Source organism: Nocardia sp. NPDC050175, from assembly GCF_044459885.1.
GTDB lineage: Bacteria > Actinomycetota > Actinomycetes > Mycobacteriales > Mycobacteriaceae > Nocardia.
On sequence record NZ_JBITJI010000020.1, the window covers coordinates 111,354 to 162,220 of the forward strand.

The following is a 50,867-nucleotide window of genomic DNA, read 5'->3' on the forward strand; positions in this document are numbered from 1 at the left end:
CCCGACCAGCCGCGCACCGCCGGTGATGGACCCCGCACGATGCACGGCCAGAAAAGTGCGCAACTGATTCAGATCGAGACTGCCATCAGAATCCCTATCGCTCACCAGTCGAGTCTATTGCCCCACCGATGCGCCCGCTGCCGTTCGAACCAGCCGCCCACACGCACGGTTGTCGATTTCCCGCACCGGGAATCGCAGGCGATTTCAAGTGCGGGAAATCAAGGAGCGTGCGGCGTTCACTTGGGGCGGACCGCGGCGAGGAGTTCCGGCCCCTGGGTGATCAGCCGGTTCTCCGCGAGGCGGGCGGCGAGGATCGCTGCGGCGATGCCGGTGCCGATGCCGACCGGGACCGCGAGCCATTCGATGGCCGTCAGCTCGGTGAAATGGCCGATCAGCAGGACGATCAGCACGGGAATCACCGCGGCCAGCTGACCGAACAGCACGGTGAACTGGAGCAGCACCTTCGCGCAGCCCGGGTTTCCCGAACCGGAGAACGGATTCCCGGTGCGCGGCGGGATCGGATAGGGCGCGAGCGCCGAGATGAGCACGGCCGCGCCGACGCCGACGCCGAGCGCGGCGGCGTACAGCGAGAGCACCCAGGGATACAGGCTCCACCGGCCGAGCGCACCCGGCAGGATCAGCGCGAGCAGCACCGTGGGCAGGCCGAGCACGATCAGCAGCGCGAGCAGGCGGCCACGCACGTCCGCGCGCACCGCGCCAGGAGTGACGAGGGTCTGCCAGACGGCGGTGCCGTCGTAGCCGTACATGTTGGCTCCGGCGAGCGCGGCGAACGAAGCCGCGGTGACCCCCGCGAACGGCACGGCACCGGTGCCGCTGCCCTGGAAGGCGGGGAACACCGGCATCAGGATGCCAACCACCAGCACCGGCAGCAGCGCGGCCCGGCGGCGACTGTCCCGCGACCACGTGCGCAGTTCCTTGATCAGCACGGCGCCGACCGGTCCGCGCTGGCGCACCCGGCCGAGCAGTCCGCTACCCGTGCTGCCCGCCACGGAGTTCATCGGCGCGGTCAGCCGACGGGCCAGCAGCACCGCCCAGGCCTGCCACAGCCCGAGCGAGACCACGATCAGACCGGCCAGCGGCAACACTGCGAGCAGCCAATTCTCTTGTGCCGCACCCTCTACCGCGACGGGCGCCCACCCGGAAGGAAGCCAGCGCACGGTCGAAGTCGCCCAGGGCGGTAGGTCGCGCAGCGCACTCACATGCGACATCAGCCAGCTCATCGGGTAGTACGCGACACCGAGCAGACCGGCGAACAACACGCCGATGTCTTTGCCCCGCCGCGACCGCATGGCGGCACCGACCCAGGCCAGCACCACCCTGGATAGCAGCACCACGAACACCAGGTGCAGCACGATCCCGACCACCGCGACCAGCGTTGCCGCCCAACCCAATTGGGCCGCGAGCACGACAAGACCGGCGAAGGCGATCAGGTTGATCACCGGCGCGGGCCCGGCGAACGCCGCGGCGAGCAACCCGCCGGCCAGCTGCCTGCTGCTGAGCGGCAGCAGCCGCAGATGCTCCGGTTGAATGGTCTCGTCGCTGCTGCCGATCAGCACCGGGCCGCACAGCCAGCCGAGGGTCCAGATCCCGAAAAATGTTGCGGCAACGGTGATCCCGGTCGTGACGTCACCGTCGTGCACGGCGAACCCGATCAGCGCCGCGGTGATGGCCGCGAAGACGGCGCCGATCAGGACACCCATCACGAAGCTGAAGCCCTGCCAGCCGTCGTTCAGCGCCCGCCTGGTGAGCAGCAGCCGCAGCCGGATCAGGATGCCAGCCACGACAACCCGTCCTCTCCGCCGACCCGGCCACCGACCAGCCGGACGAACGCCTCCTCCAGGGTGGTGCCGCCGCGCACCTCGTCCACCGTGCCCGCCGCGACCACGCGTCCGGCGGTGATCACCGCGACCCGGTCACACATGCTCTCCACCAGCGCCATCACGTGACTCGACAGCACCACCGCGCCACCGGCCGCGACGAAGCGCTGCAGGATGGTGCGAATCGTGCTGCCCGACACCGGATCCACCGCCTCGAACGGCTCGTCGAGCACCAGCAGTTTCGGCGCGTGCAGCAGCGCGGTCGCCAGGCCGATCTTCTTGCGCATGCCCGCCGAGTAATCGACCACCAAAGTCTTTTCGGCGCCGGTCAATTCGAAGACGCCGAGCAGTTCGTCGGCGCGCTCGGCGACGGTCTGTTCCGGCATACCGCGCAAAAGGCCGGTGTAGGTGAGCAATTCGCGGCCGGTGAGCCGTTCCGGCAGCGCGAGGCCGTCCGGCAGCACGCCGACCAGGGTCTTCGCCCGGATCGGATCGGCCCAGACGTCGGCGCCGAAGATCTCGGCGCGGCCGCCGTCCGGACGGAGCAGTCCGCAGGCCATCGACAGCGTCGTCGTCTTGCCCGCCCCGTTCGGGCCGACCAGGCCGAAGAAGGAGCCTGGCGGTACCGCCAGGCTCACGTTGTCGACGACCCACGGTCCGCCGAAGCGTTTACACAGGCCGGTCAGGTGCAGCGCGGGCTGATGGTCAGGTTGCATTGTTCCCCCGGAGTCCTTTCGGATCGATGTTCTCCAAGGGTACGGACCATCAGCCCGCGCGGTTCGAGCGAATCAGACGGTTACCGCGAGTTCTTTCTGCGCCGGGGCATCCCAGTCGATCCGGTAGCGCTGCTCGTGTCCCATGCTCTTCTCCACGTTCATCATCTTCATGAATGCCGGGGCCAGCAGCTTCATCATCGTGCGCCCCACCGGGCCGAGCGTCTTGCTGTGGTTGGTCTTCGCGGCGCGGGCCGCGACGGCTTCCACCCGGCTGCGCCGCAGCCGCTCATAGGCCTCGAACGCGGCCGTCGGCGTCGGCAGGTCGCGCAGGCAGCGGGCCACCTGGACGGCGCTCTCGATGGCCAATGACGCACCCTGACCGGAGCTGTTGGACGGCGCGTGCACCGAGTCGCCCACCAGCACCATGCGGCCGCGGAACCAGTGCGGCACCGGCGGCATGATGTGCAGCGCGCCGGACACCTCCAGGTCCGCTTCGGTGGTGCGCCTGGCGAATTCACCGCCGGGCGTGTCGTCGGCGTAGGTCTCGCGCAGGATGCCGAGCCAGTGCGCCTTCGGGATGGCCCGGGCGGCGGTGAGCGACAGGTACTCGTCGTGCGGCAGGTTGGCGCCCCACATCACCCGGCCAGGACCGTGCGCCCCGTACAGGTAGTAGGCCTGCTTGCCGAAGGCGAAGGTCATGGATTCGGGCTCGACGTCGCCGTCGTAGTCGATGATCGCGCCGAAGCCGAGCATGCCGGTGTAGTCGGGTCCCGGCGCGTTCGGATCGATCAGGTCGCGCACCGTCGAACGAATGCCGTCGGCCCCGATCAGCACATCGGCGGTGGCCGTGCTGCCGTCGGTGAACCGGGCGGTGATGCCCGACTCGTCCTCGACCACGTCGACCAGGCGCTTGTTGTACTCGAAGCCGACGCCGGCGGCGACCGCGTGGTTGTGCAGCACCTGGTGCAGTTCGCCGCGATCGACCAATTGCAGTGGCGGCATCCCTTCCAGTCCAGGCAGGAACATGCTCTTGCCGCCGATCGACATGCCCATCTTGGACACCGGCAGCGCGATATCGCGAACCGCGTCGCCTGCCCCGATGACGTCGAGGGCGGCAATGCCGTTGGGCGCGAGCGCGAGCCCGCTGCCGATGTTGTAGGACGCGCCGGGATAGGCCTCGTAGACCCGGGCGTCGATGCCTGCCTTCAGCAGGGCGGTGGCGGCGACCGGTCCGGCGATGCCGCCGCCGATGACCAGTGCGGTCTGTGTTTTGGACATGGGTGTCTCCAGGTTCGTGTGTTGCGGATTTTTCGAATCCCCGAACCAACCCGTGCAGTACGCACCCAGTTATCCTGTGGTTGCCAGCCTTGTAGCCGGGTGCGCGCATGCGGGCGCGGTTCGAGACTGTTCAATCGGGCTCGGCGGCGGTGTTGCCGCACCCCGCCGAGCCTGGTCTCGTGTCAGGACGGTTCCGGTTCGGCCAGCCCCCTTTCCACGTAGGCAATGACTTCCGCGGGTGGTATCGCGTCGGCGTGCACCTGCCGCCACCAGTCGACCTCGGGGAACGTGCCGTCCGCGATCTCGTCGCGGAACGAACGCGCCCAGGCCATTTCGGCTTCCAGCATGGCGAGGCCGAATTCGGATTCGACGATGAACAGTCGCGGCAGCTTCATGGCCAAGACCTTGTCGAGTTCCCGGCGCACACCGCCGATGATCTGGCTCAGCGCGTCGATGCGCTTGCTGAGCAACTCGATCACCTCGTCCGGCGGCAGCACCCCGAGTATCGACAGACCCGCGACGAACCGGTGTTGTTCCGGTTCCGGCACGGCGATCAATTCCTTGGTCCAGTCGGTGAGCTCGGCGCGTCCGGCCTCGGTGATCTGGTAGATCACCCGTTCCGGCCGCGCGCCGTCGCGCTCGCTGCCGACGATCTCCAGGAAGCCGGCCTTCTCCAGGCTCTGCACGACCGTGTAGAGCGAGCCCCACTTGATCGCCATGTCCTGTTCCTTGCCGCGGTCACGCAGCGTCTGCGCGATCTCGTAGCGGTGCTTCGGCCGGTCGACCATCGCCGAGAGCACCGCCAGAGCGAGCAGGTTGTTCACCTTGCGCTTCGTGGCCATCGCACCTCCTTACTCGTCTACGAATATACGTGCACGAGTATTCGTGAGGCAAGGGGGTTTCGTGGCGGGAGTGCGGGCGGATTTCAGGTGCGGGCGGGTTCGTGCTCGCCGGCCTCTTGTTCGAGCAGCTTGGCGGCGAGGTTGTCCAGGGCCTGGTCGAACAGCGCACGGTCGGCGGGGTCGTCGTTGTTCCAGTCGTCGAGCCTGCTGTCGAGCCAGCGGCGCCAGGCGGCCTTCACCCGATCCAGTTCGGCCTGGCCCTGATCGGTCAGCCGCAGTTCGCGGCCGTCGTCGACGAGGTAGCCCTTGTCGGCGACCCGGCGATAGATCGGCGCGAGCACGTCGTCGGGCAGCTTGTGCGCCCGCGCGACCGCGTCGAGCGTGGCCCCGCCCTCGACCCGATCACGCAGGTAGACCTGGCCGAGCGCCCAGGCCTCGCCGCGGCTGAGCGTGCTGCCCGCGTCCGCGAGGATGCGCGGACCGATCGGCCCCTCGGCGTGTTCCTTGCGCATCGTTCCGGCGATGGCCCGCTCCAGCTGCACCACCCGGTCCGCGGAGTCGGGCACCGAAAAGCCTTCGCCCACATCGCCCGCGCTGGTTCGGGCGCTGTCACGCAGCGGCACTTCTTTGAGGAACCAGGCGACCACGAAACCGACCAGCGCGACCGGGACCACCCAGACGAAGACGTGGTCGATGGTGTTGGCGTAGGCATCGATGATCGGCGCTGCCACCTCCTCCGGAACCTTTTGCAGCGCTTGCGGATTCGCTGCGACCTCCGGCGGCACCACCTTCACCTGGACCAGCGCGTCACGCAGATTCGGCCCGATCTCGTTGCTGTACAGCGTGCCGAAAATCGCTGTGCCGAAAGTACTTCCGAGGGTGCGGAAGAAGGTGACGCCGGACGTCGCGGTGCCGAGTTGCGCGTACGGCACGGTGTTCTGCACGACGATGGTGAGCACCTGCATGGTCAGGCCGATGCCCAGACCGAGCACCAGCATGTACAGCGACTCTTCCCAGATGCCGGTGTCGCGGCCCATGGTCGACATCAGATACAGCCCGAGCGCCATCACCAGCGTGCCGACGATCGGGAAGTACCGGTAGTGGCCGGTTTTGCCGACCACCTGGCCGGACAGGATCGAGGTGACCAGCAGCCCGGCCACCAGCGGTAGCGAGCGCACGCCGGACATGGTCGCCGAAACCCCGTCCACGTACTGCAGATACGCGGGCAGATAGGTGATCGAGCCGAGCATCGCGAAGCCGCAGATGAAGCTCAGGATCGAGCACACCGTGAACACTCTGCTGCGGAACAATCCCATCGGCAGCATGGGTTCCTCGGCCCGCAACTCCACCACCACGAACGCCGCGAACAACAGCACCGACGCCGCGAACAGCCCGAGGATCATCGTCGAGCCCCACGCGTATTCCTGGCCACCCCATTCCAATCCGAGGATGAGGGTGGAAACCGCAACGGCCACAAGGCCGATGCCCGCGTAGTCGATGATCGGCTTGATCACCGCGCGCACCCGCGGAATGGTGCGGGCCGACATCACGATCATGATGATCGCGATGGGCACGTTGACGTAGAAGCACCAGCGCCAGCTCGCATGGTCGGTGAACAGGCCGCCGAGCGTCGGGCCGATCACCGTGGTGACGCCGAAGACGGCACCGAGTGCGCCCTGATACTTACCGCGCTGGCGCAGCGGGATAGTGTCGGCGATAAGCGCCATCGCGGTGACCATCAGTCCGCCGCCGCCGAAGCCCTGAATGCCGCGGGCGATGATCAGCAGCGTCATCCCGTTGGCCAGGCCGGCGATCATCGAGCCGACGATGAAGATCAAGGCGCTGAGCTGGAAGATCAGCTTGCGGCCGAACAGATCGCCGAGCTTGCCCGCCAGTGCGGTCGCCACCGCCTCGGCAAGCAGATACGCCGTGACCACCCAGGCCATATGCCCGGCCTCGCCGAGATCGGCGACGATCGTCGGCAGCGCGGTGGACACGATCGTCTGATCGAGCGCCGCCAGCAACATGCCCAGCACAATCGTGGCGAACACAATGTTGATCTTCGCCCGGCTCATCGGCTCGGGTGCTTTCTCGGCGACAGCGACTGCACCGGTCATTGGGTGTTTGGCGCGGATACTCCTGTATTCGCGGGGGAGCGGAAGCGCCATCCTCCTTTCAAGGATTGGGTCGCGCGGATTTGTCGGTGGTGCCGGTTAGGTTGTCGGGTATGGAGGAAGTGGTCGGCTACAGCTACCGGCTGCGACCTGGTGTGCAGGCGGAGCGGGCCCTTGTCGCGGAATGGGATCGGTGCCGTTTTCTCTGGAATGAGGCTGTGCATCAACAAAAGTCGGGTGCCCGTCCGACCTTCGGCAGGCTGGGAAAGTTGCTGACCGAAGCGCGCGGGCGGACCGAGTGGTTGCGGGCTGGGTCGCAGGTCGCCCAGCAGCAAACGCTGCGTACTTATGCGCGGGCCCTCGAGGCTTCGTTCAAGGTGAAGGGGCGCGGTCGCCCGGCTTTCAAACCGCGGAAGAAGGCGCCGCCGTCGCTGGAATACACCGTGCGTGGGTTCAGGATCCGCGACAGCAGGCTGACCCTGCCCAAAGGGGTGAGCATCCCGGTCGTGTGGTCGCGGAAATTGCCGTCGGACCCGACCTCTGTCCGTATCACTCGAGACAGTTTGGGGCATTGGTACGCCTCGTTCGTCGTGCGGCGTCAGGTCGAACCCGTGCCCGTAGCTGAGGGCGGTATCGGTATCGACTGGGGTGTGCGTGTCACGGCTACGACCACTGATGCCGCATTCGATCTGCCGTTTCGGGGGTACCGGAAGCGGTGCGCGGCCGAACTGGCGAAAGCGCAACGCCGGATGGCGCGGCGGCACCGCAGCAAACATGGTCCGCAGTCTCGCGGTTACCAGCGGGCCGCGCGTGAGGCTGCGAAATTGCACAAGAAGGCCGCCCGACAAACCCGGCATGACTCGCGGATGTGGGCCAACCGCGTTGTCACCAACCATGGCTTGGTCGCGGTGGAGGATTTCCGGCCGAAGTTTCTGGCGAAGTCCACGATGGCCCGGAAGGCTGCGGATGCGGCGATCGGGGCGGCGAAGCGGGCATTGATCGAGTGTGGTGTGCGGGCTGGCCGGAGGGTGGTGTTGGTTCAGCCCGCCTATACGACGATGACGTGCAGTCACTGTTTCGCGAGAGCCAAGCGACTCGAACTGCGCGAGAGAACCTTCCAGTGTCTCGACTGCGGATACACCGCTAGTCGGGATCGGAACGCTGCCAGAGTGATTCTGGTTGTGGCAGAACGCGGCCACAACAGTGTCGAGGACATGAGACAAGCGGATCACCTCCCTCGTGCGGGTACTTCGGTTGCAGTCTGAGCTGTGAATCTCCCGCCGCTAGGTAGGGGAAGCGCTAAGGAAACAGTATGGTCTTCATCCGCCAGCCTGTCCGTCCAGCGACACGGCAGCAGCTCAGTGTCGCGAAGCGACTCGATGGGGGTGGTGGTCGGGCGACGGGTCGGCCGGCCGAGCAACCCTTCGAGCACCCTGGCGCGCGCCGGTTGCCGTAGCTTGGCCATGCCTTTCGCAGGGCTATCACCTCAGCTTGACGTTCGGTCAGCGCCGCGAGGGCTCGCGCGCATCGTCCGCGAGCGCGAACCGGGCGAGTCCGCCTTGACTGCTTTGCGGGCCGCTTACCTGACCGCGGCGGCCGGACAGGATCCGGTGGTCGGCTTCTCCGGTCCGGAGTTCGCCAAGCTCATCAGCGACAGTCCCGCCCTGGTCGCGCGGCTGCGCGAATTCCATGAGGAGCGCGAGCAGGCGCTCGCGGACACCCTCGCCACCGAAACCGGCGCGGCGGCAACGGATATCACGCCGCGGGTGGCGGCCGCTCAGTTAGGCGGAGTGCACCGGGTGCTGTTCGAGGAGACCATGCGCCGCACCTTGCACGGTCAGTCGAACGACGAAATCGCCACGGCCATCATCGAATACATCGGCACGGCGTTCGACGCGCTCGCCCCGTCGCTGGCCGGCTACGCCGTGCGCTGATCGGGCATCTCCAGCAGTGACAGCGCGATCGGCACCAGCAACTCCACCAGCTCACCGACCGAAGGGCGCGGATCGGCCAGCACCCACTCGTGCGCGAGGCCGTTGATCGCGCCGATGAGAGCGCTTGCGCCCCAGGCACTTCCGCCGCGAATGCGGGCGCCGGGCGCCACCGTCGGCAGCACGCTGGTCTCCAGCGTCGCGGCCCAGACGTGCCGCCGTTCGCGGCGATGCCGCTCCATCCGGTCGCTGACGCCGACCACCTCGATGAAGGCGACCTTGGCGCGATACGGGTCCGAGCCGATCGAGCCGAGGAAGGCCGAAACCGTCGCGGTCATCGCCGCGGTCATGTCGAAGCGCGGGTCGAGCTCGGCCAGTGCCGTGGCCAGCACGGCGGCCGCGTCGTCCTGGATCCGGTCGTAGGCGGCGACCAGCACGTCTTCCCTGGTCTGGAATTCCTCGTAGAACTGCCGCTTGGACAGCGAGGCAGCGGCGCAGACGTCGGCCAGCGAGCAGTTCGCGTAGCCGCGTTCGGCGAAGATCCGGGTCGCCACGTCCAGGAAGCGCAGGCGGCGTTCGGCCTTGCGTTCCGTGACGGCGCGTCCGCCGTACTGCCTGCCAACGATGGTCACGCCTTCCACCGTATCGGAGCGGCCGCCGCGACCATCGTGATCAGGCACGTCTGCGCCAGCTGCGGACGATCCCGCGTGCGCCGTGCGAGGCCCGAACCGAGCCGCGTCCTCCCGGCGGCGTTCCAGCAACCAATCGGCAGCAGACGCTCAGTGAACTCTGGGTTGGCAGAATGTGATCTGTAGCGAGGGCCTGGCAGTCGGCGCAGCGCGCTGTTGTTATCTCATACGACTGTGCTCTCTTGCGGCTGTGCGCTCGACCGAGTGACGGCGATCACCTCCGTCTGAGACACTCGACAGCAGATCGCGGGGAAACCCTTCCCCAGGAACTTACTCCAGAGTAAGGTTGATTCATGGCGTGGAAACCTTCTGAAATCCCGGATCAGACCGGACGCACCTTCGTGATCACCGGCGCGAACGGCGGGTTAGGCGCCGTGACGACCGAGGTCCTCGCGGCCAACGGCGCGACCGTCATCATGGCCTGCCGCAACGCGGCCAAGGCCAAGGCGGTCGCCGACGGCATCACCGGCGACGTCCGCGTCGCCGAGCTGGATCTATCCGACCTGGCCTCGGTCCGCAAGTTCGCGGACGAGCAGGCCGAGTTCGATGTGCTGATCAACAACGCCGGGCTGATGAACGTCCCGTTCTCGCGGACCAAGGACGGCTTCGAGACCCAGTGGGGCGTCGACCATCTCGCGCACTACGCGCTCACCGGCCTGCTGCTCGACCGCATCCGCGACCGGGTGGTGACGCTGGCCAGCATCGCGCACAAGCAGACCCCGAAGCTGTGGATCGACGATCTCAACTACGAGAACCGGCGCTACCAGCGCAATCTCGCCTACGCGCAGGCCAAGCTGTCGAACCTGATGTTCGCCAGGGAACTGCAGCGCAGGCTTGCCGAATCCGGTTCGAGCAAGCGGTCTTACGGCGTGCACCCCGGTGTCTCGGCCACCGATCTGTTCGCCAGGACCGAGACGCCGATCGACCGGATCATCAAGCCGTTCGTCGCGATCATCGGCCATCCGCCGAAGAAGGCCGCGCACTCGTCGCTGTTCGCCGCGACCATGCCCGACGCCGATCCGGAGGTCTACTGGGGTCCGCGCCGGTTCTTCCAGACCCAGGGTCCGGTGGAGTCGTCGCCGTCGAGCCGGCTGTCGAAGAACAAGGAACTCTGGAAGCGGCTCTGGGAGGAATCCGAGCGGCTGACCGGGGTCACCTACAAGTTCTGAACCGACCGACCCGCCCGCGCGCTGCGGGCGGGTCGTCGCGTGTCCGGCCGAGACCATGATCACGGCGGGATTCCGACCGTCGACCTGGTCCTACGGACCGTGTAGTAGACGGGTACCGTAGTAGCCGTGTCCGCTTCACCCCGCCGCTCGGCACACAATCGCCCGGCCCTCATCGCGCTGGTGATCGTCGCTGCGCTCGGCTGCCTTGCGCTGGCCTGGTGGCAGTGGGAGCGGTTCGAGTCGACCAGCGGCACCGGCCAGAATCTGGGCTACGCGCTGCAGTGGCCGCTGTTCGCGGCGTTCGCGGTGTTCGCCTATTTCCGGTTCGTCCGGCTGGAACGCGAGGCCGAGGAAGACGAAAACCCCGGCGAGAAGCCTAGGCGCGCTCCGAAAGCTGTTGCGCCGCGCGAGATTCCGGCGGGTCTGCTGCCGGAGCGGCCGAAGGCGGTGCGCGAGGAGGATCCCGCGCTCGCCGAATACAACAAGTATCTGGCCGCATTGCACGCCGAAGACATCGATCATCAGGTCCGCGAGGCGGGCCTGCAGGCCCGCGACACCGAGAGGAGCGCCGGTTGACCGCCAGCGAGAAGTCCACCGAGAGCACTGCGGCACCGGCCACCGAGGGCACCCCGGCTCGCGGGGTAAGCACCGCCAAGATCAAGTCAGCGCTGCTGCGCTACCGCACGCTGGCCTGGATTACCGGCCTCTGGCTGCTGCTGCTCACCGGCGAGATGATCGCCAAGTACGGCTTCGACGTGCACACCCCGAGCTGGATCGCGGTCGTGCACGGCTGGGTGTACTTCATCTACCTGCTGGTCACCGCCGACCTCGCGGTGAAGGTGCGCTGGCCGGTGCTGCGCACCGTCGGCACGCTGCTCGCGGGCACCATCCCGCTGCTGTCGTTCTTCGTCGAGCACGTGAACGCGAAGAAGGTCAAGCAGGACTTCGGCGTCTAGTCCGCCGACAGGCGACCCTCGCGCGAGCCGACATACCCGGATATAAAGCCGCACACCCAGCAGATCGGGTGTGCGGCTTTACGTTAGGAGCTCTGTTGGTCAGGCTTCAGCGAGCTCGGACAACGTGGGGAGCAGCTGAGTGAGCGCTCGACCACGGTGCGAGACCGCATCCTTCTCGGCGGGGGTCAGCTGGGCGGCGGAGGTGTCGCCGCCCTCGGGGATGAACAGCGGGTCGTAGCCGAAGCCGCCGTCGCCCAAGGGTTTCCGGCCGACCGTGCCCGGCCATTCGCCGCGCACCACGATTTCCGCGCCGTCGGGCACGACCAACGCGCAGGTCGAGACGAACCGGGCCCCGCGCCGCTCGTCCGGCACGTCGCCGAGCTGGGCGAGCAACAGCGCGTTGTTGGCCGCGTCGTCGCCGTGCCGACCGGACCAGCGGGCCGAGAGCACGCCGGGCATCCCGTTGAGCGCGTCCACCTCGATGCCGGAATCGTCTGCGACACAGGCCAATCCGGTGGCGACGGCACCGTCCCGAGCCTTGGCGAGCGCGTTCTCCTCGAACGTCGCGCCGGTCTCCGGCGCCTCGTCGTAGGCGGGCACGTCGTCCAGCCCGACGATCTCGATCCCCGCGATGCCCGCCTCGGCGAGGATGCGCCGCAGTTCGTTCAGCTTCTTGGCATTGCGGCTGGCCACCAGCACCCGGCGCGCCATCGGCTACTTCTTCTTCGACTCGGACGGCTCCGGCAGCACGCCGGGATACGGCAGCGCCAAGGCTTCCTTCTGAATGGCGAAGATCTGCTCGCAGCCGACCAGGGCGGAGTCGAGCATCTTGTCCAGCGTGGAGCGCGGGAAGGTGGCGCCCTCGCCGGTGCCCTGGATCTCGACCAGGGTGCCGGTATCGGTGGCGACCACGTTCATGTCGACCTCGGCGCGCGAATCCTCTTCGTAGGGCAGGTCGAGGCGCACCCGGCCGTCGACGACGCCGACGCTCACCGCGGCGATCGCGCAGGAGATCGGCTGCGGGTCGGCCAGCACGCCCTTGGCGGCCAGGTAGGTGATCGCGTCGACGAGCGCGACATACGCGCCGGTGATGGCGGCGGTCCTGGTGCCGCCGTCGGCCTGCAGCACGTCGCAGTCGATCGCGATGGTGTTCTCGCCGATGGCGGCCAGGTCGATGCAGGCGCGCAGCGAGCGGCCGATCAGGCGGCTGATCTCCTGGGTGCGGCCGCCGACCTTGCCCTTCACCGACTCGCGTCCGCTGCGGGTGTGCGTCGCGGCGGGCAGCATCGCGTATTCGGCGGTGACCCAACCCAGTCCGGAGTCGCGGCGCCACGGCGGCACGCCCTCGGTCACGCTCGCGGTGCACATCACCCGCGTCTGACCGAACTCGACCAGCACCGAACCGGCTGGATGCGTGGTGAATCCACGGGTGATTTTTACCTCGCGGAGTTCGTCGTCCGCCCTGCCATCGGCTCGTCTAGACACGGGCACAGCCTAGGGGATGGCAGTGGGCGAACAGGCAACCGGTCAGAGGTCGAAGGTCTCGCCCGGTGCGACGGCGTGCACGGGTCCGGCGAACTGGGCCTTGGCCTCGGCGATGACGTCCTCGCGGGAGGTCCACGGCGGGATGTGGGTGAGCAGGAGTTCCTTGACGCCCGCCTGTGCGGCGATCTGGCCTGCCTCGGTGCCCGAAAGATGAATGCCGGGTGGGCGATTCGCGGGATCGTGGGTCCAGGACGCCTCGGCCATCAGGATGTCGGCGCCCTTGGCGAGTTCATGGACCGAGTCGCACATCGCGGTGTCACCGGTGTAGACGAAGGTGCGTCCGGCGGCGGTGACGATCCGCAGACCGTAGGACTCCGGCGGGTGGAACATCCGGCGCGCCGACACGGTGTGTCCGGGCCCGAATTCGATCTCCTCGCCGACGGTCCACGGCCGGTGGTCGATCACGTCGGACCAGTCGTCGCATTCGCCGCCGACCTCGGCCGAGGCGTTGCCGATGCGCAGCGCGCTGTCCGACGGGCCGCGCACGATGGCCCGGCCGACCGGCGGGGTCGGGTGGTAGCGCCGCCAGACCAGCAGGCCGGGCAGATCGAGGCAGTGGTCGGCATGCAGGTGGGTGAGGAAGATGTCGACCTCACCGGGGTCGGCGTAGCGCTGCAGCGCGCCGAGTACGCCGGGCCCGAAATCGATCACCACGGGCGTCATATCCGGCCCGGTCAGCAGATAGCCCGACGCTGGGGAGTCCGGGCCGGACACGCTGCCCGAGCACCCGAGGACGGTGAGGCGCATTCCCCCATGCTGCCACGACGAATTCTCAGTCAAGAAAGGATCCCCCACATTCCGTTCCGAGCCGCAGAATCACCGTGGCGACGCAATGATTCCAGCCTGATCCCCGCGACGATTTCGGCGTGCATCACCAGAGAGTACCCAGCCTGCGAGCAGTCCACCCATCGCCCCGAAAAGATGGCCCTGCCAAGAGATTCCAGGTTGGCCGGGTAATACACCCCACAACACAGACCCGTAGATGGCCAAAACGACCAGTCCGAGCACGATCTGCCCGATGTTGCGCGCGAACCAGCCGCGCGAGATCAGGAACGTCAACCAGCCGAACACCAGGACCGACGCGCCGAGGTGCGTACTGCCCGACGCTCCGGTCAGCCAGGTGCCTACGCCGGCGACGATCCAGATGACCGCGGTGGCGGCCAGACCGCGGCCGATACCGGCCGCCAGCACGAGAAAGCCGAGGACCAGGACCGGCAGGGTGTTGCCGATCAGGTGGGGCCAGCCGTAGTGCAGGACCGGGGCGAACAGGATGCCGGGGAGCCCGTCGGCCGTGCGGGGGTGAATACCGGCGTTGTCGAGTTGGTTGTGGTCGAGGGTGTCGACGCCTTCGATGCCGTACAGCAGCGCCACGAAACCGGCGATCAGAACGCCGGCACGCAGCCACGTCTGTTTGACGGCGGTGAAGTTGTTCGACTTCGCCGGGGCGTTCGCCGTAGTTCGCGGTGCCGGCGCGCCCGGCTTCCCCAATTGGGCACGGATCGCCGCGATCCGATCGGGGTCGAATGACGAACCGATTCCCGAACCGCCGGTCATCGCAGCCTCCTCGTCGAGCAGGAGTAACGACGGTCGCTAATTCATGCGCGAGCCGTCATCCCACTATTCCGAGGGTACCGGGGTAGACAAGGGCGAGCGTCAGGCCCAGAGTTGGCCGTCGAGTCGTTCCTCGGCCTCTTCCAGGGTGCCGTCGTACGCGCCGGTCGACAGGTACTTCCAGCCGCCGTCGGCGACCACGAACGCGATGTCGGCGCGCTTGCCCGCCTTCGCGACCTTGCGGGCGACACCGAGCGCTGCGTGCAGGATCGCGCCGGTCGAGATGCCCGCGAAAATGCCCTCTTCGGAGACCAGCTCGCGAGTGCGTTTGACCGCGTCGAACGGGCCGACCGAGAAACGGGTGGTCAGCACCGACTCGTCGTACAGCTCGGGAATGAAGCCCTCATCGATGTTGCGCAGCCCGTAGACCAGCTCGCCGTAGCGCGGTTCGGCCGCCACGATCTCGATGCTCGGCACCTTCTCGCGCAGAAAACGGCCGGTGCCCATGAGGGTTCCCGTGGTGCCGAGGCCCGCGACGAAATGGGTGATCTCCGGCAGATCGGCCAGGATCTCCGGGCCGGTGGTTTCGTAATGTGCCAGCGCGTTGGCGGGGTTGCCGTACTGGTACAGCATCACCCAGTCCGGATTCTCCGCGGCGATCTGCTTGGCCAGCGCCACCGCCTGATTGGAGCCGCCCGCGGCCGGAGAATCGATGATCCGCGCGCCGAACATGGTCAGCAGCTGACGCCGCTCCACCGAGGTGTTCTCCGGCATCACGCAGACCATCCGGTAGCCCTTGAGCTTGGCGGCCATGGCCAGCGAGATGCCGGTGTTGCCGCTGGTGGGCTCCAGGATCGTGCAGCCGGGCGTCAGCAGGCCGTCCGTCTCAGCTTGCTCGATCATCCGCAACGCAGGCCGGTCCTTGATGGAACCGGTCGGGTTGCGATCCTCCAGCTTGGCCCACAGCCGCACATGGTTCTCGCCGTCCCACTGCGGGGACAGCGTGCGCAGGCCGACCAGCGGGGTGTTGCCGAGGGTCGCGATCAGCGATTCATAACGCGCCACGAGTGGGTCAGCCGCCGGCGACGGCAGGCAGGATGGTCACGCTCGCGTCGGCGGGCACCTCGGCCTCGAGGCCGCCGGAGAAACGCACGTCCTCGTCATCGACGTAGATGTTGACGTAGCGGTTCAGCTTGCCGTCCTTGAGTAGCCGCTCGGCCAGCCCGGGGTGGTTCGCGTCGAGGTCATCGATCAGTGCGCTGAGCGTGGCGCCCTGCGCCTGCACGCGCTTCTCCCCTCCGGTGAGGCCACGCATGATGGTCGGGATGGACACGGTTACCGGCATGAGAACTCCTCGGTTTCACGAACAAGCATCGGTTCAGGCGGTTTCGTACGCGTCGACGATCCGCACCGGCTCCTCGGTGACCTCGCCGTCGACGATCCGGTAGCTGCGCAGCTCGTGCTGCTCGGGGTCGCGGGTGGAGATCAGCACGTAGTGCGCGAACGGCTCGGACGCGTAGGACACATCGGTGCGGCTCGGGTACGCCTCGGTAGCGGTGTGCGAGTGGTAGATCACCACCGGAGTCTCGTCGGCGTCGTCCATCGCGCGCCAGACTTTGAGCTGTTCACCGGAATCGAAACGATAAAAGGTAGGCGAGCGTTCGGCATTGACCATGGCCACGAAGCGCTCCGGACGATCGGAATCCTCAGGACCGGCAATAACGCCACACGCCTCGTCGGGGTGATCGGCGCGCGCGTGCGCCACCATTGCCTCCACGAGGTCGGCCCTGATCACCAGCACGAGTCAAACCTTTCCGCAATGCCGACCTATTGCTGTCGACAACGAGTCAGAATATTCGGCTATTCCCCGAGCGCTTCGGCTGGTCCCGGATTCCCCGCGTTCAGCGGGGAAATAGCGCGCTATACGCAGGGACTTCCCCGACGGACACGGCGGAGAGGATCGCGTCGACGATCGCGCGTTCCACGCAGAGCGCCGCGGCGGTGCCGAGCAGATCGACCATCAGGATGTCCGGCGGGAACGCGGGCGGCAGCGCGAAGCTCGCGGCAGGCGGCTGCCAGGTGCCGGTCGACAGGGCGAAGAACGCGTCACCGTCGAACGGTCCGTGCGCGGGCCGGATCGCGCGGGCGAGTCCGTCGTGGGCGGTCATCGCCAGCCGCTGACAGCCGATCGGGTCCAGCGGCGCGTCCGTGGCCACCACGCCGATGGTCGTGTTGAGCCGCATGCTTTTCGCGGGCAAGGCGTTCGCGCGCGCCAGCTGTTCGGCGGTCGGGGGCCGCAAGCCGAAGTACTCCGGCCCGTCGGTGCCGACGCCCCACGGCAGCCCGGTGCGCGGATCGAAGACCGAGCCCGCCGCGTTCGCCACGACCAGCGCGGACACCGTGGCCCCGGCCGCCAGCCCGTCGCCGAGCACCACGCTCGCGGTGCCGACACCGCCCTTGATCGAACCGGCTCGCGCGCCGACGCCGCCGCCGACCACGCCGCGCGCGAAATCGAGCGACGCGGCGGCCGCGGCCTGATAGCCGAACTCGGCGGTGGGCCGAATGTCCCACGCGCCCAACGGAAGGTCGTAGATCACCGCGCCCGGCACGATCGGGACCACCCGGCTCGGGTTGGTCGGGTCCATCGGGATGCCCTCGCTGTGCTCCTCGAGCCAGCGCATGACGCCGTCGGCGGCCGCGAGGCCGTAGGCGCTGCCGCCGGTGAGCACGATCGCGTTGGCCTGACGCATGGTGCGGGCCAGATCGAGCACGTCGGTTTCCCTGGTGCCCGGCCCACCGCCGCGCACATCCACCGCGGCGGTCGCGCCGCCCGGCGCGTAAATGACGGTGGTCCCGGTCGCCGCGCCGGAGCCGAGCGTCGCGTCCGGGTCGAGCGCGCTGTGATGCCCGACCAAGAGGCCGGATACATCGGTGAGCGAATTACGTTGCCCGGCTTGCACCTGCACAGTTGCTCCTGACGCTCGGTCGCGGCGATATTCGATCTACGCGCGTACAGGTTCTGTTCTACCTGTCTTGTCCGGCCGGCGCGGTCTCGCGACCTCGCCGACACTCCAGCGAACGCGGCACTCAGGGAGCCAGCGCCTGCAGCAACGAGTCCTGCATCCAGGTGAGCCAGTGGTACACGTCGAGGTGCGGTGCGCGCGGGTCGTCCGAGGCGAGATGGTCGGGGGTGTCGGCGTCGATACCGAGCACGGTGCCGAGGGCCAGTCGCACGTCGGTGAGTGCGGTCAGCCAGGCGTCGGCCTGTTCGGGAGTGAGCACGATCTTGCCGCCGGAGGTGGGCACGGTGCTCAGGATGACGCTGCCCGCGGCCAGCTTGGCGTCGATGATCTCCGGCTCGTGCAGCCCGCGCAGCGCGCTGTTCAGGTCGGCGCGGTCGGCGTCGGGGGAACCGGGTTCGCTGCGGTGGAAGTCCGGCAGCAGCCTGCGCAGTCGCGGATCGTCGGGGGCGACGGTGTTGCCGGTGCGCAGCCCGGTCAGCGCGGCCAGTTCGTCTTCGGGCGCGGTGTCGGCTCGTTCGGTGAGTAACCCGGAGACGGCACCGACCAGCGAGCGCAACACATTGGCCTCACGTGCGTCCATCTCGGATCGCAGTTTGAGGCCGCTCAGCGAGTTCTTCCTGCTCCACTTCCGCACGGCGTCAGGGTAGTCGTCTTGGTCAGTCGTCCCGCTGCATGGTCGCCCAGAGTCCCGCGGCGTGTAGTCGCTGGACGTCATGTTCCATTTTGTCCCGCGAACCCGACGACACCACGGCTTTGCCCTCGTTGTGCACGCAGAGCATCAGCTCGGTCGCCTTGGCTTTGCTGTAGCCGAACAGCTTCTGGAAGATGTAGGCGACGTAGTGCATGAGGTTGACCGGGTCGTCCCAGACCACAGTGACCCACGGGCGATCTTCTGCCTCCAAGATCTCGGTGTATTCGACCGCCTCGGGGGTCGCCTGTGCCGCTGACAGTGTCGCGTCCACGGCGTCCACCACGACGCCACCTCGGACTGTGTTGCACAAGGCCATAACGTCAAGGGTACGACTCGACTCCGAATGAGCAACACCCCGCCGAGCCCCGATTCGAGCATTTCCCGACTCGCTGAACGGGCGGCCCCTATGATGCTCCGGCCCGGGCATTCCGCGCTCCGCAAGCGCTATAAACGACCGGTCTGTCTACAGTTGGCAGCGTGGACAACCGCGACGGCGTCACCAGCACCGCACTGCTGACGGACCAGTACGAACTGACCATGCTGGCCGCCGCGCTGGCCGACGAATCCGCGCACCGCCGCTGCACCTTCGAGGTATTCGCGCGCCGCCTGCCGCACGGGCGGCGCTACGGCGTGGTCGCTGGCACCGGTCGACTGCTCGACGCGCTGGAGCGCTTCCAGTTCGGCGCGGCGGAGCTGGCCGTGATCGAGCCGTTCCTGCCCGCCGAGACGGTGGCCTGGCTGCGCGACTACCGCTTCACCGGCGACATCGACGGCTACGCCGAGGGCGAGCTGTATTTCCCCGGCTCCCCCATTCTTTCGGTGCGCGGCAGCTTCGCCGAATGCGTCGTGCTGGAGACGCTGGCCCTGTCGATCCTCAACCACGACAGCGCGATCGCCTCGGCCGCCGCGCGGATGGTGAGCGCGTCGGGCGGGCGGCGGATGATCGAGATGGGGTCGCGGCGCACCCACGAACTCGCCGCGCCGGATAGTTCGCGTGCCGCGTATCTGGCAGGCTTCGACGCCACCTCCAATCTGGAGGCGGTGCGCCGCTACGGAGTGCCGGGCGCGGGTACGAGCGCGCACGCATTCACGCTGCTGCACAGTGGGGCTGACGGCGAGCACGAGGCGGAGGCGTTCCGCAGTCAGGTCGCGGCGCTCGGCATCGGCACCACGCTGCTGGTGGACACCTACGACATCACCCAGGGTGTCGCGACCGCGATCGAGGTGGCGGGTCCCGAATTGGGTGGCGTGCGAATCGATTCCGGCGATCTCGGCGTGCTGGCCAGGCAGGTGCGTGATCAGTTGGACGGGCTCGGTGCGACCAAGACGCGCATCGTAGTGTCCGGCGATCTCGACGAGTACGCCATCGCCGCGTTGCGGGCCGAGCCGGTCGATGTGTACGGCGTCGGCACCTCGCTGGTGACCGGGTCCGGCGCGCCGACCGCGGGGATGGTCTACAAGCTGGTCGAGGTCGACGGGGTGCCGGTCGCCAAGCGCAGCAGTCACAAGGAATCGCGCGGCGGGACCAAGAAGGCGATCCGGCTGTCCAAGGGCACCGGGACGATCGTCGAGGAGATCGTCTATCCGGCGACCGGGCCCGCGCCCGAGGTGAACGGGTTCGAGGCGCGCGAACTGCTCGTCCCGCTGGTGCGCGGCGGCAAGCTCGTCGATGATCTGCCGACGCTGTCGGACAGCCGGGACCACGTGGCGCACGGGCTGATCAGCCTGCCGTGGGAGGGTTTGAAACTGTCTGCCGGTGAGCCCGCCGTGCCGACCACGTTCGTGAGTTGAGCCCGCTGGGCCTGCCGTCGGGCCGAGCGGCACAATGCATTACGGGTACTCAGTTCAACCGCGGGAGGTCAGCATGACCCGGGCCCTGATCATCGTCGATGTCCAGAACGATTTCTGCGAGGGCGGGTCGCTCGCCGTCGCCGGTGGTGCCGCGGTCGCGACCCGAATCAGCGAGCACCTCGCGGCCGCGGACTACGCCGCGATCGTCGCGACCCGCGACTATCACATCGATCCCGGCGATCACTTCTCCACGCATCCCGATTACATCGACTCCTGGCCGCCGCACTGCCGCGTCGGAACTCCGGGCGCGGATTTCCATCCGAACCTGGACACCGCGTCCGTTCAGGAGGTCTTCTCCAAGGGCGCGTATTCGGCCGCCTACTCCGGCTTCGAAGGCACCGCCGAGGACGGCACTACCCTGGCCGACTGGCTGCACAACCACGGCATCGAGGCGGTCGACGTCGTCGGCATCGCCACCGATCATTGCGTCCGCGCCACCGCGTTGGACGCCAGGATCGAGGGCTTCGACACCCGCGTCCTGCTCGACCTGACCGCCGGGGTCGCCCGCGACACCACCGACTCCGCGCTGGACCGCATGCGCGCCGCGGGCGTCGACCTCGAAGGAAGCGTTTCCGGGTAGACCGATCAGCACAACGCCCGCGTCCGGTGTCGGTATCGGGCAGTAGGCTGCTCGCGTGCCCGAACTCCCCGCCGTCCCCGACCTTTTGGCCACTGCCGTGCAGGCGCTCGGCGGGAAAGAACGCGTCGGGCAGGTGACGATGGCGACCGCGGTCGATCACGCGATCGACACCAAGGAGCACCTAGCCGTGCAGGCCGGAACGGGCACCGGCAAGTCGCTCGCCTACCTGGTGCCCAGCCTGCGGCACGCGGTGCGGACCGGGCGCACCGTGGTGGTGTCGACCGCGACCATCGCGCTGCAGCGCCAGCTGGTCGATCGCGATCTGCCGCGGCTGTCCGAGGCGCTGAGCAAGCCGCTCGGGCGCGCGGCGAAGTTCGCGATCCTCAAGGGCCGCAACAACTATCTGTGCCTGAACAAGATCAACAGCGTGATTCCGGAGGAGCCGGAGGCGGAGCTGTTCGACGCGTTCGCCATCTCCCGGCTCGGCCGCGAGGTGCAGCGGCTCAACGAGTGGGTCTCCGACACCGAGACCGGCGACCGGGACGAGATCGTGCCCGGCGTGACCGATCGCGCCTGGAAACAGGTGAGCGTGTCCTCGCGCGAATGCCTCGGCAAGTCGCGCTGCCCGTTCGGTCAGGACTGCTTCGCCGAGAAGGCCCGGGCCGAATCCGCGCAGGCCGACGTGGTGGTGACCAATCACGCGCTGCTGGCGATCGACGCGATCAGCGGCATCCAGGTGCTGCCCGAGCACGACGTGGTCGTCATCGACGAGGCACACGAACTGGTCGACCGGGTCACCGGTGTGGCTACCGCCGATCTGGCCTCGTCCGCGATCAGCGCGGCCGCGCGCCGCTGCGCCAAGCTCATCGACGAAAAAGAGGTGGATCGCCTCGAGGGCGCCGCCGAGGCCTGGCACGACGTGCTGGAAGAACTGCCCGCCGCGCGCTGGGAACGGCTGCCCGACGGCGTCGCCCCGGTGCTCGCGCTGGTCCGCGACGCCGCGTGGAACGCGCGCACCGCGCTCGCGCCGCAGGGCGGCACCACCCAGCAGGGTGACGTCGAGACCGCCGCCGCGCGCACCCAGGCACTGGCCGCGATCGACGAGATCCACGACAGCGCGGTGCGCGCGCTCACCGCGTTCGACGAACCGGATCCGGCGAAACGCCACGACGTCATCTGGCTGTCCGCCGAGGAGATGCGCGGCGTCGCCCGGCGCTCGCTGCGGATGGCGCCGCTGTCGGTCGGCGGGCTGTTGCGCAGCAGGCTGTTCGGCACCGCGACGGTGGTGCTCACCTCGGCGACGCTGCAGATCGGCGGCTCGTTCGACGGACTCGCGATCACCTGGGGACTGCCCGCGCAATCGTCGAACCAGGCCGATCCCGGCATGGCCAACGGCGCCCAGGCGCCCAGCGACGCCGACAAGGTGCGCTGGAGTTCGCTCGACGTCGGCTCGCCGTTCGACCACGCCAAGTCCGGCATCCTCTACGTCGCCAAGCACCTGCCCGCGCCGGGCCGCGACGGGCTCGCCCCCGCCTACCTGGACGAGATCGAGAAGCTCATCACGGCCGCGGGCGGTCGCACGCTCGGGCTGTTCTCCTCGATGCGCGCGGCCAAGGCGGCGACCGAGGCGTTGCGCGAACGGCTGGACACACCGGTGCTGTGCCAGGGCGACGATTCGACCGGCGCGCTGGTCCGCAAGTTCGCCGACGATCCGGAGACCTCGCTGTTCGGCACGCTGTCGCTGTGGCAGGGCGTCGACGTGCCCGGCCCGTCGCTCAGCCTGGTGATCCTGGATCGAATTCCGTTCCCTCGACCCGACGATCCGCTGCTCACCGCCCGGCAGCGCGCGGTCGAGTCGCGCGGCGGCAACGGGTTCATGGCGATCGCGGCCAACCACGCTGCATTGCTGCTCGCCCAGGGCACCGGCCGATTGCTGCGCAGCGTCGACGACCGCGGCGTCGTCGCGATTCTCGATTCCCGGCTGGCCACCGCCCGCTACGGCGGCTACCTGCGCGCGTCGCTGCCGCCGTACTGGGAGACGTCCGACCCGGAGGTCGTGGTGAAAGCGCTGAAACGACTCACCGAAAACGCAGTGTGAAACAGGCCACATTAGCCTGCGCATACTTCCGAACAGAAGTAAATTAAGGGTGGTACTTCGGTGAACCCCAATTCCCTCACCGAATGTATCGGCGGTCCCCGCGCCAAGCCCTGCACGCGGCGCGGGGACACCACAAATTCTCCCCACATGTCCGGTCCGCGCATGAGACCGTTTCCAGATGAAGCACCCTTCCGACAGTGACGTCCTAGGCGAATTTCTGGTCAGCGCAAGATCATTGGCCGAGTATCGCGCAATATTCACCCTTACCGACGCCGATCTGCACGGCCGAATTCTCGATTGCCCAGGCGGCGCAGCGAGTTTCACGGCCGAGGCGAATGCACTCGGCGCCGATATCACCGCCACCGATCCGATCTACGCCCGCCCACCCGATGAGCTGCGCAGTCTCGCACTCAGCGAGACCGATCGCGGAAGCGACTGGGCCACGGCACATTCGGAAAGATACCGGTGGGACTGGTACGGCGGCCCGCGCCAGCACCACGCGATGCGCCACGCCGCCGCCCGCCGATTCGGCGCCGACCTCACCGCGCATCCCGAACGCTACGTCGCCGCCGAACTGCCGTCGCTCCCCTTCCCTGACGACAGCTTCGACCTGGTCCTCAGCTCCCACCTGCTGTTCACCTACGCCGACCGGCTGACCGCCGACTTCCACCTCGAGGCCCTGCTGGAGCTGGCCCGGGTCTGCGCGGGCGAGATCCGCGCCTATCCCCTGGTCGACCACGTCGGTAATCATCAGGACGAACTGGTCGCATATCTCCGAAAGGAACTCGAAGACAAAGGAATTCGCACCGGACTCCGCGAGATCAGCTACGAATTCCATCACGGGGCGAATACCGTGCTCGTGCTGCGTCCCTGATTATCGGCGCTGAAACGCTTTCCATCCACAGCGGCGTCGGCTCCGAACACCTATTGACGTCCCGCACCGACGGTACGGGTCGAGCGCGCTGATCCGAGGTTGATCCCTGATCTGGCCGAGTCTCCCTGGCCTGCTGTGCCAGTGCCGAACGTGGCAAGACCACCAGCTCGAACCCCATCAACCTTGGAGAACACGCATGCGCGCCGCACGGTCCACGTTTGCTTTCGCTGCTTCATGCGCCATAGTGCTGGCTCCGGCCGGCCTGGCCATTCCCGCCCATGCCGCCCCCATCGCTGCCCCGTCGACCATCGCCGCGTTGCTGCAGCAAGCACAGCTGCGCGCGCACAGTGCCGCGGCACGGGCCGTTGCCATCGAGACCGCCCAAACGGCGGGCAGCGACGGCCAGTTCATCCCCGCTAGTGGATGTCACCGGCCCGGATATCCGGTCCCACCCCACACCGACTGCCCGACGCCGCAAGGCGCCGCCGCAGCCGAGCGGTTCGCCGAAGACGCCGACAAAGCGACAACTCCCGCCGCCGCCGCGAAGAGCGCCGCCGCGGCGGCCAGTGCGGTGATCGAGGCTCTCGGCACCTGGAAGCCGGGCACCGACCTCGGCCCCTCGGTTCGTGCCGCCGCAGCGACCGCCGCGAAGGCGGCCACCGGCGGCGACGTTCAGCTGTCCAACGCCGCGACAACCGCGGAAAACACCGCAGCCCGCACCAGCCTGCAAACTCTGGGCGCCCCCGCTATTGGCAAGATCGCCACGGTCAGTCTGTAACCGAGCCGAATCCGGCTGGTATGCCCCGCCATAGCGCCAGCTGTGGTCGGGGCTACCAGCTGTGTGCCACCGCGCGGTAGGTGGTTTCGATGAGTGTGTGCAGCTGACGCTGGATTTCCTCAACCGGGCCCGGAGTGAGGGTGAACTCGTCATTGCCCTGGTTGTGCAGCAGGTAGCGGCCGTCGGCGGGCAGGTAATCCATCCAGTGGAAGCCGCGACCGTCGCTGGTCGGCCTGCTGTCGATCGCGCCGCCGGCGAAAACGCCGACCTCGCCGAGCCCGGAGCGCGGGCGGCGGACGATGCGATTGAGTTGCTCGGTGTGCGAAAGGCGCGTCGGGTGCTGGGCGTATTCGACCCGGTTCACATCCGAGCGGCGGCCGCTGATCGTCGGATATCTGCCGCCGCCGCATTTCGGCAATTGCGCGGCGATCTGCGCGGGTAAAGCCTGCGGCGGGCAGCGGCTGAGCAGGATATCGCGGCCGTATTCCTGTGTCGGACCGGGCAATTGGACCGCCATGGTCGCGGCCCGGCCGGTCATTCCGGCATGCACACGCACCACCTGATTGAAATCGCGACCGAAGAAACCGTGCACCTCGACCCGAACTTGCGGTTCCAGCAACACATTCAGCGCATTGAACAAGTCAGGCGACGCAAAACTCGACAGCTGCTTCGCGGCATTCGCGCGCAACCGCTGATAATCCTCGTACGCTTCGACGCCTTCGATGGTGTAGCGCAACGGATAGGGCAAACGGTCACGACCGAGCGCCTCCAGCGCCAACTCGAACATCAAACCGTCCAGGCGCCAGCGGGATTCGTTCATCCGCCGATGACCCCGCCCGGCGGCAGCGCGGGCGGCTGCGTACCCAGCAACTCCGAACCATGGTCATAGATGAGATAGTCCGGGATCTTGTGCTCGCTATCCTCGTCACCCTTGCCGCGTCCAGCGCCCGCACCCATGCCTGGGGCGCCGGAGGTGCCAGGTTTGCCGGATCCGGCCGCACGGGCGGCGGTTGTTGCCGCTGGGGCGGAGGGGGTTCCCGCCTTGCCGGGGATGCTCTTTCCAGGTGACGGGGTGGAGCTCGGGGTACCCGGGGCGCGCGAAGGTGACCCGGGGAACGTCGTAGACGGAGTGTTCGAAGGAGTCGACGGCGTCGATGGAGTCTTCGATTTCGTCGGATCGTCAATGGTGGGTGTGCTCGCCGGCGTGGTCGAGGCCGGTGTCGTGTTGGTCGACTTCTTATCCGTCGAGTCGCTCGGATCCGTGCTCGCAGGCTGAGTCGACGGGTCGACGGTGCTGTCCTGCTTCTTCGAGTCGTCCGTGGACTTCTGGTCCGTGGGGTTCGGCGAGCCCGTCGGGTTGTTGCTGTTCGGGCCACCCGTCTGACTCGGCCCCGGGGTGTAGCCAGGGTCATTCGGCTTGTTCTTGTCCACTGTGCTGGTGGGCTCGGGAAGGATCGGCGTGATGCCGTCGACCTCGTTCACGCCGGGACGGTAGTTCTGGATCATGGCAAACCGCGCGTCGCTCTCCGCTTCCTGCGCGCGGTAAGTAGGACCCTTGATGATGTTCTGCCCAGGCAGCGAATCGAGGATCTTGTCACCGAACGTGTAGTTGTCCGGCTCGCCGACGGAGCCCTTGGCCTGAGATAAGTGCCCTTCGATCAGATCCAGGCCGTGGCCAACCATTTGAAATGTGGCCGCCAGCTTCGAAAAAGTGGTCGAGAACTCCCGGGTAGCATCGATCGCGCTCTGCCCCGATTTACCGTTCCAATGGTCGGTGATGGATTGCTGGACACCGTTGGCGAACTCGCCGACCGCGGTCCTCGCGTCGTCGGACAACCTGCGCCAGCCATCGGCCTTGGCGTTAATCGCGTACGACCGCACGCCTTGCAGCGCATCGTAAATCGCTTGATGGGACATGGTCTCGAACGGATCCTGCGCCTTGATAGCACGGCTGTCGAACTTGTCGGTGCCGTACTCCGACAGCAAGCTCGACCACTCGTTGTTTACGTACCCACGATCCTGGTCCCACTTCGCCTTTTCATCGGAGGCCCGCTGCTGGTCGTTCCGCTTGTTCTGGTCAGCCTCGTGCCGCGAGCTGATCACACTTCCCGCGCCAGGCCCCAGCGCGACGTTGCCGATCGCTGCAACCCAGTCGTTCATGGACAGCCCCATCACGAATCCCCCATGTTCAGCTGAGCAAGTCTGTCCGCAGCGGACTGATCCGACTCGGTCAGCTTGCCGATGGCGAGCTTGTAGGTGTCGCGCATAAGGGTGGCGACCTCAACGCTCTGTTGGAGTCTCTTAACCGCAGAATCGTTGCCTTTGTCTGCCTTGAGTGCGAACTTGGCCCGCAAATCCTCCGCCGAACTCAGGGTTCCGAAACCGGCAAGATGTTGGAGGTCTCCGGCGGTGTCGACCATCCTCTGTACGGCGCTACGCATCCGCTCAGCATGGTCCGAGAGCTGCTTACCGATTTCCTCGTCGAGGCGGAACTCACCGCCCTCGGCTTGTTTCTTCAGTGTCTGCCAACGGGTCACCATTGCCTGCATTTGGGCTTCCTCGCCCGGAACAGATTCCGACATCGCTCTCCTTCCAGCTACTTCGGCAGATACGGCTCGAGTTGCTTCGCGTGCTCGACAGCAAGTTCGCAAACATCGCGTGTTACCGGATCCCCATAGCGCCACCCGACAGTCACTTCGAACATGCCTTGCGCCGCAGGCAGACTGGCGTAGCACCGCAGGTTGCCTTCGTCGGATTTGTCCTTGTATGTCAGCCCCGAGCGGGGACCAATTTTCACGTCACGCAGCCCAGTAAGCGAATCGTTCTTGCGCGCATCGTCCTGGGTGGAGGTCGTCGATGACACGGTGACGAAGTACGGGCCCTGAGTTGAGTCCCACTTGCAGATACGGGCGGAGACACCGCCCCTTGCCGCATCTGTGACGGTATATTTCGTTGCCGGATCTACGTGAATTGCGCGCAACGCCTCGTCCGACAGGTCCGTGCACGGGTTGAACTGGACCGTCTGCTCACCGCTGGTCGGCGTCCCACTCACCACCCCCTGTGGGTTCCCGTCCTTCGTCGGCGAGCACCCCGCGACCAGCCCGGCCACTGCGATCCCGGCCAGCACCGTCCGCACTACGACCTTCGGCGCCACGATCGCGGTTCGCATATCTCTCCTGACTTCGGCCCAGACACCCCGACACAGGATAAGACGCACGTGATCTCCCCCTGGTTCCACTCCAAAATAGAGCAATCCAACTGGATCGTTCCAGTCCGGGCGACGATTTGCCGCGCGTCGCCCCACCGACAGCAGCTATTTCGGCAGGTAGGGCTCCAACTCCCGGGCATGCCGGACGGCAAGATCGCACGGAGGTGACTGTAGAAGCGAAGCGCGGCTGCTGTACCTCCACCCGACAGTCACTTCGAACGTGCCCTCCGCCCAAGGCAGATTCGTATAGCAACGCAGTTTGTCCTGGTCGGATTTATCCGCGTAAACGAGCCCAGGCCGCTGGCCGACCCGCACCTCACGAAGGCCGGTCAGACGGTCGTTTTTGCGAGCGTCGTCTTGTGTATAGATCAAAGACGAGACGCTGACGAAGTACGGGCCTTCGGTCGAAGTCCACTGGCAAATCCGGGCGCTGACCGGCCCCGACGGCGCATCTGTGGTAACGCTCTTCGAGGCAGGGTCCACCTTGGTCGCCCGCATTGCCTGGTCCGACAGTTCAGTACACGGGTTGAATTGAACCGTCTTCTCGCCACTGTCCGAGCCGACTCTCTGCCGCTGCGGGATCCCGTCCACAGTCGACGAACATCCCGTGATCAGCCCTGCTAACGCAATCCCGCCCGCCACCATCCGCACAGCAAGTCCCGTCGGTGCCATCACGGCGGCCCGCATATCTCTCCTGCCCTTCAGTCCAAACACCCCGACACAGGACAAGACGCACAAGACCTCCCCCTGGTTCCGCTCCAATCTAGATCTAGCCAATTGGATCGTTCCAGATCACCCTCGCACCGCCACCGCATCCACCTCGAACAACATCCCCGGCAACGCAAGCGAGGCAACACCATTCAACGTCTGCACCGGCGGACGTTCACCCCAGATCTCCGCGATCTTCCTGCCGATAACCGAAAGCTTGTCGAGGTTGTGGTCGACGATAAAAGTGCGCAACTGCGCGACATCCGCATAGTCCAAACCCACTGAGCGCAAAGCGATCCCGAGATTCGCGAAGGCATTGTTCACCTGAACCGCGAAATCGTCGCTGGTCGTATGCCCCTCGGCATCCGAGTCGTACTGTCCCGCGATGAGCACCAGCTCACCACTGACCCGCGCGACATGGCTGTATCCAAATCCCGTGGGATCGTGCAGTTCCGCAGGATTGCTGATCTCGATGCCCATCATCGTCTCCTCAGTTCGTTGGTTCTTCCGCTCAACAAGGAGAAGACGACACAGCATCCCCGGCTGTGACATGACGCGGCGCGGCGACCCGGATGGGTTACCGCGCCGGAGTCGAGTAGGTCAGAGGACCCATTTGAAGATGAGGGTGACCACCGCGGCGACCACGCCGAGCACGACCATTGCCGCGCCGACCACGAATCCCTGTCGCTGCCACGGTCGCCCGTGGTCCAGCGAGAAACGGCCGGCACCGGTGAAGGCGAAGCCGGTGCCGACGACGGCGAAGAGCAGCGGGGTCTCCCAGCCGCCTTGGCCGAACAGCCCCGGTCCCCACGTCGTGTTGATCGCGTTGATCATGGTGCCGAGCACGATGGCACCGGCGAGCGGGGTGAGCAGGCCGAGCGCGAGGAGTGCGCCGCCGGCGATTTCGCTCAGACCGGCCAAGGTGCCGAAGAATTTGCCGGGGTTGTAGCCCATGCCGTCGAACATGGCGGCATTGGCGTCCCAGCCGAAGCCCCAGAACCAGCCGAAGAGTTTCTGGGTGCCGTGTGCGACGAGTAATGCGCCGAAGACGACGCGGATGATCAGGAGTCCGATGTCGGCGGAAACGCCGTCGAGTTCAGTGGTGGTGGTGGCGCGATCGAGCACAGATTTCGTAGTCATGTGATCCTCGTCCCTGCAAGTCAGATTCCAAAAAGCTGGTCAATGGCCTCGACGATGAAGCGGACTGCGGTCCGATTCTCACACAAGGCGGCCTAACTCTCCAAGACCCGGTCTTGTTCTGATCTACGTTCGCACCCCCTGCAGGGTTCATTCCGCCAGGAAAAAGAAGTACCCGAGGAATATCACCAGCAGGGCCCACATTGCGGGATGTACGTCCTTGATCCGGCCTTTCGCGACCATGACGATCGGATAGAACAGCATTCCCATGGCCAGACCGTTCGCGATCGAGTACGTCAGCGGCATCATCACGATGGTGATGAAGGCGGGCACCGAATACTCGAGCCGATTCCAGTCGATCTCGCCGAGCGAACGCGACATCAACACGCCGACCACGATCAGCGCGGGCGCGGTCACCTCGCCGGAACCCGCGATGACGGCGAAGATCGGGTAGCAGAACATGGCGACGAGGAACCAGCCCGCGGTGGTGACGGCGGTCAACCCGGTGCGCCCGCCCGCGGACACACCCGCGGTGGATTCGACGTAGGCGGTGGTGGTGGAGGTGCCGATCACCGCACCCGCCATGGTGCCGACGGAATCGGCGGCCAGCGCGCTCGCGGCACGCGGCAGTTTGCCGTCCTTGTCGAGCAGCCCGGCCTGGTTGGCGACGCCGATCAGGGTGCCGGAGGCGTCGAAGAAATCGACAAAGAGCATGGTCAGGATGACAACGGCCATCTGCCCGGTGAACGCGTCGGGCAGATGGATGACCGCCTGACCGAAGGTGTGCTCGAGTCCCTTCGGCGCCGCGACCACACCGTTGGGCAGATCGACGAGCCCGCTGACGATGCCGACGCCCGCAGTCAGCACGATCCCGTACAGCACCGCACCGTGCCAGCCGATGACGAGGAAGACCACAGTCACCACGAGCCCGAACAGTGCGAGCAGGGTAGTGCCCTTGGTGAAATCGCCCAGCGTGACCAAGGTGGCGTCGCTGTTCACCACGATGCCCGCGTTCTTCAACCCGAGGAACGCCACGAACAACCCGATGCCCGCGCCGACTGCGAGCTTCATCTGCATCGGAATCGCGTTGAGGATCCGCTCGCGCACCTTGGTGACCGCGAGCAGGAAGAAGATGATCCCGGACAGCAGGGTCCCGGAGAGCGCGACCTGCCACGGAATGCCCATGCCGAGCACCACCGAATAGGCGAAGAACGCGTTGAGCCCCATGCCGGGCGCGAGCGCGATCGGATATTTGGCCCACAGCCCCATCACCAGCGTGCCGAACACCGCGGCGACGGCGGTCGCGGTGAACACCGCCTGCATGGGAATGCCCTTGGCGCCCAACGCACCTTCGTCGCCGAGCACCGACGGGTTCACGGCGAGGACGTAGGACATGGCGAGGAACGTCACCGTGCCCGCCATCAGTTCGCGTTTCATGGTCGAACCAGTCGCGCTGATGCCGAAGAACGCGTCGATGCGACCTCGGGGCTCGGTCGGTACGGCGGTGGCCATGGGCGGTCTCCAGTCAGGGAGTGGTACGGGCGTGCCCAGGCACGTTAGCCGACGATTCACTGAATCGGAGAATTCGACCGACCGACGGCCGCGCCGAACCGTCCACTACCCGAAAGGGCTGGTGCGGCCGTTTCAGGCGTTGGGTGCGGCGACCAATCCGAGCTCGGCGTCACCGGCGAGCAACTCACTGTGCGGGAGCACCCGCACCGTGTAGCCGACGGCGCCGGACAGCGGGACGGGCGTGTCGACGGTGAACAGCTCGACGCCGGAATCGGATCCGGTGTGTGTCATCGCGATGGTGGTGACGTCGGAGAGGTCGTCGGCGGTCGACACCCGACCGAGCACCGCCTGCACGACGACGTCGGCGACCTGCAGGCCACCCAGGTCGATGCGCGCGGTCAGCGACAGGCTGGCCCCGATGATCGGCGTGTCCGGCAGGCCCGCGCTGTCCACCTGGATCACCTTCACCGACGGCCAGGCTGCTTCGACGCGGCGGCGATAGTCGGCGATGGTGCGGGCGACAACGAACTCGTCGGCGGTCGCCCGCTGGTAGGCGTTGGCGGCGGGTGCGTAGTACTCGACGGCGTAGTCGCGGACCATCCGCGAGGCGAGCACCTTCGGGCCGAGGGTCTGCAAGGTGTGGCGCACCATCTCGACCCAGCGCACCGGCATGCCGGCGTTGTCGCGGTCATAGAAGCGGGGTGCGACGGTGCGCTCGAACAGGTCGTAGAGCGCGTTGGCCTCGAGGTCGTCGCGGCGGTGTTCGTCGGTGACGCCGTCGGCGGTCGGGATGGCCCAGCCGTTCTCGCCGTCGAACATCTCGTCCCACCAGCCGTCCCGGATGGACAGGTTGAGGCCGCCGTTGAGCGCGGACTTCATGCCGGAGGTGCCGCACGCCTCGAGCGGGCGCAGCGGATTGTTCAGCCAGACGTCGCAGCCCCAGTACAGGTAGCGGGCCATCGACATGTCGTAGTCGGGCAGGAAGACGATGCGGTGGCGCACGTCGGGATCGTCGGCGAAGCGGACCACCTGCTGGATGAGCGCCTTGCCGCCGTCGTCGGCCGGGTGGCTCTTGCCCGCGACCACCAGCTGCATCGGCCGGTCGGGGTCGAGCAGCCTGGCGCGCAACCGTTCCGGGTCGCGCAGCATCAGGGTGAGTCGCTTGTAGGTCGGCACGCGGCGGGCGAAACCGACGGTCAGCACGTCCGGGTCGAAAACGCTGTCCACCCAGCCCAATTCGGCTTCCGCCGCGCCACGGTCCAGCCAGGACGCCCGCACTCGACGACGCACCTCGGCAACCAGGATGGCGCGCAACGCATTCCGCGTCGACCACAGTTCGCCGAGATCGACGTCACGCAGTCGCTCCCAGCCGCGCGCCTCTTCGACGAGCTCGGCGCCGATGTGCTTGCGCGCCTTGTCGAACCATTCGCGGGCGGCCCAGGTCGGCGCGTGCACACCGTTGGTGACCGAGCCGATCGGCACCTCGGCCGCATCGAAGCCGGGCCACAGCGGGGCGAACATCTCGCGGCTGACCTCGCCGTGCAGTTTCGATACACCGTTGGCGCGCTGGGCAAGCCGCAGGCCCATGTGTGCCATGTTGAAGACAGACGGATCGGCCTCGCGGCCCAGGGCCAGGATCCGATCGACGGAAAGCCCTGGGAGCATGGCGGATTCGGACTCACCGTGCGCGCCACCGAAGTAGCGGCGCACCATCGGCATCGGGAAGCGGTCGATACCGGCGGGGACCGGGGTGTGCGTGGTGAACACCGTGCCGGCCCGCACCGCCGCCAGCGCCGTGTCGAAATCCTTTCCGGTGGAGACGAATTCGCGGATGCGCTCGACGCCGAGGAAACCGGCGTGGCCTTCGTTCATGTGGAACACATCAGGGTCGGGCAGTCCGGTCGCGTTGGTGTAGGCGCGCACCGCGCGCACGCCGCCGATACCGGCCAGGATCTCCTGCCGGATCCGGTGCTCCTGATCGCCGCCGTAGAGCCGGTCGGTGACGGCGCGCAATTCCGGATCGTTCTCCGCGATATCGGAATCCAGCAACAACAGCGGCACCCGTCCGACCTGCGCGATCCACACTCGTGCCCGCAGCACCCGCTGATCCGGCATCGCCACGTGAATCAGCACCGGCGCCGTCTCCGAGCCGCCGTTGTCCGAGGTGAGCAGCCGCAGCGGCAGGCCCTGCGGATCCAGGTCCGGGTAATGCTCGGTCTGCCAGCCGTCCGCCGACAGCGTCTGCCTGAAATAGCCGGAGCGATACAGCAATCCGACGCCGATCAACGGCAGCCCCAGATCGGAAGCGGCCTTCAGATGATCGCCCGCCAGAATCCCGAGCCCACCCGAATAGTTGGGCAGCACCTCGGTAACCCCGAACTCCATGGAGAAGTAGGCGATCCCGCGCACGCCCTCCTCCCCCGCGCGCCGCTCGAACCAACTCGGCGCCGCCAGATACTCCCGCAGATCCGCCGCCGCGGCATCCACCCGCCGCACATACTCCGGATCCGCCGCCAGCTCATCCACCCGCGCGGCAGGCACCTCCCCGAGCATCCGCACCGGGTCGTGCCCCATCTCCAACCACCGCTGCGGATCCATCTCCGCAAACAAATCCTGGGTAGCCGGATGCCACGACCACCGCAGATTCGTAGCGAGCTCGCCGAGCGCGGCCAGCCGCTCAGGCAGATGGGCACGGACGGTGAATCGACGCAATGCCTTCACCCGCCGAACCCTACCGAACCTCGCGCATTCCGGCCGCCCCGGCGGTGCGGCTCACAACGACCGCGGCGGTAGTGCGCGGACGATAATCGGCAGGACAATCGACCTACCTGCGTTCTACGCTTCTCGAACGGCGACGACCACGTTCCGCCCGACCCCCGACGATGAACGGATCATCAACCGCGTCCGCCGCGTCGGCGAGAGCACCACCGACGTCGTCCGTCGCGCTCTGCGACTACTCGATCGCGAGGAATGGATGGCGCAGGCCCGCATCGATTGGCTGGCGCTGCGCGATGAGGATCTCAACGCAGAGCCCGACGCATGGTGACTCTGACCCGCGGCGCGGTCCACCATGTCCATCTCGGCGACACTGGGTCGGCACCTCGGGATCGGTTGATCGACAACGCAATTCGCCCTAATTTCGCCTAGAGCGTCCCTCAGCGGCGAAACGCCCTCAGACTGGCGGTCCGGTCGTTCGCGGAGCCGAGGTCGGGATGGCCCCCCGCCTTCAAGGTGCCCAGAGCTGACCCGACGCACGACGGATGCTCGTACAGAACCACCTCATATCCCTTCGGCACGATAATGCTGGAGACGTCGTCCATCAGCACATCAGAAACGTCGACACAGTTGGTGGGTTTATCGAACGACTCCGAATCACCCGCGAAGTTGCTATCCGCGAACAACACGACGATGGCGCTGGCCGCGTTCGCGGGACCGGTCGGCAGGATGAGCGGCGCTATGGTCGCCGCAGCGGCGATCAGGATACGTTTCACATCGAGTATTCGGTCCCACCCGCTATGTGGATCGGTGGTAATTCAGTGGGATGAACCCCGATGTTGCGGCGGCATGGCTACCGATCGGCGTAGCAACGGCGTTGGCAGGCTCGCCGTCCACGAACACGAGCGTCAGAGGTCGGCGGTCCAGATGTCTGCCGGGTGCTCGTCCGGTTTCAGCCACAGCTGCGGTTGGCTTCCTCGGTTGCGTGCCTGCTCCTCCCAGTGGAAGTGGTGGTCCGCGTCGGGCCACGCCACTTGGAGGACGGGGAACGGGTGCTTCCGATAGAAGCCGATGGCTCGGCCGAAGTGGGGGCGGTACCAGGTCGGGTCGATGGATCGGAGGGTGACCGGGCGGCCCTCGATGACGTCGTCATCCCGCTGCCCGTCTGCCAGCACGGAGCCGACTCTACGATGCGCGCCGAGACCCCGGCTAACCCTATTTCCGTGGCGAATCAGCCGCGCACAGCGGCCACGCACTCGTCATAGCGGTCGATGATGTCGCCCTTGCCGCCATTGTCGACCCAGGTCATCGATCTCGTCGTCTCCGGCGGCACCGGTATTCACGCCCACCCCTGACGCGCACTCGGCTCCGGCCGGGCAGGGACGTCGTCCCACCCACCGTGGATGGTGCCACCGTATTTGCGCCCCCAAATGCGGTGGCACGAACGACGATCGACGTGCCAGCATCGACGGATGCCGCACTGGGTCGCCGTTCTCCCTCAATTCCTGCTGGCCTCGTTGATCCTGGCCGCGCTACCCGGGCCCGCCACGGCCCTGTTCCTGCAGCGTTCGGTCCGTGACGGACGCAGTGCGGGGCTGGCCGCGGTCGCCGGGGGCGAGATCGGCATGCTCGCCTGGAATATCGCCGGTGGCGCGGGACTGTCCGTCCTGCTCGCCGCCAACCATGTTTTGAATGCCGCGATGCATATCGTCGGCGCGCTGGTGCTGATCTGGCTCGGCGTGCAGGCGTGGCGCGGCTCGCGCGGCGATGACGAGTTCGGCAGCACCATGACGAAGATGCTGCCGTCGGGCCGGACGCCCGGTGCGGCGTTCCGTGCGTCGCTGGTGTCGATCGCCGCGAATCCGAAGGCGGCGGTGTTCGGGTTGACGATCCTGCCACAGTTTCTGCCGTCCAGCGGACCGGTGCTGCCCACGGTCATCGCGCTCATCGTGATCCAGCTGGTCGTCGACACCGCGTGGTGTGTCGGCCTGGTGCTCGTCGCCGACCGCGCGGGCTCCTGGCTGCGGCGAACCGGTATCCGGCAGCGGATCGAACGCGCACTCGGGGCGATCCTGGTCGCGCTCGGCCTCGGTCTCGCGGTCGACGCCCGCTGACGGTCGTTCCAGCGCTGATCCCGTGCATCGGCCCCGCTGACGGTAGGTTGGTCCCGTGACCGGCCGCATCGCAATCGATGACACTGCCCCGTCCATCGCAGGCGGTCGGCCCGCCAAGGCCGTCGTCGGGGAGGTTTTCCCGGTGCGCACCGTGGTGTGGCGGGAGGGGCACGACGCCGTCGCGGCGACGCTGACCGTGCGCGGCCCCAACTCCGCGCGCCCGATCCGGATCCGGATGACCCCCGATCTCGAGCCGGACGTCTTCAACGCCACCTTCACCCCGAACCTGCCCGGCGCCTGGACCTACCGGATCGAGGGCTGGAGCGATCCGATCGCGACCTGGCGCTCGGCGGTGGAGGCGAAGCTCGCGGTCGGGCAGAACGCCGCGGACCTGGACAACGACCTCGAGATCGGGGCCAGGCTGTTCGACCGGGCCGCGCAGGCGGTGCCGAAGAAGCAGTTCGAGCGGTTGCGCGCCGCGGCCGCCGCCTTGCGCAGCGACGAGCAGTTGCCCGCCAGGGTGGCACCGGCGTTCGCCGAGGAGATCACCGAGATCCTGCGCGCGACACCGTTGCGCGACATGGTGACTCGCGGCCCGCAGCACACCGTGCTGGTGGAACGGCAGCGCGCGCTGTACGGGTCCTGGTACGAGTTCTTCCCCCGCTCGACCGGCGGCCGGGACAAGGCGGGCAAGCCGATCCACGGCACCTTCGCCACCGCGGCAAAGGAATTGCCGCGCATCGCGGGCATGGGCTTCGACGTGGTCTACCTGCCGCCGATTCATCCGGTCGGCGCGGTGAATCGCAAGGGCCGCAACAACACCCTCGTCGCCGAGCCGGGCGATGTCGGGTCGCCGTGGGCGATCGGCTCGAAGGACGGCGGACACGACGCCGTGCACCCGCTGCTCGGCACCGCCGAGGACTTCACCGAATTCGTCGACACCGCAGCGCAACTCGGCCTCGAGGTGGCGCTCGATCTGGCGCTGCAGTGCGCGCCCGACCATCCGTGGGTCGCCACCCATCCGGAGTGGTTCACCACCCTGCCCGACGGCACCATCGCCTTCGCGGAGAACCCGCCGAAGAAGTACCAGGACATCTACCCGGTCAACTTCGACAACGATCCGGACGGCCTGTACGCCGAGGTGCTGCGCGTGGTCCGGCATTGGATCGCGTTGGGCGTCAAGATCTTCCGGGTCGACAACCCGCACACCAAGCCCGCCGATTTCTGGGAGTGGTTGATCGCCACGGTGCGCCGCACCGACCCGGACGTGCTGTTCCTGTCCGAGGCGTTCACCCGCCCGGCCCGGCTGTACGGTCTCGCGCGCCGCGGCTTCAGCCAGTCCTACACGTATTTCACCTGGCGAGTGGCGAAGTGGGAGCTCACCCAGTTCGGCGAGGAACTGGCGGCCAAGGCGGACGAGGCCAGACCCAACCTGTTCGTCAACACCCCCGACATCCTGCACGAGAGCCTGCAGCACGGCGGACCAGGCATGTTCGCCATCCGCGCGGTGCTCGCCGCAACCCTCGGACCCAGTTGGGGCGTGTACTCTGGTTTCGAGCTGTTCGAGCATCAGGCGGTGCGGCCGGGCAGCGAGGAGTACCTGGATTCGGAGAAGTACGAGCTGCGCCCGCGCCCGTTCGCCGAGGCGCTGGCGCGCGGCGAGTCGTTGGAGCCGTGGATCACTCGGCTCAACGAGATCCGCCGCGCGCACCCCGCGCTGCAACAGTTGCGCTGCATCCACTTTCACCACGTCGACAACGACTCGCTGATCGCCTACTCGAAGGTCGACCCGAGCAGCGGCGACGCGGTGCTCGTGGTGGTGAACCTGAACCCGTTCGCCGCCGAATGGGGCATGGTCTCGCTCGACCTGCCCGCCATCGGCCGCGAATGGCACGACCACCCGGTGGTGATCGACGAGGTCAGCGGCGAGGAATACCACTGGACCCAAACGAATTACGTGCGGCTGGACCCGTCGACGTCGGTCGCGCACATCCTCACACTGCCTCCGGTCGCGCAACAGGCGCGCACCGAACTCGCCTATCGGAGCACACTGTGAGACGCCGGGATCTGATGCTGTTGGCCGCGGGCACCCACGGTGACCCGCACACCGTGCTCGGCGCACATCCACATCCTGACGGCACCGAGGTCAGTGTGCTTCGCCCACAGGCGGACTCGGTCAGCGCCCGCGTCGGCGGCACCGACCACACACTGAAGTCGTTGGGACACGGCATTTTCGCCGCAGTACTCCCCTACCCCGATCTCATGGACTACCGCATCCTCACCACCTATCCAGGAGGCCAGACCATTCTCTCCGCCGACGGCTACCGATTCCTGCCGACGGTCGGCGAACTGGACCTGCACCTGATCGGCGAGGGCCGCCACGAGCGACTGTGGGACGTGCTCGGCGCACACCCGCGCCACTACACCACCCTCGACGGCGACGTGGACGGCACCTCGTTCGCGGTGTGGGCGCCAAATGCCCGCGGTGTCACGGTGATCGGCGATTTCGACGGATGGAGCGGGACCACCGCCCCGATGCGCGCGCTCGGCTCGTCCGGCGTGTGGGAGGTGTTCGTGCCCGGCGTCGGGCCGGGCACCAAGTACAAGTTCCGCGTGCACGGCGCGGACGGCCGCACCATCGACCATGCCGACCCGATGGCATTCGCGACCGAACTGCCGCCCGCCACCGCGTCGGTGGTGACCGAGAGCCACTACGTCTGGAATGACCAGGCGTGGCTCGACACTCGCGCGAGCACGGACCCGACCCAGGCGCCGATGAGCGTCTACGAGGTCCACCTCGGTTCCTGGCGCCCCGGACTCGGCTATCGCGAATTGGCCGACCAGCTGGCCGATTACGTGCAGGCCGCCGGATACACCCACATCGAACTGCTGCCCATCGCCGAGCACCCCTTCGGCGGTTCCTGGGGCTATCAGGTCACCTCGTACTACGCGCCCACTGCCCGCTTCGGCTCACCGGACGACTTCCGCGCCTTCGTCGATCGGTTGCACAAGGCAGGCATCGGCGTGCTGCTGGACTGGGTGCCCGCACACTTCCCGCGCGACGAATGGGCACTGGCCCGCTTCGACGGCACACCACTCTACGAGCATGCCGACCCGCGCCGCGGCGAGCAACTCGACTGGGGCACCTACGTTTTCGACTTCGGCAGGCACGAGGTGCGCAACTTCCTGGTGGCCAACGCGCGCTACTGGATCGAGGAATTCCACATCGACGGCCTGCGCGTCGACGCCGTCGCCTCCATGCTGTACCTGGATTACTCACGCCCCGAAGGGGGTTGGGAGCCGAACGTGCACGGCGGCCGGGAAAACCTGGAGGCCGTCGACTTCCTGCAGGACCTCAACAACACCGTGCACCGCCACCATCCCGGCGTGGTCACCATCGCCGAGGAATCCACCAGCTGGCCCGGCGTCACCCGCGGCACCGACGTCGGCGGCCTGGGTTTCACCATGAAATGGAACATGGGCTGGATGCACGACACCCTCGGCTTCCTGCAGCGCGACCCGATCCACCGCTCCTGGCACCACAACGAGATCACCTTCTCGGCGATGTACGCGTGGAGCGAGAACTTCGTGCTGCCGATCAGCCACGACGAAGTAGTACACGGCAAGGGCACACTGTGGACCAGGATGCCCGGCGACGATTTCGCCAAAGCCGGTGGCGTGCGGGCATTGCTGGCTTATATGTGGGGCCACCCCGGCAAGCAGTTGCTGTTCATGGGTCAGGATTTCGGCCAGTTCCGCGAGTGGTCACACGACCGCGGACTGGACTGGCAGGAGCTGGACAACCCACTGCACCAAGGGATTACAACTGCGGTACGCGACCTCAACGCTGTCTACCGCGCCCACCCCGCGCTGTGGAGCCAGGACACCACCCCGGGCGGCTACTCATGGATCGAGGCGAACGACCAAGCCAACAACGTGCTGGCGTTCCTGCGCTATGGATCGGACGGGTCCGTGGTCGCGTGCGTCTACAACTTCTCCGGCTCGGTGCACCGCGAGTACCGGGTCGGCCTGCCCTTCGCCGGGCAGTGGACCGAGATCCTGAACACCGACGCCGCCGAATACGGCGGCTCCGGCGTCGGAAACCTGGGCGCTGTCAAGGCGACTGACGAAGGCTGGCACGGTCGCCCGGCCTCCGCCACCATCGCTCTAGCCCCCAACAGTGCAGTCTGGCTGGCCCCGAACAGCTGAGCCGGCCAGCACGACTTACCTGCTCAGTACAGCGCGGCGGCGAGCTTGCGGCGCGCGGCGACCACGAACGGCTCGGCCTGATCGAACAATTCGAAGAGTTCGAGCAGCCGGGTCCGCGCCTTGGTGCGCTCGTCGCCCGCCGAGCGCTTGACCACGCCGATGAGCCGATCGAACGCGGCCTCCGGCTGCTGGTTCAGCATCTCCACATCGGCGGCGTCCAGCGCGGCATCCACATTGTCGGGATCGGCGTCGGCGGTCGCGATCGCGGACTCCGGCAGCACCTGCGCGCGACCGAGGAACCGCAGCTGACGCAGCGCGCCCTTGGCCTCCTCGTTGCCCGGTTCCGCGGCGATGATCGCCTCGTACGCGGCCTCCGCACCGGCATAATCGCCCTGCTCCAGCGCCGTCTCCGCGGCGACGAAGCGCGGATCCTCGGGCGCTTCCTCTGGCTCCTCGCCGCCGGGCAGCTTGCCTGCCACCGCGTCGATGACCGCGCTCAGCCACTGCCGCACCTGGGCCTCCGGCTGCGCGCCCTGGAAGTCGGCGAGCGGTTGGCCGCCCGCGACCGCGATGACGGTCGGGATGCCCTGCACGCCGAACGCCTGCGCGATCCGCATATTGGTCTCGGCCTCGACGATGGCCAGATCCCAGGCGCCGCCGCTCTCGCCGACCAGCCGCTCGAGCGTCTTGACCAGCTCGACGCTGCCCGGGCTGCGCTGCGAGTACAGCGCTACGACCACCGGCACCTGCACCGAGCGGCGTAGCACCTTGGTCTCGAAGTTCGCCTCGTTCACCGCGTAGTCGCCACCGCTCGCCGCAGCGGGTGCGCTGGCAGGCGGTTGCTTCAGACCGGAGAGATCAACTGCCCCGGACATGGCGGCGACAGCGGCTGGCGAAGGGCGGCGTGCGGCAGGTCGAGTCACGGTTTCCAGTTTGTCACGACGTCGCGGCGGCCGGGGCTCCGGAGTCGGCGGAAACCGCGTTGCTCAGCTCAGCGAGCTTGCCCGAGCGGACCGCCCAGATCTCGAACACGACGGTGAAGAACGGCGGGATGCTGGACAGCAGCGCGAGCACCGTGGTCAGCGCGTTCCAGCCGAGTTCGCGCGCGGCCATGATGGCGGCGATCACGAACAGCACGAAGATGATGCCGTGCGTCATGCCGAACACCTTGACCGGCCACAGCACCGGCTCGGGGAGTCGCTTGAACACCATGCCGACGATCAGGAAAACCCAGGAGATCGCCTCGAGCACCGCGATGAAACGAAAGCGCTTCGCGACAGTACTCAGGTCGAAGACATTGCCCATGCGCACCATTGTGCCGGATGCACTACGACGTGTCGTAGTGGGACGAGTCACATCGAGTGGGCACTGCTCGGCACTCGCGCCGACCCGATTCGTCATCCTCGCGAAAGCCGGGACCAGGACACGACTTTCGTCGCCGAGACAGCACAGCCCCCGCGAAAGTATCCGCGGGGGCTGTGCTGAGAAACTCGATTACACGCGCACGATCAGCGCATCGCCCTGGCCGCCACCGCCGCACAGCGCGGCAGCACCGACGCCGCCACCGCGACGCTTCAGCTCGAGCACCAGGTGCAGCAGGATGCGCGCACCGGACATGCCGAGCGGATGCCCGATCGCGATCGCGCCACCGTTGACGTTCACCTTCGCCGGATCAATACCCAGCTTGCGGGTCGACGCGACACCGACCGCCGCGAACGCCTCGTTGATCTCCACCACGTCCAGGTCGGCAGGCGAAATGCCTTCGCGCGCACAGGCCTTCGCGATGGCGTTGGCCGGCTGGTCCTGCAGCGTCGAGTCCGGGCCCGCGACAACACCCGCGGCACCGATCTCGGCAAGCCAGCTCAGACCCAGTTCCTCGGCCTTGGCCTTGCTCATCACCACGACCGCGGCGGCACCGTCGGAGATCTGCGAGGCGGTGCCCGCGGTGATCGTGCCGTCCTTGCGGAACGCGGGACGCAGCTTGGCCAGCGACTCCGCGGTGGTGTCCGCGCGGATGCCCTCGTCGGCGGCGACCACCAGCGGGTCGCCCTTGCGCTGCGGCACCGAGACCGGGACCACCTCGTCGTCGAAGACGCCGTTCTTCCACGCCGCCGCCGCGCGCTGGTGCGAGGCCGCCGCGAACGCGTCCTGCTCCTCGCGGCTGACCTGACCCACCCCGTCGGCTCCGCCTCCTGCCGTCCCCCTAGCCGGCTCGGTGTCGTTGCGCTGTTCGGTCAGCGCGCCCATCGGCTGGTCGGTGAAGATGTCGTGCAGGCCGTCGTAGGCCATGTGGTCGCGCAGCGTCACGTCGCCGTACTTGAAGCCCTCGCGGCTCTTCTCCAGCAGATGCGGGGCCTGGCTCATCGACTCCTGGCCGCCCGCGACGACGATCTCGTACTCGCCCGCGCGAATCAGCTGGTCCGCCAACGCGATCGCGTTGATTCCGGACAAACAGACCTTATTGACCGTGAGCGCGGGCACATCCATCGGAATGCCCGCGGCCGCGGCCGCCTGCCTGGCCGGGATCTGGCCCGCGCCCGCGGTGAGCACCTGGCCCATGATCACGTAGTCGACCTGCTCGGGCGCGACGCCGCCCTTTTCCAGCGCGGCCTTGATGGCGAAGCCGCCGAGATCGGAACCGCTGAAGTCCTTGAGGCCGCCGAGCAGGCGACCGACCGGGGTCCGCGCACCGGAGACGATCACGGATGAAGTCACGACAAGCCTCGCTATCTTGTTTCGCAGGATTCTGTACTCCACGGTAACCGCAGTGCCCAGGTTGCCGGTACGCAGGTAGCGGCTACCTTCGAGTAGTGAGCAACGTTATGGATTCGGCCGATTTCATCCCCGCGGACTACGTCGTCGCCGTCGACCACGTCGGCGTCGCCGTGCCTGACCTGGATGTCGCGGTTGCCTGGTATGCCGAGAATCTCGGCATGATCGAGACCCATCGCGAGGTCAACGATGCCCAGGGCGTGCACGAGGCGATGCTGTCGCTGCCCGGCGCCCCGGATCGAGGGACTGCCCTGCAGTTGCTGGCCCCGCTCAACGCGGAGTCGACCATCGCCAAGTTCATCGACCGTAACGGGGCGGGCCTGCAACAACTGGCGTACCGCGTCACCGACATCGATGCGGTCTCCGCGCACCTGCGCGCGCGGGGCTTGCGTTTGCTGTACGAGGCGCCGAGGCCTGGAACAGCGGATTCCCGCATCAATTTCATCCATCCGAAGGATGCTGGCGGTGTGCTGATCGAGTTGGTCGAGCCGAACCCGAATGTTACGCACTAGTATCAAGATCGGGCCGGAAAAACTCTTCGGAATCACATTCGCGGTCGAGTCACCATCAGGTCTCTGTAGGCTGTAGTTTGTGTGCCATGTCGTCACCTGAGTCCGATCGCAATCGCTTCGTTGCACTGCCCTTCACCGTTGTGCGCAAGGGTTATGCGCAAGACGAGGTACGCAACTACTTCGACCGCTTCGACGCCGAACTAAGGGTCACCGCTACCGACCGGGATGCTGCTGCGGCACAAGCCCGTAACCTCGCGAGCCAGCTCGAGGATGCGCGTGACGAGATCGACGAGCTCCGCAAGGAGGTCGACCGACTCTCGGTGCCGCCCACCACCGCGGAAGGCATGTCCGACCGCATCTCCCGCATGCTGCGGCTGGCCTCCGACGAGGCCTCCGAGGTCCGTGCCCTGGCACAGGCCGAGGCCGCGGAGATGGTGTCGATCGCGGAGCAGCAGGCCACCGAGATGCGTGGCAAGTACGAGTCGTTGCTGGCCGAAACCAAGGAAAAGCGCGAGGCGCTCGAGATCGAGTTCGAGCAGACCCTGGCCAACGCGCGCACCGAGTCCGCCAAGATCATCGAAGCCGCGCAGGCCGAGGCCGACCGCCTCGGCAAGGAAGCCGATGCCAAGCGCAAGGCGACCCAGCAGGACTTCGAGGTCACCATGGCGGAGCGGCGCACCAAGCTCACCCGCGCCATGGAGGAGCTGGAGGCCACCAGCCGCGCCGAGGCCGCACAGCGGATCAAGGACGCGACCGACGAGGCCAACCGCCTCATCACCTCCGCGACCCAGACCTCCGAGCGCAAGATCGCGCACGCGAAGGAACTGGCCGAGGAGATGCGCGTGCTGCGTGGACGCGTGCTCGCCCAGCTGCTCGGCATCCGCGGCCAGCTCGACTCGGTGCCCGCGATGCTCGCCGCGGTCAACCGGGAAAGCGAACTGCTGGACGGCGTTCCGGACCAGCGCAAGATCGGCAACAACACCAAGCAGGTCGCCGGCTCCAACCGCAAGGCCATCTCCGATGTTGCCGCCGAGGAAGACGACATCGTCGACGAGGAGCGCGAGAACGCCGACATCAGCAACTGACTGACTGACGGCGGGCTAGCCCGCCTCTCCGCGAATTCAGGCCAGACCAAGGTGCGACGACAGTACGTTGGCGGCCGGCGGTGATGGACAGGCTGGGTCAGCCGGTCCCCGGCGAGTTACCCATGTACTCGCCAAATCAGTTGCTGCGTCACCGAATTCAACCTAAGGCCGCCCCTTCGGGGGCGGCCTTCCTAATTCCCCGGGCCCGTCGGGCGGTGCTTACCCGGAATCCGCTGCGCCAACCGGACATTGGGGCATGAATGTCACGTATCGGAGGAATAGCCTCGCCGACAAGGACATTCGGGGCAAACGGCGGCATGACCCGGCACGACACGGGCATTCAGGACGAACGACATCCGCCGGGCGGCACCCGCCTACGACCAGCGCCGGGTAATCCCGCGCGTCTGGCGACCATTCCAGCACCCACGATGCCAATGCCTGCGATCGTCCTCACCGCCGTCGGCGGCCCAGGCGACGATGTGCGCGACGCCGAGTGCGATTTCGTGGTCGCACCCCGGGCAGCGATAGGTCTTCACCGCACGGGCCCCTGGGATGGTGCGAACGACGTAGGTCTCGTCACCGTCCGGGCCCGCCTCCGTCCGGCCGAAGACATCACCGAGCGGTGCGCCGCCCGTCCGCGAGCGGCCCGTTTGACCGTCTGCGCGCGGTTTACGACGAGGCATGCTCCCAGACTATTACCCGGCCGGCGGCGCCTCTGAACGGCCAGTGCGGCAACCGGGAGCGTGCGCGCGGCCAGACCGCCTGGTCAACCGTTCGCCCTGCCGAGATCGGCATGATGTGGCACAGTGGGGCACCGCCCAAATGCCGATCTCGTTGCACACCGGCGATCAGTTTCACAGCAATTTCACCGGGAATACCCTGATCGAGCGCAGCGGAGAACTCGATCATGGAGAGACACCGCACAGACACGGAGGTACGCATGGCCGTCGCCACGATCACGGACGACCGGACAACGGTCGTCGGTCCTCGCTGGTGGCGACCGCGGGTGCCCGCGACCGTCGGCTATCTGGCCGTACTGGTCATCGTCACATCGATCTTCTCCGCGCTGAGCGACTCGGCCCAGTCGAAGGTGGTGCTGCACGCCAGCACCAATCTGCACAACCTGCTCCAGGGCCGCGTCGTCACCCTGCTGTCGAGCGCGCTGGTCATCGGCGACGTCGGCACCGCGTGGTTGATCATGCCGTTACTGGCCTGCCTGCTCGGCCTGGCCGAGCTGCGCTTCGGCGCGCTGCACATGGTGCGCGTCTTCCTGGCCGGACATATCGGCGCGACGCTGCTCGTCGCGGGCGGACTCTGGGTGGCCGTCGAATTCGACTGGCTGCCCGCGAGCGTGCGCTGGAGCGAGGACGTCGGCATCAGCTACGGGTCGATGGCGTTGATCGGCGCGCTGGTCTTCGTCGTACCGAACCGGTTGCGGATCGCCTGGGCCGCAGTGTGGTTCGTCGCCGCCATCGGCGGTGTGCTGCTCGGCCAGAACTTCACCAACGTCGGACACCTGCTGGCCTTCTGCATCGGCTCGGCCGTCGGCTACGGCATGATCCGGACCAAGACGCCGGTCACCCGCCGATTCACCAGGGTGGAACAGGCCCTGCTCACCACCAGCGCGATCCTGGCCGCCGCGATCCTGTTGGGCTGACGACAAGCTCGCACACCCTGTCACCTACAGTGCTTGGGTGCGCCTAGTGATTGCTCGCTGTCAGGTCGACTACGTGGGGCGACTCACCGCCCATCTCGCGATGGCCCGCCGCTTGCTCTTGGTGAAAGCGGACGGCTCCGTCCTCGTGCACTCCGACGGCGGCTCGTACAAGCCGCTGAACTGGATGAGCCCGCCGTGCTGGCTGGAAGAGCGCGGCGCCGCCGACATCCCCGAGGGCGCGAAGGCCCTCTGGGTCGTCACCAACAAGGCAGGCGAGGAACTCCGCATCACCATCGAGGACATCGAGCACGACTCCTCGCACGAGCTCGGGATCGACCCCGGCCTGGTGAAAGACGGTGTGGAGGCCCACCTTCAGGTGCTGCTCGCCGAACACGTGACCACCCTCGGCCCCGGCTTCTCCCTCATCCGCCGCGAGTACATGACCGCCATCGGCCCGGTGGACCTGCTCTGCCGCGACGCCAACGGTGCCACCGTCGCGGTCGAGATCAAACGCCGCGGCGAAATCGACGGCGTCGAACAGCTCACCCGCTACCTCGAACTCCTCAACCGCGACCCGCTGCTCGCCCCGGTGGCAGGCGTCTTCGCGGCCCAGCAGATCAAGCCCCAGGCTCGCACCCTCGCCGAGGATCGCGGAATCCGTTGCCACGTCCTCGATTACGACGCGCTGCGCGGCACCGAGAGCACCGAGTTCCGCCTGTTCTGACGCCGCACCCTTCTTGATTTCCCGCACCTGAAATCGCATGCGATTCTCGGTGCCGGAAATCAGAAGGCGTGCGGCTGTTTGTCAGTCCTCGTAGGGGACGAAGTCCGCCTTGCGTGCGCCGCACACCGGGCACACCCATTCGTCGGGGATGTCGGCGAAGGCGGTGCCCGGCGCGATGCCGCCGTCCGGGTCACCCTCGGCCGGGTCGTAGATCATTCCGCAGGTGACGCAGATCCACAGCTCGACGACCGTGCCTGCGGTCGAATTCTGGGCTGCCGCAACGTTATCGGTCACACCTCGACCGATCCCGTCGGCGCGGCGAGCCCGAACCGATTGGCGCGGCCGAAGGTGCCGAAGTCATCGAATCGGACCCCGTGCTCACGTAAGATCGCCTGACATTCGGCTCTGATCGCCTCGCGGACATAGAACGGGTCACGGACGAGGAAGTGGTGAATAGCATGGGTGCCACCGAAGTTGAAACACAACGCGTGCACCGGCCACAACCACTTGGCCGTCCAGACCTGGGTCTGCTGCAGCACATTGTGCGGCTCGACGTCACCGTAGTAGTGCATGTTCGAGCTGACGAAATGCAGACAGAACGTGCGAATCATATTGGGCGCCAACAAGGTCACCGCAACGAAGTCCAGCGCGTGATGCGCACCCTGGTAAGCGATGCGGCCGCCGAACAGGTCGTAGATATGCAGACCGATCGTGAGATACCAGAGCCCGTAGTGCAATCCAGCGAGCGGAAAGTAGCCGAGCGGAGTCGTCACAGCCAGCCGCCGCGCGTCCTCGGGGTCCTGAGCCGCCTGCGCCACATACGCATGAACGAGCCGGCGCATCCGAAAGGGCCGCATGGCGTAGCCCAGCACGGTATCCAGCAGAGAGAGCAGGCGATGACCACCCCAGCGCTCCCCGCTGGTGATACCGCGCTCCTCCAGATCGGACTCGGTCCCCGACACCTCGTGATGATGCAGATGCAACCGGCGCCGAACCCACGGATTGATCGTGCTCGGCCGAAACACCCAGACACCCAACATCATCGAGTTGTGCACCCACTTGTTCGTACGGAAGTACATCGAGTGGATGAGGTCATGCTCGATCTCGTGCAACAGCGACAACCAGAACGCCGTCACCAATACAGTTGCCCACCAAGGCAATACGCCCGCCACATACAGCGCGGCATCGCCGAGCACACCAGCTATGGCGACCACGAAGATCGCCATACCTATCGCGTCCTGATGGCCGGCGATCCACGGATGCTTCACCCGCCAGCGATCGCCGACCCCCATGATCTGTCCCCGAATAAGCGCGATCTGGTCTGCATCCCGCTCCGCAAGGCCGCGTTCGCCGGGCAGCCGAGTCGCGAATCGCATGGTGTCTCCTGTCGTGAATCGCCGGTATCTGTGTCTGCTACCGCGGCCGACCGATCAGGCCGCCCGCACCTCATTCGCGAGCCCGATGCGGTCGAGGTACCTCTGGATCGGTGCACCGCCTGCACTTCCAGAGTCAGTGCGGCGCAGACGAAACCGGTCGCACCGGTCACCGGGTAGGCGCGCATTCGATCCTCGCTCAGGGGATGGGAACAGGGTCCGTGGCGCACTCGGTGCGCACGGTCGGCTGTTCAGCCGGAGGCCGACCACCTCGATCGAGCGGTGCGGACCGCGAGCCCCCGGGAAACCACCAGTTCCACCGACCCATGATCTGCATCAGGGCGGGCACCAGGATCAGGCGGATCAAGGTCGCGTCGATGATCAACGCGACGGCGATGGCGAAGCCGAACACGCGCAGGCCGGTGACATCGGAAACCAGCAGGCTGCCGAACGCGACGGCGAGGATCGCCGCCGCCAACGAGATCGGTCGAGCGGTCCGCTGCAGGCCGATCGCGACCGAACGACGGTTGTCTCCGGTGGTCCGGTATTCCTCCTGGATTCGGCGAACGAGGAACAGTTCGTAGTCCGTGGACAACCCGAACAGTAGGACGAACACGATCAACGGCACTTGCGGCCAGATCAGCCCTGGGCCGGCCAGGGCGGATACCTCGTCGCCGCCGTCGCCTTGGAACAGCAGCACGGTCAGCCCGAACGACGCGCCGGTTGCCAGCAGGCTCATCAGTATTGCCTTCAACGGCAGGAGCAGGCTGCGCAGCACGAGAACCAGCAGCCCGAACATCATCGCCAACACGCAGCCGATCACCCACCACAGTTTCGCCGAGGTCTCGGTGAGCAGATCGGTGACCAGCGCACTGGATCCGCCGACCAATGCCTGGTGCCCGGGCGGAGCGGCCGCAGGCACAATCTGTGTACGGATCCGCTGCACCAGCCGCACCACGGCGGGCGAGTCCGGTAGATGTCGCGGGATGACCAGCACGGCGGTGAGGTCGACACCGTCGTCGAGCGGGCTGGCCGCGGCGATCTCTGGATCCGCGCGCAGGGCAGCCAAGAGCGGCTTGATGTCCGGCTCGTCGGTGTCGACCGGCCGCCGCAGCAACACGAACACCGTGCCCGTCAAACCAGGCGCGTCTTGGTCCGCGATTTCCTGACCGACGCGGACTGGCGTGCCGGTCAACGCATGCCGTTCCAAGTTGATGCCGAGCCGCATATCGAGCACCGGCGTAGCCGCCAACAGCAGTCCGGCCGTGACAGCCACGGCATACGGCCAGTGGTGCCGCATCAGATGCTCAGCCCAGCGCGCCAGCCGCGGTGGACCTTCGGTCGCGTGGTGGCCGAAGGGAGCGCGACGAGCCATCCATCGGGGCCGCCATTCGAGCCACCGGGTGAGCGACACCAGCGCCGCGGGCAGCAGGGAGACCGAGGCGGCCAGCGCGACTGCGGTCACCGCCATGATGCCGACCGCAGCCTGCACGAATACATGCCAGCGCACCAAGAACAGGGTCAGGCACGCCAAAATCAAGATCAATCCCGAATACACCACCGTGCGCCCGGTCGTGCCCGCCGCAGTGGCGATGGCGTCCTCCGGGTCGGCCCCTGCGGCCAGTTCCTCTCGGTACCGATTCGTCACGAACAACGCGTAATCGATGCCGACGCCCAATCCGACCGCGTTCACTCCGACCAGCAACATTCCGTCGACCGGGAACACCCCGGTCAGCAAGGCGAATGCGCCGAGGGTGGTCACCACCGCCGCGCCTGCGATCCCCGCAGGGACCAGCGCGGCGACGGGAGACCGCAGTCCGACCAGCAGGACGATTATCGCCACCGGTACCGCAACCAGCTCGATGCGCATGAGATCTGCGATCTCTGCCTGCTGTACCGATTGACCGAAGGCCGCGACACCGACCAGATAGGTCCGCACGGCACCGCCGGAAACCTCTTGTGCCGCTTGGTCGATCGCGGCCTGCTGTGCCGGTATCCGGTCCTGGCGGTCCCGGTCGTCACCGGTAATCCCGACCAGCACGTACGCCGCGTGCTCGTCGTGGAACAGCGGGCGCAGTGGCTCCATCGTTTCGGGCATTGCCGTCACCCGGGTGTGTTCGCCGACGATCGGCAACGACACCACACCGGAGATGCCGTCCTGCTCACTCAACGCGATCTTTCCGGCGTCGATCGCGTCCTGGAAGGCCGGGTCGACGGCGCGAAGCGTCGAAGAATGGAACACGGCGATCATCGGATCCTTGCCGAATGTCGGCAGCGCGGCACCCAAGATCTCGCCCGCCTGTTGTGATTCCGAGCCGGCGACCTCGATCGGCGGCGACACCACCGACGTCAATAGATGCGGCAAGCCGAGCAGGCCGACGACGATTGCGAGGAGCCACCCAGCGAATACTCGACGCCGATATCGGGCCATCAGCACGGCCAGTTGCGCCAAGGCATCCTTGCGCATGTCAAGCACACTCCACCCCTTGAGGGCGCTCCGAACGTCGCGGGGGGGGGGCCCCCGGGGGGCCCCCCCCCCCCCCAACACAGGGGGCCGGGGGGGGACCCCGACACCCCCGGGGTTTTTTTTATAGGAAGGAGGCGGTGGGCGTTTGGG

54 protein-coding genes (1 of these 54 only partly in view) are annotated in these 50,867 nt (G+C 67.0%); 18 read left to right on the forward strand and 36 right to left on the reverse strand.

Annotated features, from left to right (window positions below):
- The 6 genes from ACIBK2_RS42815 to ACIBK2_RS42840 form a co-directional block, all read right to left on the reverse strand.
- On the reverse strand, window positions 1-105 hold the beginning of the coding sequence (locus ACIBK2_RS42815) for a LysR family transcriptional regulator (RefSeq protein WP_396976467.1). Its footprint begins 819 nt before the window's first position; the window shows 105 of its 924 coding nt (coding positions 1-105); the start codon lies at window positions 103-105; the stop codon falls past the left edge of the window.
- Between the two features lie 131 nt (window positions 106-236).
- Window positions 237-1,802, reverse strand: a complete 1,566-nt coding sequence (locus tag ACIBK2_RS42820; RefSeq protein WP_396976469.1) for a hypothetical protein — start codon at window positions 1,800-1,802, stop codon at window positions 237-239.
- Window positions 1,787-2,554 carry an ABC transporter ATP-binding protein gene (locus tag ACIBK2_RS42825; RefSeq protein ID WP_396976471.1) on the reverse strand — a complete coding sequence of 256 codons (768 nt, stop codon included), beginning with the start codon at window positions 2,552-2,554 and terminating at the stop codon, window positions 1,787-1,789. Before ACIBK2_RS42825 ends, ACIBK2_RS42820 begins: the two co-directional genes overlap by 16 nt.
- 72 nt (window positions 2,555-2,626) lie before the next feature.
- A complete protein-coding gene (locus ACIBK2_RS42830; RefSeq protein ID WP_396976473.1) occupies window positions 2,627-3,832 on the reverse strand; it encodes an FAD-dependent oxidoreductase in 1,206 nt (401 codons plus the stop codon).
- A 182-nt stretch (window positions 3,833-4,014) separates the two neighbouring features.
- Window positions 4,015-4,674 (reverse strand): PadR family transcriptional regulator, encoded by a 660-nt coding sequence (locus tag ACIBK2_RS42835; RefSeq protein ID WP_396976475.1) that lies wholly within the window; start codon window positions 4,672-4,674, stop codon window positions 4,015-4,017.
- Between the two features lie 83 nt (window positions 4,675-4,757).
- The gene (locus ACIBK2_RS42840; protein ID WP_396976477.1) at window positions 4,758-6,791 is read right to left on the reverse strand and encodes a DHA2 family efflux MFS transporter permease subunit; all 2,034 of its coding nucleotides are present in this window, start codon (window positions 6,789-6,791) and stop codon (window positions 4,758-4,760) included.
- A 110-nt stretch (window positions 6,792-6,901) separates the two neighbouring features.
- Here ACIBK2_RS42840 and ACIBK2_RS42845 point away from each other — a divergent pair, with 110 nt between their 5' ends.
- The gene (locus ACIBK2_RS42845; protein WP_396976479.1) at window positions 6,902-8,053 is read left to right on the forward strand and encodes an RNA-guided endonuclease InsQ/TnpB family protein; all 1,152 of its coding nucleotides are present in this window, start codon (window positions 6,902-6,904) and stop codon (window positions 8,051-8,053) included.
- A gap of 294 nt (window positions 8,054-8,347) precedes the next feature.
- Window positions 8,348-8,722, forward strand: coding sequence for a hypothetical protein (locus ACIBK2_RS42850; RefSeq protein WP_396976481.1), 375 nt, complete (start codon window positions 8,348-8,350; stop codon window positions 8,720-8,722).
- Here the strand turns inward: ACIBK2_RS42850 and ACIBK2_RS42855 are convergent.
- Complete coding sequence (locus tag ACIBK2_RS42855) at window positions 8,707-9,351, reverse strand: TetR/AcrR family transcriptional regulator (RefSeq protein ID WP_396976483.1); 645 nt, start codon at window positions 9,349-9,351, stop codon at window positions 8,707-8,709. The genes ACIBK2_RS42850 and ACIBK2_RS42855 overlap by 16 nt on opposite strands.
- A gap of 350 nt (window positions 9,352-9,701) precedes the next feature.
- Here ACIBK2_RS42855 and ACIBK2_RS42860 point away from each other — a divergent pair, with 350 nt between their 5' ends.
- The 3 genes from ACIBK2_RS42860 to ACIBK2_RS42870 all read left to right on the forward strand — a co-directional run bounded on the left by ACIBK2_RS42860 (window position 9,702) and on the right by ACIBK2_RS42870 (window position 11,533).
- Complete coding sequence (locus tag ACIBK2_RS42860; RefSeq protein ID WP_396976485.1) at window positions 9,702-10,577, forward strand: oxidoreductase; 876 nt, start codon at window positions 9,702-9,704, stop codon at window positions 10,575-10,577.
- 126 nt (window positions 10,578-10,703) lie between these two features.
- Complete coding sequence (locus tag ACIBK2_RS42865; RefSeq protein ID WP_396976487.1) at window positions 10,704-11,153, forward strand: transcriptional regulator; 450 nt, start codon at window positions 10,704-10,706, stop codon at window positions 11,151-11,153.
- The gene (locus ACIBK2_RS42870; protein ID WP_396976489.1) at window positions 11,150-11,533 is read left to right on the forward strand and encodes a DUF3817 domain-containing protein; all 384 of its coding nucleotides are present in this window, start codon (window positions 11,150-11,152) and stop codon (window positions 11,531-11,533) included. The genes ACIBK2_RS42865 and ACIBK2_RS42870 overlap by 4 nt, the downstream gene beginning before the upstream one ends.
- 99 nt (window positions 11,534-11,632) lie before the next feature.
- On the opposite strand, the gene rdgB is transcribed toward ACIBK2_RS42870, so the two are convergent.
- From rdgB to clpS, 10 genes are all read right to left on the reverse strand, one after another.
- Window positions 11,633-12,244, reverse strand: coding sequence for an RdgB/HAM1 family non-canonical purine NTP pyrophosphatase (gene rdgB, locus ACIBK2_RS42875; RefSeq protein WP_396976491.1), 612 nt, complete (start codon window positions 12,242-12,244; stop codon window positions 11,633-11,635).
- A 3-nt stretch (window positions 12,245-12,247) separates the two neighbouring features.
- Entirely contained in the window at window positions 12,248-13,018 is a 771-nt protein-coding gene (rph, locus tag ACIBK2_RS42880) for a ribonuclease PH (protein ID WP_357390625.1), read from the reverse strand.
- Between the two features lie 42 nt (window positions 13,019-13,060).
- A complete protein-coding gene (locus tag ACIBK2_RS42885; RefSeq protein WP_396976494.1) occupies window positions 13,061-13,825 on the reverse strand; it encodes a cyclic nucleotide-degrading phosphodiesterase in 765 nt (254 codons plus the stop codon).
- A gap of 69 nt (window positions 13,826-13,894) precedes the next feature.
- Window positions 13,895-14,632 (reverse strand): rhomboid family intramembrane serine protease, encoded by a 738-nt coding sequence (locus ACIBK2_RS42890; RefSeq protein ID WP_396976496.1) that lies wholly within the window; start codon window positions 14,630-14,632, stop codon window positions 13,895-13,897.
- Between the two features lie 99 nt (window positions 14,633-14,731).
- The gene (locus tag ACIBK2_RS42895; protein ID WP_396976498.1) at window positions 14,732-15,694 is read right to left on the reverse strand and encodes a PLP-dependent cysteine synthase family protein; all 963 of its coding nucleotides are present in this window, start codon (window positions 15,692-15,694) and stop codon (window positions 14,732-14,734) included.
- A 7-nt stretch (window positions 15,695-15,701) separates the two neighbouring features.
- Complete coding sequence (locus ACIBK2_RS42900) at window positions 15,702-15,974, reverse strand: MoaD/ThiS family protein (protein ID WP_379289581.1); 273 nt, start codon at window positions 15,972-15,974, stop codon at window positions 15,702-15,704.
- Window positions 15,975-16,007: 33 nt separating this feature from the next.
- On the reverse strand, window positions 16,008-16,430 hold the full coding sequence (locus ACIBK2_RS42905) for a Mov34/MPN/PAD-1 family protein (RefSeq protein WP_396976501.1): 423 nt from the start codon (window positions 16,428-16,430) through the stop codon (window positions 16,008-16,010).
- A 100-nt stretch (window positions 16,431-16,530) separates the two neighbouring features.
- Window positions 16,531-17,595: a P1 family peptidase gene (locus tag ACIBK2_RS42910; RefSeq protein ID WP_396976503.1), complete on the reverse strand. Its 1,065-nt coding sequence runs from the start codon at window positions 17,593-17,595 to the stop codon at window positions 16,531-16,533.
- 121 nt (window positions 17,596-17,716) lie between these two features.
- The gene (locus ACIBK2_RS42915) at window positions 17,717-18,286 is read right to left on the reverse strand and encodes a DUF2017 domain-containing protein (protein WP_396976505.1); all 570 of its coding nucleotides are present in this window, start codon (window positions 18,284-18,286) and stop codon (window positions 17,717-17,719) included.
- 22 nt (window positions 18,287-18,308) lie between these two features.
- Window positions 18,309-18,659, reverse strand: coding sequence for an ATP-dependent Clp protease adapter ClpS (gene clpS, locus ACIBK2_RS42920; RefSeq protein ID WP_357390609.1), 351 nt, complete (start codon window positions 18,657-18,659; stop codon window positions 18,309-18,311).
- A gap of 221 nt (window positions 18,660-18,880) precedes the next feature.
- On the opposite strand from clpS, the gene ACIBK2_RS42925 reads away from it, so the two are divergent.
- The 5 genes from ACIBK2_RS42925 (at window position 18,881) to ACIBK2_RS42945 (ending at window position 24,524) form a co-directional block, all read left to right on the forward strand.
- Entirely contained in the window at window positions 18,881-20,134 is a 1,254-nt protein-coding gene (locus ACIBK2_RS42925; protein WP_396976572.1) for a nicotinate phosphoribosyltransferase, read from the forward strand.
- A gap of 73 nt (window positions 20,135-20,207) precedes the next feature.
- Window positions 20,208-20,774, forward strand: a complete 567-nt coding sequence (locus tag ACIBK2_RS42930) for an isochorismatase family protein (protein ID WP_396976508.1) — start codon at window positions 20,208-20,210, stop codon at window positions 20,772-20,774.
- A gap of 55 nt (window positions 20,775-20,829) precedes the next feature.
- Window positions 20,830-22,872, forward strand: coding sequence for an ATP-dependent DNA helicase (locus ACIBK2_RS42935; RefSeq protein ID WP_396976510.1), 2,043 nt, complete (start codon window positions 20,830-20,832; stop codon window positions 22,870-22,872).
- A gap of 178 nt (window positions 22,873-23,050) precedes the next feature.
- Window positions 23,051-23,746: a methyltransferase domain-containing protein gene (locus tag ACIBK2_RS42940; protein ID WP_396976512.1), complete on the forward strand. Its 696-nt coding sequence runs from the start codon at window positions 23,051-23,053 to the stop codon at window positions 23,744-23,746.
- A 244-nt stretch (window positions 23,747-23,990) separates the two neighbouring features.
- Window positions 23,991-24,524, forward strand: coding sequence for a hypothetical protein (locus tag ACIBK2_RS42945; protein WP_396976514.1), 534 nt, complete (start codon window positions 23,991-23,993; stop codon window positions 24,522-24,524).
- A gap of 52 nt (window positions 24,525-24,576) precedes the next feature.
- On the opposite strand, the gene ACIBK2_RS42950 is transcribed toward ACIBK2_RS42945, so the two are convergent.
- The 9 genes from ACIBK2_RS42950 to glgP all read right to left on the reverse strand — a co-directional run bounded on the left by ACIBK2_RS42950 (window position 24,577) and on the right by glgP (window position 33,810).
- Entirely contained in the window at window positions 24,577-25,344 is a 768-nt protein-coding gene (locus ACIBK2_RS42950) for an ESX secretion-associated protein EspG (protein WP_396976516.1), read from the reverse strand.
- Complete coding sequence (locus tag ACIBK2_RS42955; RefSeq protein WP_396976518.1) at window positions 25,341-26,684, reverse strand: hypothetical protein; 1,344 nt, start codon at window positions 26,682-26,684, stop codon at window positions 25,341-25,343. The genes ACIBK2_RS42950 and ACIBK2_RS42955 overlap by 4 nt, the downstream gene beginning before the upstream one ends.
- Before the next feature lie 11 nt (window positions 26,685-26,695).
- Window positions 26,696-27,106: a hypothetical protein gene (locus tag ACIBK2_RS42960; protein ID WP_396976520.1), complete on the reverse strand. Its 411-nt coding sequence runs from the start codon at window positions 27,104-27,106 to the stop codon at window positions 26,696-26,698.
- A 14-nt stretch (window positions 27,107-27,120) separates the two neighbouring features.
- Window positions 27,121-27,741 (reverse strand): DUF3558 domain-containing protein, encoded by a 621-nt coding sequence (locus ACIBK2_RS42965; RefSeq protein WP_396976522.1) that lies wholly within the window; start codon window positions 27,739-27,741, stop codon window positions 27,121-27,123.
- Window positions 27,742-27,837: 96 nt separating this feature from the next.
- Window positions 27,838-28,419 carry a DUF3558 domain-containing protein gene (locus ACIBK2_RS42970; protein WP_396976524.1) on the reverse strand — a complete coding sequence of 194 codons (582 nt, stop codon included), beginning with the start codon at window positions 28,417-28,419 and terminating at the stop codon, window positions 27,838-27,840.
- Window positions 28,420-28,524: 105 nt separating this feature from the next.
- A complete protein-coding gene (locus ACIBK2_RS42975; RefSeq protein WP_396976526.1) occupies window positions 28,525-28,920 on the reverse strand; it encodes a RidA family protein in 396 nt (131 codons plus the stop codon).
- A gap of 120 nt (window positions 28,921-29,040) precedes the next feature.
- A complete protein-coding gene (locus ACIBK2_RS42980) occupies window positions 29,041-29,580 on the reverse strand; it encodes a DoxX family protein (protein WP_396976528.1) in 540 nt (179 codons plus the stop codon).
- A 147-nt stretch (window positions 29,581-29,727) separates the two neighbouring features.
- Window positions 29,728-31,053, reverse strand: coding sequence for an NCS2 family permease (locus ACIBK2_RS42985; RefSeq protein WP_396976574.1), 1,326 nt, complete (start codon window positions 31,051-31,053; stop codon window positions 29,728-29,730).
- A gap of 168 nt (window positions 31,054-31,221) precedes the next feature.
- Window positions 31,222-33,810: an alpha-glucan family phosphorylase gene (gene glgP, locus ACIBK2_RS42990; protein WP_396976530.1), complete on the reverse strand. Its 2,589-nt coding sequence runs from the start codon at window positions 33,808-33,810 to the stop codon at window positions 31,222-31,224.
- Here glgP and ACIBK2_RS42995 point away from each other — a divergent pair.
- Window positions 33,788-34,135 (forward strand): hypothetical protein, encoded by a 348-nt coding sequence (locus tag ACIBK2_RS42995; RefSeq protein WP_396976532.1) that lies wholly within the window; start codon window positions 33,788-33,790, stop codon window positions 34,133-34,135. The genes glgP and ACIBK2_RS42995 overlap by 23 nt on opposite strands.
- Before the next feature lie 109 nt (window positions 34,136-34,244).
- Here the strand turns inward: ACIBK2_RS42995 and ACIBK2_RS43000 are convergent, their stop codons facing one another.
- A complete protein-coding gene (locus tag ACIBK2_RS43000) occupies window positions 34,245-34,580 on the reverse strand; it encodes a hypothetical protein (protein ID WP_396976534.1) in 336 nt (111 codons plus the stop codon).
- Window positions 34,581-34,712: 132 nt separating this feature from the next.
- Window positions 34,713-35,060 (reverse strand): DUF4262 domain-containing protein, encoded by a 348-nt coding sequence (locus tag ACIBK2_RS43005; RefSeq protein WP_396976536.1) that lies wholly within the window; start codon window positions 35,058-35,060, stop codon window positions 34,713-34,715.
- Between the two features lie 216 nt (window positions 35,061-35,276).
- On the opposite strand from ACIBK2_RS43005, the gene ACIBK2_RS43010 reads away from it, so the two are divergent.
- The 3 genes from ACIBK2_RS43010 to glgB are packed head-to-tail and all read left to right on the forward strand — an operon-like array spanning window position 35,277 to window position 40,127.
- The gene (locus tag ACIBK2_RS43010; protein ID WP_396976538.1) at window positions 35,277-35,918 is read left to right on the forward strand and encodes a LysE family translocator; all 642 of its coding nucleotides are present in this window, start codon (window positions 35,277-35,279) and stop codon (window positions 35,916-35,918) included.
- 55 nt (window positions 35,919-35,973) lie between these two features.
- Window positions 35,974-37,974, forward strand: a complete 2,001-nt coding sequence (locus ACIBK2_RS43015; protein ID WP_396976540.1) for a maltotransferase domain-containing protein — start codon at window positions 35,974-35,976, stop codon at window positions 37,972-37,974.
- 14 nt (window positions 37,975-37,988) lie between these two features.
- Window positions 37,989-40,127, forward strand: a complete 2,139-nt coding sequence (gene glgB, locus ACIBK2_RS43020; RefSeq protein ID WP_396976576.1) for a 1,4-alpha-glucan branching protein GlgB — start codon at window positions 37,989-37,991, stop codon at window positions 40,125-40,127.
- 23 nt (window positions 40,128-40,150) lie between these two features.
- Here the strand turns inward: glgB and ACIBK2_RS43025 are convergent, their stop codons facing one another.
- From ACIBK2_RS43025 to ACIBK2_RS43035, 3 genes are all read right to left on the reverse strand, one after another.
- Window positions 40,151-41,002, reverse strand: a complete 852-nt coding sequence (locus ACIBK2_RS43025) for a tetratricopeptide repeat protein (protein ID WP_396976542.1) — start codon at window positions 41,000-41,002, stop codon at window positions 40,151-40,153.
- A gap of 61 nt (window positions 41,003-41,063) precedes the next feature.
- Window positions 41,064-41,441, reverse strand: coding sequence for a DUF3817 domain-containing protein (locus ACIBK2_RS43030; protein WP_396976544.1), 378 nt, complete (start codon window positions 41,439-41,441; stop codon window positions 41,064-41,066).
- Window positions 41,442-41,621: 180 nt separating this feature from the next.
- On the reverse strand, window positions 41,622-42,842 hold the full coding sequence (locus tag ACIBK2_RS43035) for an acetyl-CoA C-acetyltransferase (protein WP_396976546.1): 1,221 nt from the start codon (window positions 42,840-42,842) through the stop codon (window positions 41,622-41,624).
- 107 nt (window positions 42,843-42,949) lie between these two features.
- Between ACIBK2_RS43035 and mce the strand changes: the two genes are divergently transcribed.
- Both mce and ACIBK2_RS43045 read left to right on the forward strand, forming a co-directional pair.
- Complete coding sequence (mce, locus tag ACIBK2_RS43040) at window positions 42,950-43,411, forward strand: methylmalonyl-CoA epimerase (protein ID WP_396976578.1); 462 nt, start codon at window positions 42,950-42,952, stop codon at window positions 43,409-43,411.
- A gap of 86 nt (window positions 43,412-43,497) precedes the next feature.
- Window positions 43,498-44,496 (forward strand): hypothetical protein, encoded by a 999-nt coding sequence (locus tag ACIBK2_RS43045; protein WP_396976548.1) that lies wholly within the window; start codon window positions 43,498-43,500, stop codon window positions 44,494-44,496.
- 374 nt (window positions 44,497-44,870) lie between these two features.
- Here the strand turns inward: ACIBK2_RS43045 and ACIBK2_RS43050 are convergent, their stop codons facing one another.
- Entirely contained in the window at window positions 44,871-45,179 is a 309-nt protein-coding gene (locus ACIBK2_RS43050; RefSeq protein ID WP_396976550.1) for an ATP/GTP-binding protein, read from the reverse strand.
- Window positions 45,166-45,405 carry a hypothetical protein gene (locus ACIBK2_RS43055; RefSeq protein WP_396976552.1) on the reverse strand — a complete coding sequence of 80 codons (240 nt, stop codon included), beginning with the start codon at window positions 45,403-45,405 and terminating at the stop codon, window positions 45,166-45,168. The genes ACIBK2_RS43050 and ACIBK2_RS43055 overlap by 14 nt, the downstream gene beginning before the upstream one ends.
- A 31-nt stretch (window positions 45,406-45,436) precedes the next feature.
- Between ACIBK2_RS43055 and ACIBK2_RS43060 the strand changes: the two genes are divergently transcribed.
- Complete coding sequence (locus ACIBK2_RS43060; protein ID WP_396976554.1) at window positions 45,437-46,153, forward strand: rhomboid-like protein; 717 nt, start codon at window positions 45,437-45,439, stop codon at window positions 46,151-46,153.
- Window positions 46,154-46,190: 37 nt separating this feature from the next.
- Entirely contained in the window at window positions 46,191-46,877 is a 687-nt protein-coding gene (nucS, locus tag ACIBK2_RS43065; RefSeq protein ID WP_396976556.1) for an endonuclease NucS, read from the forward strand.
- Window positions 46,878-46,958: 81 nt separating this feature from the next.
- Here the strand turns inward: nucS and rd are convergent, their stop codons facing one another.
- From rd to ACIBK2_RS43080, 3 genes are all read right to left on the reverse strand, one after another.
- Complete coding sequence (rd, locus tag ACIBK2_RS43070) at window positions 46,959-47,171, reverse strand: rubredoxin (protein ID WP_396976558.1); 213 nt, start codon at window positions 47,169-47,171, stop codon at window positions 46,959-46,961.
- On the reverse strand, window positions 47,168-48,253 hold the full coding sequence (locus ACIBK2_RS43075; protein WP_396976560.1) for a fatty acid desaturase: 1,086 nt from the start codon (window positions 48,251-48,253) through the stop codon (window positions 47,168-47,170). Before ACIBK2_RS43075 ends, rd begins: the two co-directional genes overlap by 4 nt.
- Before the next feature lie 196 nt (window positions 48,254-48,449).
- A complete protein-coding gene (locus ACIBK2_RS43080; protein WP_396976562.1) occupies window positions 48,450-50,717 on the reverse strand; it encodes an MMPL family transporter in 2,268 nt (755 codons plus the stop codon).
- Window positions 50,718-50,867 lie beyond the last annotated feature (150 nt).

Excerpts from the sequence above, each read along its gene's own strand:
- ACIBK2_RS42825 (WP_396976471.1), bottom strand. The coding sequence starts at position 2,554 with ATGCAACCTGACCATCAGCCCGCGCTGCACCTGACCGGCCTGTGTAAA.
- ACIBK2_RS42830 (WP_396976473.1), bottom strand. The coding sequence starts at position 3,832 with ATGTCCAAAACACAGACCGCACTGGTCATCGGCGGCGGCATCGCCGGA.
- ACIBK2_RS42835 (WP_396976475.1), bottom strand. The coding sequence starts at position 4,674 with ATGGCCACGAAGCGCAAGGTGAACAACCTGCTCGCTCTGGCGGTGCTC.
- ACIBK2_RS42840 (WP_396976477.1), bottom strand. The coding sequence starts at position 6,791 with ATGACCGGTGCAGTCGCTGTCGCCGAGAAAGCACCCGAGCCGATGAGC.
- ACIBK2_RS42845 (WP_396976479.1), top strand. The coding sequence starts at position 6,902 with ATGGAGGAAGTGGTCGGCTACAGCTACCGGCTGCGACCTGGTGTGCAG.
- ACIBK2_RS42860 (WP_396976485.1), top strand. The coding sequence starts at position 9,702 with ATGGCGTGGAAACCTTCTGAAATCCCGGATCAGACCGGACGCACCTTC.
- rdgB (WP_396976491.1), bottom strand. The coding sequence starts at position 12,244 with ATGGCGCGCCGGGTGCTGGTGGCCAGCCGCAATGCCAAGAAGCTGAAC.
- ACIBK2_RS42885 (WP_396976494.1), bottom strand. The coding sequence starts at position 13,825 with ATGCGCCTCACCGTCCTCGGGTGCTCGGGCAGCGTGTCCGGCCCGGAC.
- ACIBK2_RS42890 (WP_396976496.1), bottom strand. The coding sequence starts at position 14,632 with ATGACCGGCGGTTCGGGAATCGGTTCGTCATTCGACCCCGATCGGATC.
- ACIBK2_RS42900 (WP_379289581.1), bottom strand. The coding sequence starts at position 15,974 with ATGCCGGTAACCGTGTCCATCCCGACCATCATGCGTGGCCTCACCGGA.
- clpS (WP_357390609.1), bottom strand. The coding sequence starts at position 18,659 with ATGGCCTTGTGCAACACAGTCCGAGGTGGCGTCGTGGTGGACGCCGTG.
- ACIBK2_RS42925 (WP_396976572.1), top strand. The coding sequence starts at position 18,881 with ATGCTGGCCGCCGCGCTGGCCGACGAATCCGCGCACCGCCGCTGCACC.
- ACIBK2_RS42930 (WP_396976508.1), top strand. The coding sequence starts at position 20,208 with ATGACCCGGGCCCTGATCATCGTCGATGTCCAGAACGATTTCTGCGAG.
- ACIBK2_RS42940 (WP_396976512.1), top strand. The coding sequence starts at position 23,051 with ATGAAGCACCCTTCCGACAGTGACGTCCTAGGCGAATTTCTGGTCAGC.
- ACIBK2_RS42950 (WP_396976516.1), bottom strand. The coding sequence starts at position 25,344 with ATGAACGAATCCCGCTGGCGCCTGGACGGTTTGATGTTCGAGTTGGCG.
- ACIBK2_RS42955 (WP_396976518.1), bottom strand. The coding sequence starts at position 26,684 with ATGAACGACTGGGTTGCAGCGATCGGCAACGTCGCGCTGGGGCCTGGC.
- ACIBK2_RS42960 (WP_396976520.1), bottom strand. The coding sequence starts at position 27,106 with ATGTCGGAATCTGTTCCGGGCGAGGAAGCCCAAATGCAGGCAATGGTG.
- ACIBK2_RS42970 (WP_396976524.1), bottom strand. The coding sequence starts at position 28,419 with ATGCGGGCCGCCGTGATGGCACCGACGGGACTTGCTGTGCGGATGGTG.
- ACIBK2_RS42975 (WP_396976526.1), bottom strand. The coding sequence starts at position 28,920 with ATGGGCATCGAGATCAGCAATCCTGCGGAACTGCACGATCCCACGGGA.
- ACIBK2_RS42980 (WP_396976528.1), bottom strand. The coding sequence starts at position 29,580 with ATGACTACGAAATCTGTGCTCGATCGCGCCACCACCACCACTGAACTC.
- ACIBK2_RS43010 (WP_396976538.1), top strand. The coding sequence starts at position 35,277 with ATGCCGCACTGGGTCGCCGTTCTCCCTCAATTCCTGCTGGCCTCGTTG.
- glgB (WP_396976576.1), top strand. The coding sequence starts at position 37,989 with ATGCTGTTGGCCGCGGGCACCCACGGTGACCCGCACACCGTGCTCGGC.
- ACIBK2_RS43025 (WP_396976542.1), bottom strand. The coding sequence starts at position 41,002 with ATGTCCGGGGCAGTTGATCTCTCCGGTCTGAAGCAACCGCCTGCCAGC.
- ACIBK2_RS43030 (WP_396976544.1), bottom strand. The coding sequence starts at position 41,441 with ATGGTGCGCATGGGCAATGTCTTCGACCTGAGTACTGTCGCGAAGCGC.
- mce (WP_396976578.1), top strand. The coding sequence starts at position 42,950 with ATGGATTCGGCCGATTTCATCCCCGCGGACTACGTCGTCGCCGTCGAC.
- ACIBK2_RS43045 (WP_396976548.1), top strand. The coding sequence starts at position 43,498 with ATGTCGTCACCTGAGTCCGATCGCAATCGCTTCGTTGCACTGCCCTTC.
- ACIBK2_RS43050 (WP_396976550.1), bottom strand. The coding sequence starts at position 45,179 with ATGCCTCGTCGTAAACCGCGCGCAGACGGTCAAACGGGCCGCTCGCGG.
- ACIBK2_RS43055 (WP_396976552.1), bottom strand. The coding sequence starts at position 45,405 with ATGATCGAGTTCTCCGCTGCGCTCGATCAGGGTATTCCCGGTGAAATT.
- ACIBK2_RS43060 (WP_396976554.1), top strand. The coding sequence starts at position 45,437 with ATGGCCGTCGCCACGATCACGGACGACCGGACAACGGTCGTCGGTCCT.
- ACIBK2_RS43075 (WP_396976560.1), bottom strand. The coding sequence starts at position 48,253 with ATGCGATTCGCGACTCGGCTGCCCGGCGAACGCGGCCTTGCGGAGCGG.
- ACIBK2_RS43080 (WP_396976562.1), bottom strand. The coding sequence starts at position 50,717 with ATGCGCAAGGATGCCTTGGCGCAACTGGCCGTGCTGATGGCCCGATAT.